The sequence below is a fragment of the Isosphaeraceae bacterium EP7 genome (genome assembly GCA_038400315.1).
Classification (GTDB): Bacteria; Planctomycetota; Planctomycetia; order Isosphaerales; family Isosphaeraceae; genus EP7.
In genome coordinates, this window is the sequence record CP151667.1 from 5073475 (window position 1) to 5131145 (window position 57671).

Annotated in this window: 48 protein-coding genes, 1 tRNA gene and 2 pseudogenes (2 of these 51 only partly in view); 26 read left to right on the forward strand and 25 right to left on the reverse strand. The window is 65.7% G+C overall.

The features are described 5' to 3' along the window. On the reverse strand, window positions 1–55 hold the 5' portion of the coding sequence (locus EP7_RS19685) for a serine/threonine protein kinase (protein WP_463523826.1). Its footprint begins 1439 nt before the window's first position; only the first 55 of its 1494 coding nucleotides appear in the window; the start codon lies at window positions 53–55; its stop codon lies beyond the left edge, outside the window. A 151-nt stretch (window positions 56–206) separates the two neighbouring features. Continuing rightward, on the reverse strand, window positions 207–1181 hold the full coding sequence (gene gluQRS / locus EP7_RS19690; protein ID WP_463523828.1) for a tRNA glutamyl-Q(34) synthetase GluQRS: 975 nt from the start codon (window positions 1179–1181) through the stop codon (window positions 207–209). A 200-nt stretch (window positions 1182–1381) separates the two neighbouring features. Between gluQRS and prfB the strand changes: the two genes are divergently transcribed. From prfB to trpD, 7 genes are all read left to right on the forward strand, one after another. Next, window positions 1382–2486, forward strand: a protein-coding gene (gene prfB, locus EP7_RS19695; protein ID WP_463523830.1) for a peptide chain release factor 2 whose coding sequence is annotated in 2 segments (ribosomal slippage) — window positions 1382–1450 and window positions 1452–2486 — 1104 coding nt in all. Because the reading frame shifts where the segments join, the coding sequence is not laid out codon by codon here. Between the two features lie 96 nt (window positions 2487–2582). After that, window positions 2583–3191, forward strand: a complete 609-nt coding sequence (locus EP7_RS19700; RefSeq protein ID WP_463523832.1) for a hypothetical protein — start codon at window positions 2583–2585, stop codon at window positions 3189–3191. 779 nt (window positions 3192–3970) lie between these two features. Next, a complete protein-coding gene (locus EP7_RS19705) occupies window positions 3971–4690 on the forward strand; it encodes a hypothetical protein (protein WP_463523834.1) in 720 nt (239 codons plus the stop codon). 33 nt (window positions 4691–4723) lie between these two features. Next, the gene (locus EP7_RS19710; protein ID WP_463523836.1) at window positions 4724–6277 is read left to right on the forward strand and encodes a tetratricopeptide repeat protein; all 1554 of its coding nucleotides are present in this window, start codon (window positions 4724–4726) and stop codon (window positions 6275–6277) included. A 545-nt stretch (window positions 6278–6822) separates the two neighbouring features. Then, entirely contained in the window at window positions 6823–7317 is a 495-nt protein-coding gene (locus tag EP7_RS19715; protein WP_463523838.1) for a TraR/DksA family transcriptional regulator, read from the forward strand. A gap of 292 nt (window positions 7318–7609) precedes the next feature. Beyond that, window positions 7610–8911, forward strand: coding sequence for a S1C family serine protease (locus EP7_RS19720; RefSeq protein WP_463523840.1), 1302 nt, complete (start codon window positions 7610–7612; stop codon window positions 8909–8911). Then, window positions 8908–9945, forward strand: a complete 1038-nt coding sequence (trpD, locus tag EP7_RS19725) for an anthranilate phosphoribosyltransferase (RefSeq protein WP_463523842.1) — start codon at window positions 8908–8910, stop codon at window positions 9943–9945. Before EP7_RS19720 ends, trpD begins: the two co-directional genes overlap by 4 nt. Here the strand turns inward: trpD and EP7_RS19730 are convergent. The 4 genes from EP7_RS19730 to EP7_RS19745 form a co-directional block, all read right to left on the reverse strand. After that, on the reverse strand, window positions 9926–10432 hold the full coding sequence (locus EP7_RS19730) for a GNAT family N-acetyltransferase (RefSeq protein WP_463523844.1): 507 nt from the start codon (window positions 10430–10432) through the stop codon (window positions 9926–9928). The genes trpD and EP7_RS19730 overlap by 20 nt on opposite strands. After that, complete coding sequence (locus tag EP7_RS19735; protein WP_463523846.1) at window positions 10429–11367, reverse strand: rhomboid family intramembrane serine protease; 939 nt, start codon at window positions 11365–11367, stop codon at window positions 10429–10431. Before EP7_RS19735 ends, EP7_RS19730 begins: the two co-directional genes overlap by 4 nt. Before the next feature lie 163 nt (window positions 11368–11530). Then, complete coding sequence (locus EP7_RS19740) at window positions 11531–11905, reverse strand: STAS domain-containing protein (RefSeq protein WP_463523848.1); 375 nt, start codon at window positions 11903–11905, stop codon at window positions 11531–11533. A 100-nt stretch (window positions 11906–12005) separates the two neighbouring features. Further along, window positions 12006–12233: a hypothetical protein gene (locus tag EP7_RS19745; protein WP_463523850.1), complete on the reverse strand. Its 228-nt coding sequence runs from the start codon at window positions 12231–12233 to the stop codon at window positions 12006–12008. 422 nt (window positions 12234–12655) lie between these two features. Here EP7_RS19745 and EP7_RS19750 point away from each other — a divergent pair, with 422 nt between their 5' ends. After that, window positions 12656–13567, forward strand: a complete 912-nt coding sequence (locus EP7_RS19750; protein ID WP_463523852.1) for a dihydrodipicolinate synthase family protein — start codon at window positions 12656–12658, stop codon at window positions 13565–13567. Between the two features lie 133 nt (window positions 13568–13700). Further along, window positions 13701–14597, forward strand: a complete 897-nt coding sequence (locus EP7_RS19755; RefSeq protein ID WP_463523854.1) for a hypothetical protein — start codon at window positions 13701–13703, stop codon at window positions 14595–14597. On the opposite strand, the gene EP7_RS19760 is transcribed toward EP7_RS19755, so the two are convergent. From EP7_RS19760 to EP7_RS19770, 3 genes are all read right to left on the reverse strand, one after another. Then, window positions 14556–14756, reverse strand: coding sequence for a DUF5989 family protein (locus EP7_RS19760; RefSeq protein ID WP_463523856.1), 201 nt, complete (start codon window positions 14754–14756; stop codon window positions 14556–14558). The genes EP7_RS19755 and EP7_RS19760 overlap by 42 nt on opposite strands. A gap of 30 nt (window positions 14757–14786) precedes the next feature. Beyond that, window positions 14787–15182, reverse strand: a complete 396-nt coding sequence (locus tag EP7_RS19765) for an SxtJ family membrane protein (RefSeq protein WP_463523858.1) — start codon at window positions 15180–15182, stop codon at window positions 14787–14789. 89 nt (window positions 15183–15271) lie between these two features. Continuing rightward, entirely contained in the window at window positions 15272–17131 is a 1860-nt protein-coding gene (locus EP7_RS19770) for a carbamoyltransferase family protein (protein WP_463523860.1), read from the reverse strand. A gap of 214 nt (window positions 17132–17345) precedes the next feature. Between EP7_RS19770 and EP7_RS19775 the strand changes: the two genes are divergently transcribed. Further along, window positions 17346–17879 carry a peroxiredoxin family protein gene (locus EP7_RS19775; RefSeq protein ID WP_463523862.1) on the forward strand — a complete coding sequence of 178 codons (534 nt, stop codon included), beginning with the start codon at window positions 17346–17348 and terminating at the stop codon, window positions 17877–17879. Between the two features lie 79 nt (window positions 17880–17958). Here EP7_RS19775 and EP7_RS19780 read toward each other — a convergent pair whose 3' ends face one another. Continuing rightward, entirely contained in the window at window positions 17959–18567 is a 609-nt protein-coding gene (locus EP7_RS19780; RefSeq protein ID WP_463523864.1) for a hypothetical protein, read from the reverse strand. A gap of 258 nt (window positions 18568–18825) precedes the next feature. Between EP7_RS19780 and upp the strand changes: the two genes are divergently transcribed. The 3 genes from upp to EP7_RS19795 are packed head-to-tail and all read left to right on the forward strand — an operon-like array spanning window position 18826 to window position 21648. Then, window positions 18826–19482 carry a uracil phosphoribosyltransferase gene (gene upp / locus EP7_RS19785; RefSeq protein ID WP_463523866.1) on the forward strand — a complete coding sequence of 219 codons (657 nt, stop codon included), beginning with the start codon at window positions 18826–18828 and terminating at the stop codon, window positions 19480–19482. Between the two features lie 15 nt (window positions 19483–19497). After that, the gene (locus EP7_RS19790) at window positions 19498–20799 is read left to right on the forward strand and encodes a thymidine phosphorylase (RefSeq protein WP_463523868.1); all 1302 of its coding nucleotides are present in this window, start codon (window positions 19498–19500) and stop codon (window positions 20797–20799) included. Window positions 20800–20817: 18 nt separating this feature from the next. Further along, window positions 20818–21648, forward strand: a complete 831-nt coding sequence (locus EP7_RS19795) for a purine-nucleoside phosphorylase (protein WP_463523870.1) — start codon at window positions 20818–20820, stop codon at window positions 21646–21648. Here the strand turns inward: EP7_RS19795 and EP7_RS19800 are convergent. The 5 genes from EP7_RS19800 to EP7_RS19820 form a co-directional block, all read right to left on the reverse strand. Continuing rightward, on the reverse strand, window positions 21645–23030 hold the full coding sequence (locus tag EP7_RS19800; RefSeq protein ID WP_463523872.1) for a (Fe-S)-binding protein: 1386 nt from the start codon (window positions 23028–23030) through the stop codon (window positions 21645–21647). The two genes, EP7_RS19795 and EP7_RS19800, sit on opposite strands and share 4 nt — an antisense overlap. A gap of 73 nt (window positions 23031–23103) precedes the next feature. Further along, a complete protein-coding gene (locus tag EP7_RS19805; RefSeq protein WP_463523874.1) occupies window positions 23104–24348 on the reverse strand; it encodes an FAD-binding oxidoreductase in 1245 nt (414 codons plus the stop codon). Next, entirely contained in the window at window positions 24345–25145 is an 801-nt protein-coding gene (locus EP7_RS19810) for a hypothetical protein (RefSeq protein WP_463523876.1), read from the reverse strand. Before EP7_RS19810 ends, EP7_RS19805 begins: the two co-directional genes overlap by 4 nt. 35 nt (window positions 25146–25180) lie before the next feature. Then, window positions 25181–26641, reverse strand: a complete 1461-nt coding sequence (locus tag EP7_RS19815; RefSeq protein WP_463523878.1) for an FAD-binding oxidoreductase — start codon at window positions 26639–26641, stop codon at window positions 25181–25183. A gap of 140 nt (window positions 26642–26781) precedes the next feature. Continuing rightward, complete coding sequence (locus tag EP7_RS19820) at window positions 26782–27378, reverse strand: LURP-one-related/scramblase family protein (protein WP_463523880.1); 597 nt, start codon at window positions 27376–27378, stop codon at window positions 26782–26784. 248 nt (window positions 27379–27626) lie between these two features. Here EP7_RS19820 and EP7_RS19825 point away from each other — a divergent pair, with 248 nt between their 5' ends. The 4 genes from EP7_RS19825 (at window position 27627) to EP7_RS19840 (ending at window position 30456) form a co-directional block, all read left to right on the forward strand. After that, window positions 27627–28088, forward strand: a complete 462-nt coding sequence (locus tag EP7_RS19825) for a RidA family protein (protein WP_463523882.1) — start codon at window positions 27627–27629, stop codon at window positions 28086–28088. Between the two features lie 60 nt (window positions 28089–28148). Then, the gene (locus EP7_RS19830; protein WP_463523884.1) at window positions 28149–28994 is read left to right on the forward strand and encodes an SDR family NAD(P)-dependent oxidoreductase; all 846 of its coding nucleotides are present in this window, start codon (window positions 28149–28151) and stop codon (window positions 28992–28994) included. Next, the gene (locus EP7_RS19835; RefSeq protein WP_463523886.1) at window positions 28987–29781 is read left to right on the forward strand and encodes a sugar isomerase domain-containing protein; all 795 of its coding nucleotides are present in this window, start codon (window positions 28987–28989) and stop codon (window positions 29779–29781) included. The genes EP7_RS19830 and EP7_RS19835 overlap by 8 nt, the downstream gene beginning before the upstream one ends. Before the next feature lie 285 nt (window positions 29782–30066). Continuing rightward, window positions 30067–30456 (forward strand): hypothetical protein, encoded by a 390-nt coding sequence (locus EP7_RS19840; RefSeq protein ID WP_463523888.1) that lies wholly within the window; start codon window positions 30067–30069, stop codon window positions 30454–30456. Window positions 30457–30541: 85 nt separating this feature from the next. On the opposite strand, the gene EP7_RS19845 is transcribed toward EP7_RS19840, so the two are convergent. Then, window positions 30542–31465, reverse strand: coding sequence for a glycosylase (locus EP7_RS19845; RefSeq protein WP_463523890.1), 924 nt, complete (start codon window positions 31463–31465; stop codon window positions 30542–30544). A gap of 50 nt (window positions 31466–31515) precedes the next feature. Further along, on the reverse strand, window positions 31516–32844 hold the full coding sequence (locus tag EP7_RS19850) for a family 1 glycosylhydrolase (RefSeq protein WP_463523892.1): 1329 nt from the start codon (window positions 32842–32844) through the stop codon (window positions 31516–31518). 149 nt (window positions 32845–32993) lie between these two features. Here EP7_RS19850 and EP7_RS19855 point away from each other — a divergent pair. From EP7_RS19855 to EP7_RS19870, 4 genes and pseudogenes are all read left to right on the forward strand, one after another. Beyond that, window positions 32994–33066: transfer RNA gene (locus tag EP7_RS19855), tRNA-Ala, on the forward strand. Between the two features lie 136 nt (window positions 33067–33202). After that, complete coding sequence (locus tag EP7_RS19860) at window positions 33203–33670, forward strand: c-type cytochrome (RefSeq protein ID WP_463523893.1); 468 nt, start codon at window positions 33203–33205, stop codon at window positions 33668–33670. Between the two features lie 69 nt (window positions 33671–33739). Beyond that, window positions 33740–34048, forward strand: a pseudogene (locus tag EP7_RS19865) (FKBP-type peptidyl-prolyl cis-trans isomerase); the annotation flags it as partial. Window positions 34049–34172: 124 nt separating this feature from the next. Continuing rightward, window positions 34173–37241 (forward strand): hypothetical protein, encoded by a 3069-nt coding sequence (locus EP7_RS19870; RefSeq protein WP_463523894.1) that lies wholly within the window; start codon window positions 34173–34175, stop codon window positions 37239–37241. 18 nt (window positions 37242–37259) lie between these two features. Here the strand turns inward: EP7_RS19870 and EP7_RS19875 are convergent, their stop codons facing one another. The 4 genes from EP7_RS19875 to EP7_RS19890 all read right to left on the reverse strand — a co-directional run bounded on the left by EP7_RS19875 (window position 37260) and on the right by EP7_RS19890 (window position 46239). Beyond that, window positions 37260–39623, reverse strand: coding sequence for a c-type cytochrome domain-containing protein (locus tag EP7_RS19875; RefSeq protein WP_463523895.1), 2364 nt, complete (start codon window positions 39621–39623; stop codon window positions 37260–37262). Window positions 39624–39731: 108 nt separating this feature from the next. Further along, window positions 39732–42152 (reverse strand): DUF1549 domain-containing protein, encoded by a 2421-nt coding sequence (locus EP7_RS19880; RefSeq protein WP_463523896.1) that lies wholly within the window; start codon window positions 42150–42152, stop codon window positions 39732–39734. A gap of 131 nt (window positions 42153–42283) precedes the next feature. After that, window positions 42284–44776, reverse strand: a complete 2493-nt coding sequence (locus EP7_RS19885) for a PPC domain-containing protein (protein ID WP_463523897.1) — start codon at window positions 44774–44776, stop codon at window positions 42284–42286. Window positions 44777–44931: 155 nt separating this feature from the next. After that, window positions 44932–46239, reverse strand: coding sequence for a DUF1501 domain-containing protein (locus EP7_RS19890; RefSeq protein ID WP_463523898.1), 1308 nt, complete (start codon window positions 46237–46239; stop codon window positions 44932–44934). Window positions 46240–46588: 349 nt separating this feature from the next. Here EP7_RS19890 and EP7_RS19895 point away from each other — a divergent pair, with 349 nt between their 5' ends. Further along, the gene (locus tag EP7_RS19895; RefSeq protein WP_463523899.1) at window positions 46589–47806 is read left to right on the forward strand and encodes a mannosyltransferase family protein; all 1218 of its coding nucleotides are present in this window, start codon (window positions 46589–46591) and stop codon (window positions 47804–47806) included. Between the two features lie 4 nt (window positions 47807–47810). Here the strand turns inward: EP7_RS19895 and EP7_RS19900 are convergent, their stop codons facing one another. Next, window positions 47811–49112, reverse strand: a complete 1302-nt coding sequence (locus EP7_RS19900) for a hypothetical protein (protein WP_463523900.1) — start codon at window positions 49110–49112, stop codon at window positions 47811–47813. Between the two features lie 191 nt (window positions 49113–49303). Here EP7_RS19900 and EP7_RS19905 point away from each other — a divergent pair. Continuing rightward, window positions 49304–49903 (forward strand): annotated as a pseudogene (locus tag EP7_RS19905) (ArnT family glycosyltransferase); the annotation flags it as partial. A 946-nt stretch (window positions 49904–50849) separates the two neighbouring features. On the opposite strand, the gene EP7_RS19910 reads toward EP7_RS19905, so the two are convergent. Then, entirely contained in the window at window positions 50850–52103 is a 1254-nt protein-coding gene (locus EP7_RS19910) for a glycosyltransferase family 4 protein (RefSeq protein WP_463523901.1), read from the reverse strand. Window positions 52104–52240: 137 nt separating this feature from the next. Here EP7_RS19910 and EP7_RS19915 point away from each other — a divergent pair, with 137 nt between their 5' ends. Both EP7_RS19915 and EP7_RS19920 read left to right on the forward strand, forming a co-directional pair. After that, window positions 52241–53602 carry a sensor histidine kinase gene (locus EP7_RS19915; RefSeq protein ID WP_463523902.1) on the forward strand — a complete coding sequence of 454 codons (1362 nt, stop codon included), beginning with the start codon at window positions 52241–52243 and terminating at the stop codon, window positions 53600–53602. Continuing rightward, window positions 53599–55020, forward strand: coding sequence for a sigma-54-dependent transcriptional regulator (locus EP7_RS19920; RefSeq protein ID WP_463523903.1), 1422 nt, complete (start codon window positions 53599–53601; stop codon window positions 55018–55020). Before EP7_RS19915 ends, EP7_RS19920 begins: the two co-directional genes overlap by 4 nt. Window positions 55021–55044: 24 nt before the next feature. Here EP7_RS19920 and EP7_RS19925 read toward each other — a convergent pair whose 3' ends face one another. Beyond that, the gene (locus EP7_RS19925) at window positions 55045–56112 is read right to left on the reverse strand and encodes a dienelactone hydrolase family protein (RefSeq protein WP_463523904.1); all 1068 of its coding nucleotides are present in this window, start codon (window positions 56110–56112) and stop codon (window positions 55045–55047) included. A gap of 4 nt (window positions 56113–56116) precedes the next feature. Further along, complete coding sequence (locus EP7_RS19930) at window positions 56117–57295, reverse strand: FIST signal transduction protein (RefSeq protein ID WP_463523905.1); 1179 nt, start codon at window positions 57293–57295, stop codon at window positions 56117–56119. A gap of 326 nt (window positions 57296–57621) precedes the next feature. Between EP7_RS19930 and EP7_RS19935 the strand changes: the two genes are divergently transcribed. Further along, window positions 57622–57671, forward strand: the 5' portion of a protein-coding gene (locus EP7_RS19935; RefSeq protein WP_463523906.1) for a hypothetical protein. Its footprint extends 1186 nt past the window's final position; only the first 50 of its 1236 coding nucleotides appear in the window; its start codon is at window positions 57622–57624; its stop codon lies off the right edge, out of view.

Here is a 57671-nt window from a genome sequence, read left to right on the forward strand (position 1 = left end):
ATGTCTCGATTTCCTTGAGGCAGCCAAGGCAAAGGCGATTCAGGGTAGGCATCATCTCGATCGCCTCGAAAACCATCCGGTGGGCTGCACGATCCCGGGTCGAAACTCGACGTGGAGAAATCTAGGTCACAATGTGTGCAATCGCGTGAGAAAACTCCCGGATGTCGATTTTTCTCTCAAGTTCCTGCGCGTCCCAGACGAAGAGTTCAGGCGAATTCGTCCTCGACCATCCAGGTTCGACCGAACAACGCGTCCAGCGGTGCATGACCGATCCAATCGATTGGTACCGAGGGAAAATCGCTGTCCGACCAACCGCAGGACCGGATCACACGGCCAACCAGCGATTCGGGCGAGACGCCGCGTTGCCGCAACGTGGTCAGCTTGATCGAGGCGTCCCGCTTGGCCAACCTTCGGCCATCCCTGCCGAACGTCAGTGGCACGTGGCCGAATCGGGGCAAGTCACGGCCGAGGGCGCGGTAGAGCAGAATCTGCCGGGGCGTGCTGGGCAGCAGATCGTCACCCCGGATGACCTGGTTGATCCTCATGGCGGCGTCGTCAACGACGACGGCCAGTTGATAGGAGATCAGGCCGTCGGACCTGCCCACGATGAAATCGCCCGAGGCCGTCGGGTTCATGGAAACCGGCCCGAGGATCGCGTCGTCCCAGACCACGGGCTCGTCGCTGACGCGGAACCGCCAGGCGTAAGGCTTGCCCCCGAGGGAGTCGGCCTCTTCGGCCGAACGCCCGGCGCAAGTGCCCGGATAAGGGGCCCCTTCCTCGCCGGGGTGCGGGGCCGAGGCGGCCCTGGCGATTTCCGCGCGGGTGCAGGTGCAGGGATAGACCAGCTCCAGACGCCTGAGATGTTCGATGGCCCCGCGATAGAGCGACTCGCGCGCCGACTGGAGGTAGGGGGCGTGCGGGCCGCCGACATCGGGGCCTTCGTTCCAGTGCAGTCCTAGCCAGCGGAGGTCTTCCAGGATTCCGGGGATGACGTCAGGTCGTACGCGAGTCCGGTCGAGGTCCTCGATCCGCAGCACAATCGTCCCGCCTGCCGAGCGTGCAGCCAGCCAGGCGACGAGGAACGTCCGGGCATGCCCGAGGTGCAGTCCGCCGGTCGGCGATGGCGCGAGCCGGCCGCGGATTCGGGCGGCGGCCGGGTCGAGATCGGGCTCGGTCGTCATCCGCGAGGTTCCGTACGATGCATCGAGGATCGCCGACATGAGCCGGTTCGTCTGGCCCGACGTCGGGCGACTGGGTTATGGTAGTGGGTCGAGCAATTCGCCAGTCTGACGCATCTCGCCCCCGGGGACGAGACAGTCACGGCCGGCCGATCGCGACGACTCTAGGGTTGACGTGCAGGCGCCGTTCGGAGTTCCCGTCGATGGATGCAGAATTGAAGCGGTCCGCGAAAAGTGTGATCGAGAAGATAGTCCATTTACGAGACTCTCTTTGACTTGGGCGACAAAACCTCCCATCGAAACGAGCTAGAAGCCCGCATGGGCGGGTCGGACTTCTGGAATGACCAGGACACGGCCAAGGAAGTGATCGCCGAGGTCAAGACGCTCAATGCGGTCTTGAAGCCGCTTGAAGCCCTCTCCAGGCAGGGTGACGATCTCGAGACCCTGATCGAGATGGGCGATGAGATCGACGACGACTCGTTCGACGAAGAAATCAAGGAGTCGATGGCTCGCGCCCTCGCCGACTTCGATTCGTTCGAGCTGCGGTCGATGCTCAACGGCCCGAACGACCACTGCGACGTCTTCCTCACCATCCATGCAGGCGCGGGCGGGACCGAGGCCTGCGACTGGGCCGAGATGATCTTGCGCATGTACCTGATGTGGGCCGAGTCGAAGAAATTCGCCACCCAGATCACTGACCGCGAAGATGGTGGCGCCGCCGGCATCCAGACGGCCACGGTGCACATCAAGGGCGACTACGCTTACGGCTATCTTAAAGGCGAGACCGGCGTCCACCGCCTCGTCAGGATCAGCCCGTACGATTCCGCTGGCCGACGTCAAACGTCGTTCGCCTCGGTGGACGTGCTCCCCGAGATCGACGACACGATCGACATCGTCCTGCGAGACGATGAGTTGAAACGCGACACGTTCCGGTCGGGCGGTCCAGGCGGGCAGCACCAGAACAAGACCGAGTCGGGGGTGCGCTACACCCATATGCCGACCGGGATTGCTGCCGAGAGCCGCAGCGAGCGTTCGCAGCACAAGAATGATGCCAATGCCCTGGCGATGCTCAAGGCCAAGCTCGTCCGCCGCGAGGAAGAGAAGCGCGAGGCCGACTTCGCCAGGAAGTATGACGAGAAGGGCGAGATCAGCTTCGGCAGCCAGATCCGCTCCTACGTCCTCCAGCCGTACCAGATCGTCAAGGACTTGCGGACCGATCACGAGGTCGGCAACCCCCGCTCAGTCCTCGACGGTGGCATCGACGGATTCATCGACGCCTATCTCCGGATGAAGCTCGCCAAGAGCTAATCCCCGAGCCTGGACGACGCGACGACCGGACCGTTCCGATCTCGGGCCGGTCGTCGCTCATTTTTCACCCATACTCTCCGCCAGGAATTCGACCGAATGTCCGACCTGTCCGTCCGGAGCACGTCCGAGGACGACTGCTGGACGATCGACGCCCATCCCCTGCGACTCGTGGTCAGGCTCGCGGGAGACCGCTGGATCCACGAACTCTCGGTTGCGACGCAGGTTGGCCTCGTCTGCTTCGCCCGATCGGTCGAGGGGAATGTCGACCGCGACTCGCCATCGAGGGTGGTGAGCCCCGCCTATCAGGAAGTCCAGGAACACCCGGGCGATTCGTTCGTCAGGCTCCTGCTCACGGGCCAGTCCACCCCGCATCACTTCTCGGCGGTCCTCACCGTGCAACGCAACGGCGGCGAGGTTCGGGCTGAATTCGACGTGGCCGACCGCTGCCGGGCCCAGGTCGAGGCGCTCGCCGCGACGTATCAACTGGACGCGGTCTCGAGCGACCTCGTCGCCGGCAGCCCCGATCGATTGATCTGGCAATGTCCCGACTGGGGCATCGGAACCCTGGAACTCGAGCCCTTGGAGGGTGCGACGACCTGCCTGGCCGAGACCGGACGCATCGGCTCGATCGCACAATGTCTTGCCCAGCTCAACCCGGCCGATTACACCCACAGGCTGCGCTATGCCTGGACCTGGAAATCCTGAGCTGCTGGCCCGACAGGCCGGAACATTCCTTCAATTTCGATCCCACCCGAGCGAACACACTGCTCGGGAATTCGCCGGGAGTTGACCCGCGGGCAGGGGCGGCCCATAATCCTCTCGGTCATTTGTCGTGGGCCGGCGACGTGGGGTGTGAGTGATTCGTTGCCTCCGCCAACGGAGAGGGAGCGGCCGTGGGATTGTTCGGTCGGACTCGAGCGATGCTCAAAGGGTGGGCGCCCGCGGCCGCGACCGAGTCGCAGTCGTATCTCGTCGCCTGCGCGCAAGGCCATCGCCTACGAGGAGATCGGGCCGAGGGATATCAGGCGATCCGCTGCCCCATCTGCGGCCTGGGGATCTTTGTCCTCCCTCGCAGTCCCCTGCCCCAGCCAATCCAGCCGGCAACCAAGGCGAATATTTCGGAGCCGCGACGCAGCGTCGCGAGTTGGGAGGTGGAGGGGCCTGTCCTCTCCGATCCACCCCTGGACGCGTACTCGGCTGGAAATCGTCCTGACTACGCCACGGATGCCGAGATCGAGTGGGAAGACGAGATCCCCGACCAGACCGGCCAGACCGTCGTTGAACCAGCTCCGTCCCTGGCTTCATCCATGGAGCCGGTCGCGCCTCAGCCCACGTCCTTCAAGACATCGGCTGTCAAGCCTGCCTCGACGGCGGACGCGTCTGGCCCGACTACTCCAAGGAGTAAGGTCGGGGCCAAGTCTGGTCGAGCACCGAAATCCCAAGCTCTCGTACCTCAGACATCGGTCAGGCCGACGATTCGCGTCGTGGTCCCCGAAACCTGGAGCGCATGGGCCGTCAGACGCCGGAATGTCCTCATCTTCGGGGGCGTCCTACTCATCGTCAGCGGGACGGTCGCCCTCCGACTCCGACGCCAGCATCTGGCCGAACTCCCGGGGATTGCCGAAATTGGCAGGATCGACGGATTGATTGCGCTCGACGCGGGCGAATTTGCCAAGGCAAAGCCGATCCTTCTCCGTGCCGCCCGCGCTGTGGACGAGATGGGTGGGGAATACGAGGGGGCCGAAGAGATCCGCCAGGGGGCCCGCGAGGCAGCTCTGTTCGCCGATCTCGTCCCTGAATCGCTGGAGACGATCCTCGACGAGGCGGGAAGCCGCGACAGCCAGGCCGATTGGCAGAAGCGATTCGAGACCCTCTACCGCGGACGCTCGATCATTCTCGATGCCCAAATCGCGGCCGTTCCGGCCGAAGGCTCGCCCAAGTCGGCCTATGATCTCGACTATCGGGTCTACTTCGGTCGGGGGCCCAAGCCGACGGGCCGAGGGCGCGTCGACCTGAGCGGATTCGAGCTTTTTGAGCTTTCGAAGCCCAAGCTCGGCGACCAGGTTCGCTTCGGCGCCAGGCTCAAGGCCATTACGTCCGACGAGTCGAGCGGCGACTGGGTCATCTCGCTCGAGCCCGAGAGCGGCGCTTTCATTACCCACGAGTCCGCTCTTACCTCGTTGGGTTGGCCCTCGGGCGAATGAACTCGTCCCGGAAACGACAGGGAGAGTTCCCTCATGCCCCATCGCCTTTCGACATACCTCCTGTTCGCCGTGATGATCATGGCAGGCCCGAAGCTCCCGGCGTACGGGCAGGCGGTCGAGGTTGACGCAGGTGAATTGACCAAGCGAGAGGACCTCGTCGGCAAGGAAGTGATCGTCGACGACCGTCTTGTCTACTTCCAGGAACACAAAGGGCGGGGTTACGACGAGATCACGCTGAAACGAACCCCGGCCCTGATTCGCCTTCCACGTAGGCTCAGGCCAGCCCAGCAGCCGAACGTAAAGACGATCAGGCTAAACGGCACGCTCGGCCACGAGGGAGGGCGATGGACGATCGATGTCCTTTCCTGGGAAGGTCTTCCGTCGGAGATCGAGCGCATCGACAAGGCCGTCGGTGCGCTCCCTCCCGGTGATTTCGAGGGGCGGGTACGCTGGGGCCAGTGGGCCGAGCGGCGTGGCCTGGCGTATCACGATGATGCCTTGGTTGGTCGCGGTCGGGAACTAGCCATCGAAGCGCTACGGATCGAGGCGGAACAGCCGGCCAGCGACAAGCCTGCGCGCTGGCTCGCGCTGGCCAGATCGGCTAAGGAACGCGGGATCGAGGAGCCTGAACCGTCTTCATTGGCACATCGGGCCTTTCGAGACCTGCTCGAGCGGGCGAAGTCGGCTGAGGCCGTCGCCCCCCTTCCCGACCGGATCGCCGAATTCTTGCCCTCATCAAGGGAACCTCGCCCCGACGCTCTGACCGCCTGGGACGCCCTCTATCGTCGAGACCCGGAGAAGGCCTACCGGTCGGCCTCTCTCGAGGCGAGAAGGTTGCTCGACCGTCGATTGATGGCGGACGCCTTGCAACGGGGCTTCGAACTCTCACTAAAGGAAAATCCTTCCGAGGGCCTGAAACTTGCCGACCGTGCCGACGAGAAGCTCCCCGATCGTCCGGATGTGGCTGCCGGTCTCAGGCTCAAGGGGATCGACTCGATCTCGAATGAACTTGGGACGCTGAGACAGGAAGAAGTTCAATCTCTGGCCAACCGGCTGCGGGTCGACTTGAAAGACCCCGATCGAGCACGCAAGCTGCTCAAAGATTGGCTCGACGAACGGCGCTCACACCGCCTTGGCTCCTCGGATTCAGAGGGAAGGACGCTCCTGGCCTCGCTCTATGAGTCGATGCTCGGAGATCGCAAGACCGCCTCCGACCTCCTCCACGAGGCCGCGAGCATCGACCCCGAGTCGAAGACAGTCGCCGATGCGTTTCGACGGCTGGGTTACCTGAAAGTCGACGGCCGCTGGACGACGACGCGAGGCGCCGATGGGCGTTCGGAGAAGCTTCCTTCGACGCCCGGCTCGCCGGCCGATGGTCCTGGCGACTTGATCGCTCGCGGGATGACCCGTTCACAGGTCATGACGAAGCTGGGAGGCAAGCCGGATCGCGTCGTGAGGAATGCAACTCAGGGACAGGTTCTGGAACAATGGATTTATCGGGGCGAACGCAGGTCCCAGATCGTGAATTTCGTCCAGCGGCCGGGAGTGCCTCAGCCGACGGTCCTGGAATATTATTCCGTCCCCTGAATCGACGTCCTCCCTGTGGCAGATGACCTCTTACACGTGCTGTCGCGATGCTGTCGCGGTTTTTTTGCATTCGCGAGTTTATTACCAGACCGCGATCACTTAACTCGTTGCGATCGAAACATCTCGAGAAACTAGGGCGATCTTTTCGTGGCTCACCATTTTTGCTGGGGAGTGAACTAAAGTAAAGAATTCGGAGTCTAAGGGTGGACGGAAATTGTGCGAGTTGATCCGGAAAGCCCGGGTCTGGAAATTCCGCGAAAAAGTGGATCCGTTCAAACCTTTATCGTCACAGTGCGTAGAACTCTCACGGAAGGTTCGGGTGTCTGACGTCCTCGCCGTTCGGCGCGTCGTATGCTAGTACGGTTCACTTCCTCGAACCGGGACCGGCTCGATGCCTTGAAGCATGAGTCGAACGGATCGTATTCGACGACGGCCGATCATCCGCCCAGCAGCTTGCACTGCCCATCCTCCGGCCGTTCGTTTTTCTCGGACCGACGCTTGATCAGGGTGTATTGGCGTCGTGCGTATACACCAGGAGGCTGTCAATGGCCCGCAAAGATGCTCTCCTCCGACTTCACGCGCGGCTGGTCACTCGCCGCGATGCCTTGCGTAAAGCCCTGAGCGGAGATGTCCAGGAATTTTACGACCTCGCCGCTTCCGACTTCGTCGGCGACCAGGTCGACGCGGCGGTCGATACCGCCAATGATGAAATCAGCACCCAGCTCGTTGAGATCGAGAGCCGGGAGCTTGGTCAGATCGAGCATGCCCTGGATCGGATTGTCAAGGGACTTTACGGTCGATGCGAGTTCTGCGGCGAGAAGATCGCCGAGGCGAGGTTGAACGCACTCCCTTACACCAACTCTTGCATCGATTGCCAGCGAGAGAATGAGCGGACCGGCGGCCGTTACGGGGCTTCAGCCTCGACGCCCGATTCGGGCCGTTGGGCGAGTGTCTTCGGCAAGTCGAGCGACGACTCCGACGGCGATTCGCCGGTGAACCTGAGCGACTTCGAGCTCGATCTGAGTGAGACCGGGCGTTGAGGTCTAGGATCGTCTCGCCGATGTACAACAGACGGGCCACCGGGATGATACCGGCGGCCCGTCGCCGTTTGCGGCCGACTTCGACCGACAACTTTTGACTCTCCCCCTTCAAGCGATGTATATTGACCAGGGCTTGCCTTACCGTGGGCCTCATGAGATGTCGCGAATGACAGTTTCGCTCGCTTGAAAGCCCGGCTCGAAACGTCTGGATCTGGGGATCATTCCCTGCCCGACCGAGCCGAGACCAGCCGTGGCGAGTGCCCCGAAGATCCTGGAACGGAGCCGGCCGCCCATGTCGCGACCTTCCGCTTGGTTAGGGGCGATCCTCGCCCTAGGCATCGGCCTCGGGCTTGGCCTCAGCATGGGACATGGTGGCCGCTCTCTGGTCGCCCAATCCGTCGGCGTTCCCGCGGCCAACACTGAAGCGGCAACCGTCGCGAACGCGGCCCAGGCCGCCGGCCGAACGGCCGATGACGTGGCCCTCTACGGGCAGCTCAGCAAACAATATGAGCAGTTCGCCTCGGTCAATCGGACGTTCGAGCTCGTCTCACGCGCCGTCTCGCCTTCGGTCGTGCACATCGTGGCCAAGAAGTCCCACAAACGCGACGACGCCCAGAAGCTCGCGTTCGAGGAGACCGGATCGGGCGTCCTTGTCCGGGACCCAACCCGTAACGGCAGTTACGTCCTGACGAATAACCACGTCGTGGAGGGGGCCGTCGCCAATGAGATCGACGTGTTCCTGCACGATGGCCGCTCGCTCAAGCCGACGCGAGTCTGGCTCGACGCCAAGGCGGATATTGGCGTGCTCCTGCTCCCAGATTCGAGCCTTCCAGCTGCCCGACTCGGCGATAGTGACGACGTCGCCGTCGGTTCCTGGGTCCTGGCGCTAGGAAGTCCATTCGGACTCACCCATTCGGTGACCCAGGGGATTATCAGCGCCCGGGGCAGGCACGAACAGGAATTGCAGGACGACGGCGTTGAGAATCAAGACTTCTTGCAGACAGACGCGGCCATCAATCCGGGCAACTCCGGCGGCCCGCTGGTCAACATGAAGGGCGAGGTGATCGGGATCAATACGGCCATCGCCTCCAACGGCGGCGGCAGCGAAGGGGTCGGCTTCAGCATCCCGATCAATCTCGCTCGCTGGATCATGGACCAGCTGATTGCGTCGGGCAAGGTGAGCCGAGGCCGGATTGGCGTCGTCCTGGATGACGTCCGTCCCGAACAGGCCCTCAAGTTGGGCCTTCCCAGGCCAAGGGGGGCTACCGTCCTTAACGTCCAGGCCGACTCGCCAGCTTCCAAGGCGGGAATGCACGATGGCGACGTGATCCTGCGATTTAATAGCGTCGAAGTGGTGGACCTCAACCATCTGATAAACCTGGTGTCGATGGCCCCGATTGGCCGGTCGGCTCACGTGATCCTCTGGCGTGAACGCCACGAGCTGGCCGTGCAGGTCACGATCGCATCGAAGGACCAGAGCATCGCGCTCGGCCCCGACGAAGTTCCCAAGCTCGGCCGTGATGGCTTCTTGCGACGCCCGAACCGTCCAGGGCAGCCCCAGGCCCCGAAAACCGAGGAATCGCAATACCCGTGACGGCCCCTCTGCGCGACTGCCTGGCGAGGCTTGGCGCCGGGCTGAATCTCTCGACCGAAGCCGTTCGAGATGCGGTCGATTCGATCATGGCAGGGGAGGATATCTCTCCCTCGCTCATCGCCGCGTTTCTCACCGGCCTCGCCGTCAAGGGAGAGACGGCCGACGAGTTACTCGGTGTTCTCAGCGCGGTCCGAGCCCGGATGGCTTCGCCGTTCAACCCGCTCCCGGGCGACGTCCCCATCCTGGATACGTGCGGCACTGGAGGCGACCTGACCCATACATTCAACATCTCGACGGCCTCGGCCATCGTGGTTGCTGCATGCGGGGTCCGGGTGGCCAAGCACGGGAACAGGGCGGCCTCGGGCAGCTCTGGCAGCTCGGATGTCCTGAGCTGCCTTGGCCTCAAGCTCGACCCTGGCCCCGAGATTCTTCGATGCTGCCTGGAAGAACTCGGGATCGCGTTCCTTTTCGCTCCCCGATTCCACCCGTCACTCGGCGCGGTCGCCCCGGTGCGCAGGCAACTGCCATTCCGGACAGTCTTCAATCTGATCGGCCCGCTGGCCAATCCTGCCTCGCCGACTCATCAGCTAATAGGCGTGTCCGCGGCCCGTCCTGCCGACCTGATGGCGGAAGCTCTCACCCGGCTGCCAATCCGTCGGTCTGCGGTTGTGACCGGCGCAAAGGGGCTCGACGAGGTCTCGCTCGACGGGCCGACGGTGGTCAGGCTTGTGGAGGGTGGAGAGGTTAGTTGCATGACCTGGCAGCCCGAGGATTTCGGATTGCCCAGGACGGGGACTGAAGGGGTCCGCGTCGGCGGCCCAGAGGAGAGCGCCGGTATCATTCGCTCGGTCCTGGAAGGGCACGACGGCCCCGCGCGCTGGCTGGTCCTGGCCAATGCGGCGGCCGCCCTCTGGGTTGTCGATCCCTCGGGAGGTCTGACAGCCGGCGTGAAGCGCGCTCAGGAGGCCCTCGATTCGGGCCGTGCCGCGCGTCTACTCTCCGACTGGACCGCTCTCAGTCAGCGAGCGTGTTAGCCGGGACGATCCAGAGATCTTCGAACACGTCGTACCCGGCCGGATTCAGCCCGAGGGCAAGATAAGTTGCCCTTGCCGGCCCATTCTGATGCTCGACATAGAGTCGGATTCCGATGACGTCGCTGGTGGATTTGGCCGCCTCATGGACCGACCGGTAGAGGGATCGGAAAACCCCGCGGCTCCTTCCTGGCTCGGCGACGTAGACGCTTTGAAGCCACCAGATCCAGCCGCAACGCCAGTCGCTCCACTCGCGGGTGACGGCGATCTGGCCGATCACCGCTCCCTCCTCTTCAGCAACCCAGTAGCGAAGGCGCTCGGGGTCTGCGAGTGCCGCGACGAGACCACGCCTGAGAACCTGAGCGTCGAGCTCCTTGGACTCGGTCTCGGAGGCGAGGGCCCGATTGAAGACGACGAGGACGTCTATGTCTTCGGGGCGTGCGTCGCGAATGGTCCAGCGGGCCGGGCCTCGATCGATGAATGGGCTCAACGCCGTTCACCCCTGCGGTTGCGAGCCCTTCGGCTGGCTTCCTGGAGGATCCGATGATCGTCCTCGGTCAACCCAGTACGGCCTTCCCGAGCGATCTTGGCGAGCACCTCGTCGAGCTTGGCTTCGAGTTGATCTTCGGTGGCCACCACCGTGGGAGCCGATCGGGTCGACTCGGCCACCTCGGGGGTCCAGGTCGGCCCTCCGGACGAGACTCGTGTGCTGGGCATTTCCATCGGCTCGGGACGAACGATCCGGAATTTTGGCCGCCGCCGCCTGCCCAGGTCCAACCTGGAGAATCGCAGGTCGCCAACCTTGTAAAGATAGCCGTAGAGAGCGCCTCCCAAGTGCGAGGCCACGGCAACCTGACCGGCGGTCCCCTGGAAGAGTTGGAGCGTCTGGAAGCTCAGATAGATGGTCAGGAGCAGCCAGATTTCGAGGGGAAGGACGAAGAAGAGCAAGACTTCGCGGCGCGGATAATACGTGGCATACAGGACGAACAGGGCCGTGGTGGCCCCTGATGCACCGATCATCGCATGCGTACGAATGTCTGCATGCGATCCGAAATAGTCCGCCAAGGCCCAGCAGAGCGTGGAGAAGACGGCTGCGCCCAGGTACATGATGGTGAAGTCGCGACTGCCGTAGATCGATTCCAGGTCGCGGCCGAACCACCAGAGGATGAGCATGTTGAACAGGATGTGAAGCGGGTCGCGGACGTTGTGCAGGAACGTGGCGGTCAGGAGCCGCCAGACCTGAAACTGCTCGAAGATCAAGGCACTCTGTGCATCGAACGCCTGCTGCAGCGTCGGTATCAGGACGCTGGCGACGTATGCGACCACATTGATCAAAATCAGGGCCTTGCACGCGGGGGCGACCCCGGAGAAGAGCCCGAAGCCTCGCGAGTCGTCGCGGTAATACTCGCGGTCGTAGATCCCCATGATCGCTCCGGCGACGGTCGGGCCCGGTCTCGCGTGCGAGGCGGCAGCATCACGTTTATCATCGGCGCCATCGCCGCTACTGTCAACGGGTGGAAAGGCCCGGCGTGACGACCGGCGTCGGGCCGGAAAAATCGCGAGGTGAGGCCTACGTCCCCCGCACGCCTCAATCCGACAGGAGGGCGTCGATCGCCTCGCGTTTGTTGGCGTAGATCGGCCAGACCATATCGAGCGAGGTGAGGTGGAGCAGCTCGCGTGCGTGCGGAGAAACCCCCGCCAACGCGACACTCCCCCCCTTGGCGGTGGCGGACTTCCAGCATCGGAGGAGGAAGCCGATGAAGACCGAGCCGAAGTAGTTGACCCCGCTGAGGTCGAAGATAATCTGCGGCTCGGCCTCGGCCAGGACCGGACCCATGACGAGTCGCGCGGCCTGACTCTGATTCTCGAAATCCATCGTCTCGAGCGAGGGAGAGGCCGTGACGATCGTCACGTCGCCTCGCCGCTCGATGGTGAACGCGTCGGTGAGCTGCGGTTCTGCCATGGCGAGAGGCCCGGTGAGGTCGCGATGTCCGACAGTCCATTTTGTTGGACTGGATCAGACTAAGGGCGACGGGGCCCGACTCACAAGGTCAAACCAACGCTCAGGCCGAAGGGCGACTTTCGGAGAAGGCGCGGACGACCTGGTAGAGATCGTTGCTGACGAGCAGCTGGTCGTCCTCGAAGTCGCGCAGCCAGACGTAATTGTCGCGATAGGCCTGGGCCAGCAGGGCGTAAAGCTCCGCGAGGCGGATGGGGACGACCGGTAGATGATCCTCGGCGTTTGAGTCTTCGTCGGGATGCGGGAAGACGCGGAGACGAGCTGTGGCCATCGTGATAACCCCTTCCATGAGGTCGTGCTTCGGCGTCCGGCTGCCGGACACCTCCACTTTGCCAGCCCGGACCACGCGACCCGCCTCGGGGAGCATCGCCGTCGTCCGACCACCTTCTGCCATTCCGTCGAGAACTTTTATCGGGCATGGCGGAGGCCGGGCATGAATTAAAGTGCGGAAAATCCGCGCGATCGTCGCAACCGACCCCCGATCGACTCTCTCCAACGGGGAGTTTGGGAATCGCGACTCGAGCGAACTCGCGAGAAGAGGCGGGTCGCAATTGGATTCCGGCGAAAAGACGGTCATACTGGCGGGTCCGTGAAGACGCTTTCCGCCCGCCGTCGCAAGAAGCGAGTCCTCTTAGAATTACTTCGCCGATGGTCATAACCCCATCACCACGTGACACCCGGAGCCTACTCCCGATGGATCTGCCCTTCCTGCACGGCATCGTGCCCCCGCTGGCGACCGCGTTCAACTTGGACGAGTCGATCGATGTCACCTCGTACGGGGCATTCATCGAGCACCAGATCAGGAGCGGGGTCCACGGCCTCTGGGTCCTTGGGACGACCGGTAGATTCGATCTGATCCCCGACGCCAACCAGCGGATCGTCGCCGAGACGGCCATCGAGACCGCCGCGGGACGACTGCCGATGGTCCTCAACGTGTCGGACATGGGGACCAAGCGGACCCTGCAGCGGGCCGAGATGTTCGACGACCTGGCCTACGACTATTATGCCGTTCTGGCACCCTGGTATCAGCCGATGACCCAGGCTGAAGTCGTCGACTATTACACCACGGTCGCCGATCGGCTCTCAAAGCCGCTCATCATCTACAACGCCCCGTGGGTGTCCAACATGTTGGACTTCAAGCACCTGCGGCTCCTGGCCGCCCATCCCAGGATTCACGGGTGCAAGGACGTTAGCCCCAGCCTGACCCGGACCCTGGCCTGGCCGGTGGCCGAGCGGCGGGCGATGAACTTCGCCTACCTGCACGCGAACGACTCGATGTCGCTGTCGACCGAGCTTGGTTCCGACGGGTTCGTCACGGCCATGATCAACGCCTTCCCCGAGCTCATCGTGGCTCTCTGGGACGCCGCGCGTGCCGACGATGCCGAGCGGGCCTCCAGGCTCCAGCAACAGCTCACCCGGCTCTCCCTGGCCCTCGAATTCGGGCCGATGCTGGCGTGCCTGGAGTCGATCTGCCGATACAGAGGCTTCTTCCAGAAGATGTTGCCCTCCCCACTCCGCTCGCTGGACGAGGAGGCAAACCGCCGCGTGATCGAGCTCATCGAGTCGGTCGGGGTATTGCCGGAACAGCTCGCGCCCGCGGCCTGATCGCGGGGCGAAACCGGGGGCGACACGGCCCCCGCGTTCTGCTAATGTCCGCCCCGATGGGTGGCCCGGAAGGATCCAGGTTCGCCCCGACGAGAACGCCGACGTTCAATCGTCCACGGAAGGACTCAAGGGCATGGATGCTCTCGGCCTAAGCATCGGTTCGGCCCGCCGCCTGTCGGTGCTGATCCTCACCCCCGTCTTCGTCGTGATGTCTGCCGGTGCCTCCGTCCGGACGGCGAATTTCGTCGTCCACGCCGAGACGGCCGAGGTCGCCCGCGAGGTCGCGAACCAGGCCGAAAAGGATCGGGCCAAGATCGCCAAGGAATGGCTCGGGCGCGAGCTGCCCAGGTGGCCCCAGCCCTGTCCGATCAAGGTGAAGCTGACCGCGGGCGAGGCCGGAGGCCTGACCTCGTTCGGCTTCGCCGGCGGAGGAGTCACCGACCAGTCAATGAGCGTCGAAGGTCGGCTCGACCGCATCCTCGCCTCGGCGATCCCTCACGAGGTGACGCACACCGTCTTCGCAGCCTACTTCGGCGCCCCGATGCCGCGCTGGGCCGACGAGGGGGCATCGCTCCTCAGCGAGGACGACCGCGAGAAGCATCGACACGACCAGATCGCCGTGAACTTGCTGGCGAGGCGCGGCGATTGGCCCCTGGTGAAGCTCTTCGTGTTCGAAGACTATCCCAGCGACCTGATGGGCTTTTACGGGCAGGGCTACTCGATCTCCCGATTCCTGGTCGAGATCGGCGGCCGTCCGAGGTTCCTCGGCTTTGTCCGCGAAGGGATGGAGTCCGGCTGGGACAAGGCGACGCTCAAGCATTATGGGCTCGCCGACGTCCGCGAGCTGGACCGGGCCTGGCGGGCCTGGCACACCGTCTCCAACGAATCGCAGCCCGGCACGCCCGGCAATGTCGAAGTGGTCCGAGCCCAGTCGGACGCGGTGAATGACGACCTCCACGTCAGCCGCCGGTTCGCCGCGTCCCGCCGCTCAGAAAAGCGTGTAGATGAACGGGGCAGCCGCCGTCGCTGACAGGGCGATCAGGGCGCCGAGTAGCAGCAAGGCGCCCAGGATCGGGATCATCCAGAGCTTCTTGTTTGCGGTGAGGAAGCTCCAGAGCTCGGCGAGCAGCGATGGCTCGGCATCCGAAGCCGCCCTCTCGAATTCGTTCCGCGACGGCTCGGTGCCCATCGTTGTCGCCCCGTTTCCCGGCTCGTACGTTTAATACTGGCGGAAGTAAGACGAGACATCACCCGGAATTGGCTTAGGCTCCCAGTAGGAGGTCGCTGAAGGATCGGGCCCAAGGCGCAGGGGGTCGTGGCCCATCAGCCGCAACATCAGGCCGATCGGCGTGACCAGCCCATAGAAGACCAGGCCAAGCAAGACCTTCGAGACCATCCAACGGATCGGCGAGACGGCGATCATCCAGCCTACGAAGATCGGCCGGGCGATCGAGGGCAAGGCCAGGCCTGTCAGGCCCAGGGCGACCCCCGCGCCAATCCAACCCAACGGCCAGTTGCGGGCCATGCCCAGGATCAGGATCAGGCCCGTCAGCATCACCGAAAACTGGCGGAGCTGTCGCGTCGGCGGGTTGCGTGAGACCTCGGGGAAGATCAAAGCGAAAGTTCCTCGACGGATCGGGCCATGAGTTATCCGCTCGCAACCCGGGTCATTTTACCACGGCCGCATGGGGCAGGCTCGCCGTCTCAGTCAGGGGCGAACCTGGAGAGGTGGCGTTCGCGCTCGACTTCCGTCATCGAGGCGACCGACTCGCCCTTCTCGACCACCAAATTTTCCAGGACGAGCAAGTCCATCCCTGTCGTCTGGAAGCAGAGATAGGCGTCCTCAGGGGTGTTAACGATCGGCTCGCCGCGCACATTGAAGCTGGTGTTCACCAGCACGGGGCACCCTGTCAGTCGTCCGAACTCGGCGAGTAAGCGGTGGAACCGCGGATTGCGTTCGGCGTCGACGGTCTGGACACGGGCGCTCTGGTCGACGTGCGTCACGGCCGGGATCGTCGACCGGGCCACCTGCACGCGTCGCCTCAGGTCGGGGTCGTCACGCATTAACTCCTCGTCCCCGGCCGAGATGGGAACGCGGCGAGACTCGCGGACATTGGCGACCAGGAGCATGTAAGGGCTATCCTGCCCCGGCTCCAGCTCAAACCAGTCATGGGCGCTCTCGGCCAGGACGGCCGGGGCGAACGGGCGAAAGCTCTCGCGGAACTTGATTTTCAGGTTCATGGTCGACTGCATGGCCGGCGAACGGGGGTCGCCCAGAATGCTCCGCGCCCCCAGAGACCTGGGGCCGAATTCCATCCGACCCTGGAACCAACCGACGACCTTCCCCTCGGCGAGCCTGCCCGCCACGAACGCGATCAGGACCGCCTCGTCCTCGAAGGTTTGAGCCACTCCTCCCAGGAGTTCCACCCGAGCGAGGCAGTCGGCCGTCGTATAACTCGGGCCTAGCAGGGAGCCTCGCATCGCGTCCCGCCCGTTCGGTACTCTCGGCCGGTCGAGGAGCTGATGCCAGGCGAACAGGGCCGCGCCCAGGGCCCCCCCGGCGTCGCCGGCCGCGGGCTGGATCCAGAGGTCGTCGAAGCCGGACTCGCGGAGGATCCGGCCGTTGGCCACGCAGTTCAGGGCGACCCCGCCGGCCAGCACGAGCGACCGCTCGCCGGTCTTCCGGCGTAGGTGGGCGGCGATACGCAAGACGACCTCCTCCAGGACGGCCTGGATGCTCGCCGCGAGGTTCATGTGCCGCTGGTCGAGGTCGGACTCGGGCGTGCGCGGTGGTCCACCGAAGAGGGTGTGGAACCGCCGGCCGGTCATGGTCAGCCCATGCGGATAGCGGAAATAGGCCATGTTCAGGCGGAAGCTGCCGTCGGGCTTCAGGTCGATCAGCTCGCGTAGGATCAGGTCGCGATAGACCGGCCTGCCATACGGGGCCAGGCCCATCAGCTTGTATTCGCCGCTGTTGACCTTGAACCCGCAATACGTCGTGAAGGCGGAATAGAGCAGGCCCAGCGAGTGCGGGAAGCGGATCTGGTCGCTGAGCGTGATCCTGTTGCCGGATCCGATCCCCATCGTCGTGGTCGCCCACTCGCCGACGCCGTCGAGGGTCAGGATCGCCGCCCGATCGAAGGGGGATGCGAAGAAGGCGCTCGCGGCGTGGCTCTCGTGGTGATCGTTGAAGAGGAGCCGCGCGCGAGTCTCGCCGCCGAGGCCGGCCCTGATGGCCCGACGCAGGAGTAGCTTCTCGCGAAGCCAGACGGTCATCGCCATCGAGAAGCTGCCTAGACCCTGTGGGGCATAGGCCGTGTAGGTCTCGATGAGGCGGTCGAGCTTCGCCAGCGGCTTCTCGTAATAGGCCACGTAGCTGAGGTCGGCCGGAGTAAGGCCCGCCTCGCCGAGGCAAAACTCGACGGCCTGGCGTGGGAACGCGGGGTCGTGCTTGACCCGGCTGAACCGCTCTTCCTGCGCGGCCGCGACGATCTTGCCGTCCACCACCAAGGCGGCCGCGCTGTCATGATAGAACGCCGACAGCCCGAGGATCGCGGTGGTCATCGGAGCGGGTTCGCCGGCGTGTGTTGGAAAGGACCTCATCCGTCCATCACGGTAAACCTAACCTGCGATCGGCTCAAGACACCGACGCAACTGCGTCCCCACCCCGCCCCGATTCAGGAGGTTTACATTGCGTTGGACTGGAACGGGTGGGAAGCTATTCGTGGTCAATTTCGATTTCGATGCGGGCTTCCCTCCCACTTTCGAGGAGTCGGATATGTCGCAGATTCGCGGAACCTTGCTCGGCCTGGTGGCCTTTGGGACAGTATTCATGAGTCAAGACGCCAATGCGGAGCTGAAGGTCGGGGACAAGGCCCCCGACTTCTCGTTGCAGGCCTCAGACGGCAAGACGTACACGCTCGAGCAGTTCAAGGGCAAGCAGCCGGTGGTGATCGCCTGGTTCCCCAAGGCCTTCACGGGCGGGTGCACCGCTGAGTGCAAGTCGCTGCGCGAGCACAGCGCGACCCTCAAGGAGCTGAAGGCCGCCTACTTCACGGCCAGCACCGACGAGGTCGCCAAGAACACCGAGTTCGCCAAGAGCCTCGACCTCGACTACCCGATCCTCAGCGATCCCGTGAAGGACGTCGCCAAGGCCTATGGCGTGGTGCACGAAGGGCGCGCCGTGGCCGAGCGTTGGACGTTCTACATCGACAAGAACGGCGTCATCAAGGCGATCGACAAGACGATCAAGACCGCCCAGGCCGGCCCGGATGTGGCCGCGAAGATCAAGGATCTGAAGCTGGCCGACTGACCGATCGGTTGAGAACGGGTCGCCGTCCGTCCCGCGCACCGATGCGAGGATGGGCGGCGACGCCACATGCGCGTACCGCTCATTCGGCGGGCTTGCCGGTGGTCTGAACCTCGACCCAGCGGGCCTTCAGATCACCAAGGATGATCCAGAAAAGATGACTGTGCATCCGGCCTGGGACCCGCCCGCATTCCGCGGCGTTGTAAGAGTCGGGCTCGCTGTATTCGAGGTGGTGGGCCACTTCGTGCAGGAACGTGTCGAAGAGTTCTTCCAGCGGTCGACGGCCCGCACCGGTCTCGTGGGTATAGACGCGAATCAGTCGCCGCGCGCGATAATAGCTCCCCAGCCGGTTGCGGGTCGGCCGGGTGTTCATGTCGACGTCAAACGTCTCCCGGCACGGATAGACTCGGCCGAGGCGGTGAAGGAAGAGTGCGGACAGGGCCCCGATCGGGGGCTCGAACCGGAACGGGGCCCGTTCCTTGGCCGGCTTCCTGACGACGACCTCCGACCGCTCGGCCTTCTCGACGACGAGATTGCCACCGAAGTTTGTCGCACGCCTGGCCAGGTCGACGAGGTCGAATCGCATCGGGTCGATCCATTGCTTGCCGCCGTTGGGATGCACCAGCCAATACCGATCGATCATCTGTGCCCGCAACGTTTTGAAGAACCTCTGGAAGCGACCCGCCGCCATCGGCCGCCGCTTCGCCCGGCATTTGATGGCCATCAAGCTTAGCATGGGGTTCCCCTGGCGACCAAACGACGAGCCGCCGGATTTGACCGCGAGGCCTCCAGGAATTCATCGGCGTTCGGTCGCGAGAGCATCGCCTTTCGTTGCGCCGGGCCCCGTCCAGTGACGAGGGGGCTTGTTTCGATCTCCTAAGTCTTGCGATCTCGTGACACGCCGGTGACGATGTCGTCTCAAGGCCGGCCTCACCTGCGAGGCCGGCCGATGCCGCTCGAACCGTCCGAGGCACAGGCCGTGGCACTCGTCTTCACCTCGTCGCACCCCCTGGTCAAATCGAAGCTGGCTCGGTTGAGGGCGACGTCGACCCAGGCGGCCGAGTTCCGAAGCCTCGTCCGGTCGCTGGCCACCCTGCTGGCGAGCGAAGCCACCGTCGATTTGCGAACCCGCGAGGTCGACGTGCAGACGCCGCTCGGCCGGGCGCATGGCCATGTGCTGGCCGACACCATCGGCATCGTGCCAATCCTTCGAGCGGGCCTGGGCATGGCCGACGGCGTGCTCGAACTGATTCCCGACGCCGAAGTCTGGCACCTCGGGCTGTACCGCGACGAGGCGACGTTGCAGCCGACCGAGTATTACAGCAAGCTCACCTCGGCGACCCGCATCTCGCTGGCGATCATCGTCGACCCGATGCTCGCCACGGGCGGATCCGCCGTGCGGGCATGCGAGGTCCTCCGAAACGCCGGCATCTCCAACATCAAGTACGTGTCGCTGATCGCCGCTCCCGAAGGAATAGCCCGCCTTTCCGCCGCGATGCCCGAAGTGCCAATCTATGTCGGCGTCATCGATTCCCATCTCAACGACGTCGGCTACATCCATCCGGGGCTGGGCGATGCGGGCGACCGTCAATTCGCGACCGATTGAGCCTGGAGCCGTCACATGCGGGCCGTCGACCTGATCCGGAAGAAACGCGACGGTGGGCGTCTGGAAGCCGATGAGATCGGCTGGCTGGTGAGTGGGATCGGCCGTGAGGTGCCCGACTACCAGTGGTCGGCCCTGATGATGGCCATCCTCTGGCGCGGGATGGATGCCGAGGAGACGGCTTCACTGACCGATGCGATGCTCCGGTCAGGTACGGTGGTTGACCTATCGGACATCCCCGGCCTGAAGGTGGACAAGCACAGTACCGGCGGCGTCGGCGACAAGACGTCTTTGATCCTGGCGCCGATTGCAGCGGCGGCGGGCGTGGTTGTTCCGATGGTCTCCGGCCGTGGTCTGGGTCATACCGGCGGGACGCTGGACAAATTGGAGTCGATCCCGGGCTTCTCGGTTCATGCCGACCTGCACCGATACAAGGCGATTCTTCGCGAATGCGGCCTGGTCATGATCGGCCAGACGGACGAGATCGCACCGGCGGACAGGACGCTTTACGCGCTTCGAGACGCCAGCGGCAGCGTCGAGTCGCTCCCCCTAATCGCCGCCTCGATCATGTCCAAGAAGCTGGCCGAAGGGATCGACGGGCTTGTCCTCGACGTCAAAACCGGCCACGGTGCCCTGCTGCCGCCACTCGACGAGGCTCGTACGCTGGCACGCACGATGGTCTCGATCGGCAGGCTACTCGGCAAGCGAATGAGGGCCATGATTACCCGGATGGACCAGCCCCTCGGCCTGGCCGTGGGCAATGCCGTCGAGGTGGCCGAGTGCCTGGCCTGCCTCCACGGCGATGGCCCTTTGGACCTGATGGACCTGTCGATCGAGCTTGCCGCCGAGATGATCCTGATGGGCGAGCGAGCCCCCACGCTCAATGAGGCCCGCACGCTCGCCCGACGGACCATCGCCGACGGTTCCGCGCTCGGGCGATTACGCAGCCTGATCACTGCCCAGGGGGGAGACCCATCGGTGGTAGACGACACGAACCGCCTGCCCCAGCCCGACCTCTCGATCGTTGTCCCGGCCCCGCGCGGAGGCTTCGTCCATGCCGTTGAGGCCAGGACCATCGGACACGCGGCGATGTCACTCGGGGCGGGGAGGTCCCGACTCGATTCGATCATCGACCCGGCCGTCGGCGTCCTGCTCGGCAAGAAGATCGGCGATCGTGTTGAGGTTGGCGAGACCCTATTTACAGTCCTAACCAGGCGGAATGCGCCGTCGACCGAGCCTGCTATCAATAAGATTCTCGGGGCCTATCGGATCGACGACGAGCCGATCAAGGCCGAGCAACTCATCGTCGAACGTCTTTGATGCCGAGAGGAGCCCGTCGTGGATGACGATCGCGTTGCAGCGGCAGAAGAAGCCGCCAGCTGGATTCGAGGCATTGTGCCCGAACCGCCGGTCATCGCGATCGTACTCGGGTCGGGCCTGGGCGAGCTAGCGGACCGTCTCAAGGATGCGGTTCCGATCGAATACCGTGAGATCCCGCGATTTCCCCGGACGACCGTCGAAGGGCATGCCGGGAGGCTCATCGCCGGGACGCTCTCCAATCGGCGAGTCTGGATTCTCCAGGGCCGTTTCCATCACTACGAAGGGCACGACCTCGACGCCGTGACCCTGCCCGTTCGCGTCTTGCAGCGTCTCGGCGTCCAAACCCTGGTCCTCACCGCGGCCACCGGGGGCATCCGCGTCGATTGGCGTCCTGGCCAGATTGTCTGCCTCTCCGATCACCTGAATCTGCTCGGGGTGAATCCGTTGCGAGGCCCGAATGACGACCGGGTGGGACCGCGCTTCCCGGACATGACCGAAGTCTACTCCCGTGCGCTGAGAAGTCTCGCGCGAGACGAATCCAATAGGTTGGGGATCCCACTCGAAGAAGGAGTTTACGCCTGCCTTCCGGGCCCGAGTTACGAGACTCCCGCCGAGATCAAGATGCTGCGGACGCTCGGAGCGGACGTCGTCGGGATGTCCACCGTTCCCGAGGCGATCGTGGCCAGGCATGGCGGGACGGACGTGCTCGCATTCGCCCTGGTGACCAACGCGGCGGCCGGAGTCTCGGGAGCGCCGATCACCCATCAAGAGGTGATCGAGGCCGGCCGAGACGCCGGGCCCAGGCTGGGGAATCTGATCGAGGCCATTGTCGGTCGGCTCCCGGCCTAGACGCCCCTGGCCCCAGCCCCGCCGTAGGCTCTGTCGAGGAGGTCGACCGGGTGGGCCACCTCAATCGGGCTACCTGATTCCTTCACCTTACGGGCGATCTGGAGGATGCATCCGACGTTGCCGGTGGCCACGCAATCGGCCCCCGTCGCCGCGATCCGGTCCATCTTCCGCCTACCCAGGCGTTCGGACATCTCGGGCTCGGTCAGGTTGTAGGTCCCGGCTGCGCCGCAGCAGAGTTCCGACTCTTCAAGCGGGACCAACTCGACACCGGGGATCATGCCCAGCAACTGCCGGGGCTGGCTCCGGATCTGCTGGCCGTGGCAAAGGTGGCAGGCGTCGTGATAGGTGACCTTCATGGGCACCGGGACCGTCGGAGCGATGGGTCCGAGTTTGACGAGGAACTCGGTGATGTCCATCACCTTGGCGACGAATGCCTTGGCCCGCTCGTGGTCCGGCCCGTGCAGCAGGTGGTCATAATCCTTGAGCATCGCGCCGCAGCCGGCGACGTTCACGACGATCGCGTCGTAGTCTTCCGGATTGAGCGCCTGGATGTTCTGGCGGGCGAATGCGAGCGCGGGTGCTTCCGAGCCCGAGTGGTAATGGATGGCGCCACAACAGGCCTGGGCGCGGGGGATGTGCACCTCGCAGCCGTTCTTCTGGAGCACCCGGGCCGTTGCGTGATTGGTCTCAGGGAACATGGCGTCGGAGACGCAGCCCAGGAACATCGCCACGGTCGCACGCTTCGGGCCGATCGCGGGCAGGACCTCAGGGAGCGGCTTGGGCCGGGCCTTCAGGTCCGGCAACATCGACTGCATGCGCTGGAGTGTCGTGGGCAGGAGCCTGGTCAACCCAGACTTCTCGGCGAGGTTCAGTAGGCCTGTCGCCTGCATCAAGCGGGCCGGTAGCAGGCTCAGCTTGACGCGCTTGGTGTAGGGGAAGAGGTGGTGCAAGATCAGACGCTGGAGCATGCTCGCCTTCTGAGCGGGCGATGCCGAGTGGTGAAGCGCGATCTTGAACGGCTCGATGAGCTTGGCGTATTGCACGCCGGAGGGGCATGCGCTCTCGCAGGCCCGGCAGTCGAGGCAGAGATCGAGGTGATGTCGGACCTCGGGGGTGACCGCAGTCCGGCCGTCGACGACCGCACGCATGAGATAGATGCGCCCACGCGGACCGTCATTCTCGTCGCCGGTCTCGACATACGTCGGGCAACTCGAGGTGCAGAGTCCGCAGTGAATGCAATCCTGGAACTGGCGATATTCGATCTTCTCGGCCAGCCAGTTCAGGTCGACGCCGGCCTGGGCGGCGGGGACCTGTCGACCGCCGGGATCGGCCAGAATTCCGTGAGGTCCGGTGACGACCGGCCCGATGGCGGCGCTCGACATGGGGTGGGCCCGTGCGGGTTCGAGGAGAGGAGGAGTCGGCTCGGCTCGCGGCGGCGGGATCGACCGGGCGTTCCTAAATTGTACCGAGGAATCGCCCGGGGTTCATGATCCCGGCGGGGTCGAGCGCCTTCTTGATTCGTTCGGTGAGGTGCCAGTCGGGCCTGGGATCGCCCCAGACCTTGAGGGCCTCCTTGCGGTCGGCCGGGCAGCGGGTCAGCACCACGCTCCCCTTCCCTCGTGCGGCCTCGGCCCTGAGGGCCGGGATTGCGGCGTCGGCACGCTCGATGTCGCCAAGGGCATGACCCCGGAGGATGCCCGAGCCCGCGTGGGCGCCTAGCTCCCAGGCTTCGGGGTCGAGCGAGCCTGCGAGTCCGGCGACTGCCGAAGGGACGACGTTGGCGAGGAACGAGAGCGGGCCCGGCTCGGCGGCCGGGAACTCGGCCAGCGCCGACCAGAGCGGCGCCGACTCCTGATCGCGGAGTACGGACAAGCACCCGTCCAGCTCCGACTGAAGCCGGTCGACCTGCCAGTCGACAGAAGCCTTGTTATCCTCGAAGCCCACGACGAGAACCCATGCCGCTTCCGGCAGCCCAACAGGTCCGCCAACCCGCCGGGCGGCCGCGCGATTGAGCAGCTCGAGCGCGACCGGTCGAGTGCCCGACATGTTCAAGGAGGCAAGCCGCCGCTCGATCTCCGCGGGATCGTCGATGGGCCGCCAGGCGAGGGCGCAGGCCTCGGGCTTGGGCCTCACCTTCAGAGTCAGCTGGCTGATGATGCCGAGCGTCCCCATCGAGCCCGTCAGGAGCTTGGGCAGATCATAACCGGCGACGTTCTTGACGACGCGCCCTCCACCCTTGACCGGCTCGCCCGCGGCGCTCACGTAGCTGATGCCGATGATCTGGTCTCGGGGCCGGCCCCAGCCCAGGCGTTTGGGCCCGGTGGCGTTGCAGGCGAAGATGCCGCCGATCGTCGCGCGGTCGCCTTGCGGCGCGTCGACGTTCAGCCGCTGGCCGTGCTCGTCGAGCACGCCGGCGATTGCGGAAAGGGTCAGGCCGGCCTCGACGGTGATCGTCATGTCGGCGTGGGGGTAGTCGATGACCCGGTTCAAGCCCGTCGTGTCGATGATCACGCCCGGGCGACTCGGGAGGCCGCCATAGTCGAGCGACGTGCGGCCCCCTTGCGGGTAGATGGCCGTTCCGTCGGCGGCGTGTCGTCCCACAAACTGGCTGAGGGCTTCGACGGACTCGGGGCGTTCGTGGGCGATGGCGAGGCGGCTATCGCCGAGAGGGCCGGCGGCCGGCGATTCGGGCCAGATCAAAGGAATCTCTCCGGGGGCGTGGTCGGGGAAGCCTCGCCGGGCAGGTCATGATGATCCACGCCTGAGAGGATGCGATCGGCCGCCTCCTGCACCGCGCGGATGGTGGCAAGGGTCCATTCATCGAAGACGCCCGGCCAGGCGTCGGTGTGCAGAATCTGGCTTTCAAAGGCGAGACGGTAAAGGGCGTGGGCCACGCGGCGGTCGATGGCGGGCGTGTCTCGAAGTTGCACCTCGACCTCGGCCAGGGCCGCTTCCAACTCGGTCACTGAGGTGAGCGGAACGGCCTCTCCCCGACGGAGCGACGGCAGGAACGCCATCGGGTCCTCGGCGTCGTCGAGGCCGGCGTGGCGGCGGAGGGCCTGGGCGGCGGGGCTGAGGACGAAGCTCATCGGTCGAACCTCGGCGGGGTTCGCGGGATCCTGGAGCAGGCGGATCGGCGAGAAGGCTTCGCCCACCGCCGCAGTTGGCTGCATCTCGGCGGACAGCTCGGCCAGGTATTCGGGATCCTCGGAGATTGCGGTGAGACCTTCCAGGGTCCCTCGCCTCGCCTCCGACTCCTCGACCATCTGCCGCTCCTGGGCGGCCTCGATCGCGCGCCGAAGCAGGCTCGTGCAGTAGTCCTGAACGGAACCGGCGCCGGCGCGTCTCGCCTGCTCCTGGGCCCAGTCGATGAGGGTCCCGGGCAGATAGAGTGTCAGGCGAAGGGGCTCGGCGTGCGGATCTGGCAGGTGCTCGTCGCCGGTCCGATACAGGCCCGGCAGGCGCTTCCAGCGGGAATACATCGGTCGCTTGGCCAACGGGGCGGCCTCCGTACGTCGTTCGGTCGCGTGGGTCAGGCCGAGGCTCGGTGGCCCGGATGGCTGCGCTCGATGCACCCGGCGCCCCCGGGAATGACCTTATCGGGGCTGCAACGCCCGTCGGGGTTGAACGCGTTGCGAATCTTGGTCATCACCTCGAGATCGATCGGCGTGAAGAGCTTGCTCATGAACGAGATCTTCTCGACCCCAATCCCATGCTCGCCCGTCACGCTGCCGCCGAGGTTGATGCACTCGTCGAGGATCTCGTGGCTCGCTTCGAGCGCCCGCCGGACCTGATCGGGGTCGCGATCGTCGAACATCAAGATCGGATGGATGTTGCCGTCGCCTGCATGAAAGACGTTGGCAATCCGGATGTCGTGGCGCCGGCTGACCTGGTTCATAAACTCCAGAATGTCGGGCAGCTTGGTCCGCGGGACGACCCCGTCCTGGGTGCAGAACGCGGGCGTAAGCCGGCCGATGGCGCCGAAGGCCGACTTGCGACTCTTCCAGATGGCGATGTATTCCGGCTCTTTGCGGGTGTACCAGGCGATCGACCGGCTGATCGACCCCTTGCCGCCGCTGACGATGGAGGAGATCGCCTGCGCCTCGCGGTCCATGCCGGCGTCGAGGCCGTCGACCTCGATGATCAAGACGGCGCCTGCCTCGGTCGGGAACCCGAAGTGAAACGCCTTCTCGACGGCTCCGATCATGAGCTGGTCGAGCATTTCCAGGGCCGCCGGCACGATGCCCGCCGCGACGATCTGGCTCACGGTCTCGGTGGCGTCGGCCACGCTGTCGAAGACGGCAAGCAAGGTCCGGCCTGCCTCGGGGTCGCGTACCAGGTTCACCGTGATCCTGGTGACGATCCCGAAGGTTCCCTCGCTGCCGACCACCAGGCCGATCAGGTCATACCCCGGGCTGTCTTCGGCCAGGCCGCCGATCTCGACAACCTCGCCGTCAGGCAAGACTAGTTCGACGGCCCGAATGTGATTGACCGTCACCCCATATTTCAGGGTGTGGGGCCCGCCGGAATTGGTCGCCACGTTGCCGCCGATGGTGCAGGCGCCCTGGCTCGAAGGGTCGGGGGCGAAGTGCAGGCCGGTGCCGGCCAGGGCGCGGGTCAGCCAGACGTTGACGACACCGGGTTCGACCACGGCATATCGGTCGCGGGCGTTGATCTCGAGGATCTTCTTCATCCGGGTCATGCAGATCATCACACCGCCGCCGATGGCAAGCGTGCCCCCCGCCAGGCTGGTGCCGGCGCCTCTGGGGACGAACGGGATGTTGTGGCGATTGCAGGCCTTGACGACCTCGACCACCTGCTGGGTCGTGGTCGGGAAGACGACGACGTCGGGGATGCTCTTCTCGATCACGTAGCCGTCGCACTCGTAGACGAGCAGCTCGCTCTCGTGACAGATCAAGCCGTCCTTGCCGACGGCGACGGTGAGCTCGTCGATGAGCGCTCTGGGGAGAGTCGGAGTCTCGGCGACGGCCATCGTGGGGCGACCCCTTCGGTCCCGCGTGAAGCCGCGGCCCGACGGGCCCGCGACGCGATCATTGATCCTAGATTAACATCCGCCCCGGCCCGCCGCCACGCCGGCATCGCCCCGAGAACCGAGCCCGGCCCGCAGGATCGTCAGGCCTGCTTTCCCTCGACCGCCAGGAGCAGGATGACCATGGCAATCGTCAAGGGACGCGGCATGATCGAGTCCGCGTCTTGGGAAAGCTCGACGTCGAAGGATTGCGTGAACCAGTTGAAACGCCCCGCGACGGTGGCCACGTTGCGGCCGTCGACCTCGATGTGGAAGGTCTGGGGCATGAGTAGCGCGAGCATCTCGTTGAACCGGCGGAAGAATGCCTTCCAGCCGCTGTCCTCGGTGACCCGGCCGCGGACGACCCCATCGGCATCGAGGATCTCCCACTTATCCCGGAACAAGGAACTCCAGCCTTTTCGCCTGAGCGACCCGAAGCACTCGTTGGTCTGGGCGTCGTAGACATGATAGCTGGCGCTGAAGTCGATGATGCGGTCGGACTTGATTCGCAGGAGCTCATGCGATTGGGCCTCGTCGGCGAAGACCCGAATATCTTCCTTCAGCCTGAATGCCTTCTGCCGCGAGTAGGCCAGGAGAGTGCCGTCGAAGGCCCTGAGATGGAACTGGGCCCCGAGCAAGGTGAAGATCTTCCGCCTCGCCTGGAACTGGTCGACCTGATAAAGCTCGGGCGTGGTCGTCATCGTCGGGGTCTTTCCTGCCGAAAAGGGGTCCGGGGCGCGGAGCCGGCATGCGGGCGACATGATATTCGTCGGAGCCGTCCGTGTCTCGCGGCCATCGCCCGAAATCGTTGGGAAAGATCGGGGAGGCGAGCCGACGGGGGGGCCTTTGGATTGTTGCGTTGAGGAGTCGAGCCGGTTAGCCTTGGCCGTTTGCCCGGAACCTCAGATTTCCGGCCCACCTGTTTTTCTCGGGGAGCGAGACGTCGACCATGGGTGCTGAAGCGCGTATCGCCGAGCTGAATCTGGAGCTTCCCCCCGCGCCCAAGCCGGTGGCGACGTATTTGCCCGCGGTGACGACCGGCAAGTTTGTCTACGTCTCCGGCCACGGCCCGCTGCGTCCCGACGGCTCGCTTCACCAGGGAAAGCTTGGCGACGACCTCGACGTCGCGGCCGGGCAGGCCGCCGCGCGGCAAACCGGCCTGGCGATCCTGGCCACGCTCCAGTCGCACCTCGGTTCGCTCGATAAGATCAAACGCCTCGTGAAGGTCCTGGGTATGGTCAACGCCCTGCCCGACTTCGCCGACCATCCTAAGGTGATCAACGGCTTCTCCGACCTCATGGTCGAGGTCTTTGGTGACGCCGGCAAGGGCGCCCGCAGCGCCGTGGGAATGGGCTCGCTGCCCGGTGGGATCGCCGTCGAGATCGAGGCGATCTTCGAACTGGCTGACTGATCGATCGGGGCGGCCTCGGACGATTCGGTGTGTCGCGGCTTGGACTCGGAGGACAAGGCATTGTCTCGGGCAGGACGCCTTCAGGGGCTCGGGTGCCTGGTGGTCGGTGGGACGAGCGGGATCGGCCTGGCCACGGCCCGGCGATTCGTCGAAGAAGGCGCACGCGTCGTCGTGGTCGGGCGCTCGCGCGCCTCGGCCGAGGCGGCCGCCGCCTGGCTTGTCGACGAGGGTAAGTCGAGCGGCCAAAGATGCGAGGTCTTTGGACTGGCCGCCGACGTCAACGACGAGCCACGGGTCGAGGCGATCTTCGGCGAGACGCTCGAACGCCTCTCCGGCCGCCTCGATGTCCTCTTCCATGTCGCCGGCGTCAGTGGCCGCCGGTTCGGCGACGGCCCGTTGCACGAGTGCTCGGCCGAAGGTTGGGACGTGGTGCTCGGGACTAACACCCGTGGGGTTTTCCTCACGAACCGGGCCGCCGTCAGGCAGATGAGCAAGCAGTCGATCGACGAGTCGGGCCTTCGCGGGACGATCCTGAATATGGGCTCGGTCCTCTCCTGGTCGCCATCGCCCGACCTCTTCAGCACCTACGCCTACGCCGCGAGCAAGGGGGCCATCCAGGCGATGACCATCTGCGCCGCGGCCAAATATGCGCCAGAGCGTATCCGATTCAATATGATCGCACCGGCATTGATCGACACTCCCATGGCCTCGAGAGCCATCAATGACCCGGTGATCCGCGACTATCTGCGGACCAAGCAGCCGATTGCCGATGGGCCGGGTACCGTGGACGACTGCGCCGAGGCGGCTCTCTATCTCTGCGAGCCCGCCTCGCGGTTCGTCACCGGCACAATCTTGCCGGTCGACGGCGGTTGGTGCATCTCGGAAGGCAGGCGGGCGAATGGCTGAGCCGGAGAGGCGTGGCGAAGATGTCCTGACCCAGTACCTCCAAGAGGTCCGGGCGATCCTCGACGCCATCGAGGCCACACAGCTCGACCCCATTCGCCTCGCTTCGGAACGCTTCGCCCGGACGATCGCCGGGGGCCGTCTGGTTCACCTCTTCGGCACGGGCCACTCGCGGATGGCCGTCGAGGAAATGTTCCCCCGCTACGGCTCTTTCCCGGGTTTCCACCCAATCGTCGAGCTGTCGATGACCTTCCACAATCAGGTCGTCGGGGCCAACGGCCAGCGTCAGGCGATGTTCCTGGAGAACGTCCAGGGCTTCGGTCCCGTTCTCTGGCGCAACTTCATCACCAGCCCCGACGACTGCCTCCTCGCCATCTCGACCAGCGGCTGCAACGCCGTCACAATCGACGTCGCCCTGGAAGCGAAGCGACTGGGGATGTTCGTCGTCGCCCTGACCTCGCTCGCCCATGCCGGGGTGTCGACTTCGCGGCACGAATCCGGCTGCAAGCTCCATGAAGTCGCCGACCTGGTCCTCGACCAGAAGGCCCCGCCCGGCGATGCCGTCGTCTGGATCGACGGGCTCGCCTCGCCCGTTGCCCCCGTCTCGAGTATCTCAGGCTGCGCGATCATCAACCTTCTCAAGGCCGATGTTGCCCGCCGACTCGTCGACCTGGGCGCCCCGCCTCACGTCCTGACGGCCTCCTGCCACGTCGGCCCGACGCAGGCCGCCGCCATTTTCGAAGCCACATACGACGACTATCGGCGAAGGGTTGGCGTCCTCTCCAGGTGAGGAGAGAGATCCCACCGAGCCAGCCTTCTCACGGCCAGGCCAGGATTCTGGCCCGTGACGGACCTGGCCATCTCTAGACAATTGCAATTCGATTCAGGTTCGCAAGTCGTTGATTGGCAACACTTTGAAGTAAATATCTTTGAATAAACAATTGCAATTTTCAGCGATGGCATCAGCCCTGCTTTAGTTCCTCACGGGTCGAACGGAGACGAGAGTCGGAACGCTCGGCAAGGCGACGATGATCGGCGACTTTCGATGCGGGTCAAGGATCCCAGGGAGCAAACGATGAAGACTAGCATCAAGACAATCGCGTTGGGAACCCTTCTGGCCCTCGGCGGCATGGTGGCGATGGGCGGGGCCGAGGCCAAGGCTGATGGCGGTCGTGGCCAGGGCAACGGACACGGACACCACGGCGGCGGCTACAACGGCGGTCATCACCAGCATCACTCCCGCTGCGGCTGCCCGGGCTACGGCGGCGGATATCGAGGTGGCTACGGCGGCGGTTATCGCCCCGGTTACGGCGGCGGCTATGGGCCCGGCTATCCGGTCTATCGCCCCTACGTCCCGACCGGTTACGGCTACCCGGTTCCGTATCGGCCCTACGGCTACCCCGTCTATCAGCAGCCCGGCTTCTCCTTCGGCCTGAGCATCGGCCAGCCGGGCTATGGTTGGTAACGCGTCAGGATGGAATGCCCCACATGACCCCGGGAGCCGGATCGCCGGCCCCGGGGTTTCTCGCTTCGAAGGCGACCGAGGAAAGTCATTTCGAGGCGGCCGGCTCATAGGCCCGGATCTCGGGATGCATCGTGTAGAGCCTCGATTTCCCGCCCGATTCGACCAGGATCGGGCTCGACGAGTTGTTCGCCGCGATCGGATTGCCGGCGTATTTCTCCCAGTGAATCAGGTCCCTCGAGCGGGCGACATTCGAGGTCCAATCTCGCCAGGGCAAGGTCGCGTTGGCGTGATAGAACGTGTAATAGAAGCCGTCTCGCTTGATGATCTGGTTCATGGCAACGGCATGCAGGTCATAGGCCTCGGGGCCCATCGCCAGCACCGGCTCGTCCTGGACGTTGACCCAGGTCTTGCGGTCCTTCGACGTTGCCAGCCAGACGCCGCGGTCGCCTCGCTCGTAAAAAAGATACCAGACGCCCCCCTCGACCCAGATCGTCGGCGTTCCGTAAGGGCCGGCCGTGATGGGCGTCCCATCCTTGCGCAGGACCTTAAGCGGCCCTTGCTCGGTCCAGTGGATACGATCGGTGGAGGTGAGGAGATGGGCGATGTCCCCCTTCCCCTCGGCAAACATGTAATAAGTCCCGTCCTGCTTGACGACGCAGACGTCCTCGACCCAGAGGGACGTGAGCAGCGGATTAGCCGGGTCGCGGGTCCAGGTCAGCCCGTCCGGCGAGGTCGCGTGGCCGAGCATGCGGGTGGGGGAAAGCGAGTCGTTGTAGCCCGTATACCAGAGGTGATAGGTCCCATCCTCGACCAGGATGAATCCGCGTTCCCGGATCTTGTTGTCCCAGGTCGAGGCGCCCGTCCCTTTGAAGACAGCCCCCTGCGTTCGAGGGGTCCAGGAGACGAAGTCTCTAGGAAATGGGATGACCTGGGCGATCGCAGCCTGGCCGATCGAGCCGACGAGAAGGAATGCGGCCAGGGTCCGGGCGAGGGGTCGGGATCGGATCATCGGCGAGTCTCGTGGGTTCTGGGTCCGGTTGATGCGGCCGTTCGTTCATTCTAACGCCCCGCCAGTGCCCGCCCATCCTCCCTGTCCAGCTCGTCGATACGATCCAGCCAGGCGAGGGCCGAGTCGAACGCCACGATGTGGCCGAAATCGCGGACCAGCTCGCGGAAGGCCTGGCAGGCGGGCCGCTCGCGGCGGTCGAGGTCGAAAAGGCCGACCGGGTTAACAGTGCCCCGTACCTCGCGCAGGGCCACGTCCCAGTCCACCATGTCGACGAGCCCATACCAGGTGAAGCCGACGATGGGGATTTGATCTTCGCGCAATCGCCTGACGTTGGCCGCCTGCTTCCAGAGCCATTCGCTGGCCCCGTCTGGGTGGGGAAAGTTCGTCTCGGTGTGCATTACGGGAAGGTGATATCGCCGCTCGTAATCGGTCATCACCACGTAATAGCCATACACCTCGCCGCCGACGGGCGCCGTGTGGCCGTCGGCGTGGACAAACTGCTCGTTGGTCGAGTAATAATCGGTCCCCAGGATGCATCGGCCGCGGAGCGCAGGGCCCCGCCGCATGAACTCGTCGTATTCGCCCCGACTCATTCCATTGTCGTTCAGATATTGATAGATGGGCGCCTCGACGTGGCGGCCGTACGTCAGGTCGAGGGGAAGGAATCGCCTCTCATTGAGAAATGAGGCGCGGGCTTCGACGTTCGGCGAAATCGAGTGGTAATACTCGGTGCTCTCGCTCTGGATGAAGATGGCGCGGTAGTTCACCGAGAGGATCGCCTCCATGGACAGGATGCTCGCCATGCAGAGGTGTTTAACCGCCGTGACGAACGGAATCTCGGCCCCCGGCCCGGCCTCCCAGATGCCTCCCAGAGGCCGATCCTCGGAGTCTTTGCTCTCCACGCCTCGGCTGACCATCCGCTCATTCCACCATCCCAGCTCGGCGCTGAAGCGAGCGGCGATGTAGATCTCATTCACCGGAGTGTACATGCGAACCCTGCGGTAGCGGAACGCGAAATCCTTGGCATACTCGGCGAAGTAGCGGGGGAATTCGGAATTCTGGAAGCTATTCCCCAGCCAATCAGGCATGCCGAAATGGCAGAGATCGAGGATCGGCTCGAGCCCGATCTCGTGCATCCTGGCGAGGACCTCGTCGGTGAACGACCAGTCGTAATGCCCCGGCCCCAGCCATGTCCGATGAATGGGCGGGCCCCAACGGACATGGGTCAGGCCCAGGCCCCGCGCCAGGTCCAGGTCTTCCCGCCAGCGTTGGTAGTGCCCGGTCGACTCGAATAAGTCGCGACGGATTGTCCCGCCATGGCCATCGCTGATGACGGGGTAGCTCCCCTCAATTCCTACGGCGAACATGAAGCGTGCCACGGAGTCGCCTCGGGTAGACGGAGAGTCATTCGATCGTCAGGAGCCCTGAGACCCGCACATCTGACCTCGCCGGGTCACTCTAGGCTGGAACGCTTTGCCTGTGACCTTGCATCGGCAAGCCGGGGTGGCTAAGATTTCTCGAAGTCGATGGGGCGGTAGCTCAATTGGGAGAGCGTCGCGTTCGCAATGCGAAGGTTGAGGGTTCGATCCCCTTCCGCTCCACTTCCGGCCGGCTGCATTTTCGGCCCGTCCCTGGTCCTCGCCTTGATTGGATCGGGCAAAACCGACTCGGGCCTTCCGAAACGAACCGCCGATTGACGAAGGTCACGGCCAGGCGGTCCTGAGCGAGCTTTAGCGAGTGACGGACGAAGGCACAGTCACGAAGTCGGATGGTTCCTCGAAGGCCGTCGGCTTCGCCATGATCGGCCTCGTCGCGATCGCCGCGACGGTGTTCCTCACCATGCGGCCGGCCGCGACTCCGCCGCCGGCGGCCCTTGCTTCCGACCCCTTGCTCTTGCAAGGGCGTGAAGTGTTCCTTGATCGTTGCGTGAGCTGCCACGGCGCCGAAGGCCGGGGTGATGGGCCGCTCGCTAAAACCTTGACCGGTCCGCCGGTCGGCAACCTGGCGTCGGGGCGCTGGAAGCACGGCGATCGTCCCGAGGACGTCTCCGGCGTGATCGCCAAGGGAACGCCCAACACGATGATGCCGGCCTGGCTGAGCACGATTGGCTCCGAACGTGTCGGCGCTGTCACTGCATACGTTTACCATCTCGCAGGGCGTCCCATCCCCGTGTCGCTGCGAGAACGCGGCGTCCGCAAGCCCTGAAATGGCCTTAGATCACCCGGATTACCCCAAACGGAGCCAACATCGATGGCGACCTTCAAGACGCAGATCCTCGATTTGAAAGCGGGCACCGGAGCCGAGGCCAAGCCCGGCGACAACGTCACGGTGCATTACACCGGCGTGCTCGAGAACGGTACCAAGTTCGACAGTTCGCGTGACCGCGGCCAGCCCTTCTCGTTCCCGCTCGGCCAGGGACGGGTCATCCAGGGCTGGGACCACGGCGTCGCAGGCATGAAGGTCGGCGGCCAGCGCAAGCTGACGATCCCCGCCGAGGAAGGTTACGGCTCACGCGGAGCCGGTGCGGCCATCCCCCCCGGCGCCACCTTGATCTTTGACGTCGAGCTGCTCAAGGTCAACTGAGCCTGGTCGGTCGCGACTTCACCCCGCGGTTCGTCGCGTCCGGTCCCTTCGACTGGACGCACGGCCCGGGGTGGCGGACAATGGCAAGGCGGGTGAGCGGCCCGTGTAACGCCAGGCGGCCCCGGTGGCAGACATGGTCCCCGACTACTATGCGATGCTGGGCGTCGCCCCGAATGCCGACCGCTCGGAGATCGAGGCAGCCCTCTCTCGCCAGCAGCCCCTCTGGTCCTCGGGCACCCGCAACCCCAAGACCAAGCACGCCTTCCAGTCGTACCTCGACCAGATCCCCGCAATCCGCCACGCCCTGCTCGGCGATCCGTCGAACCGCGCCTCCTACGACCTCCAGATCGCGGCCGTCCGCCAGGCCGAACGCACTCGCAAACTCGACGTTCTCCAGAAGCTCGTGGTGGTCAGGGCCGCGAAGGGAGGCTTGACGGTCTCCGATCGAGCCTTGCTGCGGGACCGGGCGGCCTCGCTCGGCCTGAACGCCGAAGACCTCGACAAGCTCGCCGAGCCCTTTCCCCTCAAAGCCGAGCCACCGCCGGAGATCGACACGCCCGAGGCCCCCGTCGACGCCCTCGACCCGGCAACTCGCCGGCAGATCCGCGTCGGCCTGACCCATCTCGGGCTGCGTCATCTTTATGACGCCCTGGGCGTCCCCCGCGATGCGGCCGGCGACGCGATCGTCGCTCGTGCCGAGGAAGAACGCGGGCGCTGGATGCGGAAGTCGCAGGTAACCGCCGAGAAGACCGCCTGGCTGGAAGTGATCTCCTATGCCCAGTCCCACCTCGGGTCTCCGGCCGCAAGGTCGCGCTATGACCGCACGCTCGCCGTTGAGGCCGAGGAGGAGCTGTCGGAGTTAATCGCATTCGCCCTGGAAGGCAACGAACGGCTCGATCCCGGGACGCGGCAGATCCTGGTCGACGAAGCCTCGGCACGCGGTATCGCGCCCGTGCGTGCCGATCGCCTGATCCTGCGGGTCTGCAAGACACTCGGAGTCGCCCGCGATGCTCCGTCGCTCCTCCTTGAACCGCCAACCGCGACACGCTGGCTTCGCTGCCGTTCCTGTGGCGGCCTGAACGACCATACCCTGTTCATCCGCAGGCCCGATCAGCAGGCCCCATGCCGCCACTGCGCCATCGAACTCCGCTGGAGCTGCCCGGTCTGCCAGCGTTCGCGCTGGCCAGACGAGCCCCGTTGCTCATGCGGTTTTCCCCTGGAGCGTCGAGAAATCCTGGTCCAGACCTTCGAAGCGGCTCAGCAGGCGTTCAAGGTGCGCGACGATGACTCCGCGCTCGAATCCCTGCGCCGGGTGCAGGAGTTGGCCCCCGGTCATGTCGGGGCACGCAAGGGGATCGAGAAGATCAAGCATCGCCGGGCCGACCTGGCCAAGGTGGCCCTCGCCTGGAAGACGACCCGCGCGGCTCGTCAGTTTGTGGCTGCCCGCGAGGTGGTCTCGCAATGGGCCAAGCTGGTCGACCCTGAGACCGCCGAGTTGCAAGCGGCCTGGGCCGAACTGACCAAGGCCCTCCACGAGGCAGGCACCCTGACGGCGCGGGCAAGGCGCCTCGAATCGTCCGAACCGAACGCCGCGCGGGCCCTCTACCGCCAGGCCCTGACGCTCGTCTCGGATCTGGCCGAGGCCCGCGACGGTCTGCTCCGCAGCCCGCCCGACCCACCGACCGGTTTGACGATCGAGTCCGACGGCGACCTACTCCGGCTCCGCTGGAAACCACCCGCAGACGATGGCCTGGGCCCGCCGCGGTTCCGGGTCATGCGGATGCGCGCAGGCTCGACGAATTTTTCGGCCCCGGCCGAACTGGTTGCCGAGACCGACGCGACCTTCTGCGACGACCCGGGCGCGACGCCCGGAGATTCGGTCGCCTACTCGGTGCACAGTGTGCGCGACGGCGTCCGGTCGTTGACCTCGGCTCAGACCGGTCCGTTGCTCGTGCTGGGTGAACCTGGAAATTTCATCAGCGAAGGTCGCGACGGGGAAATCGTCCTGACCTGGTCCCTTCCGGCGAAAGCCCTGGGTGCCAGGCTGATCCGCAAGACCGGTGCGGCGCCAAACGGGCCAGAGGACGGGTTGGTCGTGGACTCCCTGCGTGAGTCCGCCCGCGACGCCGGACTATCCAACGATCAGGTCTATCATTACGCCGTGTTCGCCGAGTATCGCGGGCAGGCAGGAGCTGTGGTCCTGTCTCGCGCAACTTCGCTGGCGGCGAGCCCGCACCCGCCGATTGGTGGGCTCGATGCGCCGAAGCTGGCCCGCGAGCCCGATGGCCGGGTCCGCATCGACTGGCACCAGCCGGAGCGAGGGTCGGTGCGGATCGTCAGGTCAGAAAAGCCCCTGAATTTCGAGGCGGGCGAGCGCCTCGTCCCGGAACAGCTGAAGACGCTTTCCGCGGACTGGCTCGAAGACAGGGGGGGAAATGCGACGTTCGATTCGAGCCCTCCGGCCGCGGGCGTCTGCTATTACACGCCATTGACCTCATGGGCCGGCACCTGGACCGTTGGCGCGTCGGCCCCTTATTCATGCGTGCCGGACCCGACCGACTTGCGTGCCGTACGAGTCGGAGGCGCTGGCCGGGTTCATCTCCGCTGGCGCTGGAGCCCGCGGGTATCGCAATGCCTGGTCGTCAGCAAGCCGGGCTCGGCACCGGACGGGCCGGACGACCGGGAGGCGACGGTGCTCCAGGTTTCCGAGGGTGAGTATAGCCGGCAGGGCTACCAGACCCTGACATTGCCGACGGCGATCGCGGGCCCCTGGCACCTTGCGGTCTTCAGCCTGATGTCGTCGGACGGCGAGCGGCTCGTTTCGCCGGGATTGGAGCCGACTGCACGGACGATCGTCCCCGGTCCAAACCCCGAGGTGACCGTCTCGTATACCCTGCGCAAAGGAGGCTTTCCCGGCCGCCCCTGGTCGCTCCTGTTCCGCACCGATCCGGCCGGCTCAACGATCCCGCCGACGGCGATCGTTGCCCATCCCAGGACGATCCCGCTGTCCGTGGATGACGGCGAGATCGTGGCCCGTCTGCCGGCAACCAGGGACGGGGCGAGCTTCCCCATCCCGACGACGATCGACCTGGCCCGTCACCTGGCCCGCGTCTTCCCCGATCCGGCGGCCGACCCCGAGAGTCAGGCCCCGATCCGGCTGCGTCATCCCGACGCTGGCCAGACCCGGGCCTGATGGATCAAGGCCCGTCAATTACTCGGCCTTTGCCGCCGACGCGGTCGCCCCCTTAGCCGCTTCGGAACGTAGGATCTCGGCGGTCAGGGCTTCGACTTCCTCATTGACGAGTGCGACGCGGGCGATGGCCTGATCGAGGGCAGGTTTGCGGTCGGCGAGCGCCTTATCGGCGGCAGCCTTCGCGGCCACGACGGGGTCAAGCTCAGCCTTGCGGGCTGCCAACGCCGCTTCGAGCGGGGCGGTTGCAGCCTTGAGATCGGCGACGAGCTTCTGCTGCACGGCCTTCGCGGCGGTCGCCTGATCGACGACCGCCTTGGCATCGGCCGTCGCCTTGGCGGCGAGGCCGGCCTTCTCGGTCGCCGCGGCGAGTGCGGCGGGGGCCGCATCGCGGGCGGCGATGGCGGTTTCCAGGGCGGTCTGGGAGGCAATCTGGACCTCGCCCGCGGACGAGATCGCGGCGATCAGACCGACGGCCTGGCCCGTCTTCTTGGACAGCTCGGCGAGTGCGGCAACAGCTGCGGCTTTGGACTTCGAGTCGTTCATTGCGGCAACGGCCTCGACGAGTCCCGCGTCGGCGGCAGTCTTGTCCGCCAGGGCCTTGGTCAAGGCTACCTTGGTGGCGGCTAGTCCCTCGGCGGCGGCTTTCTCCGAGGCGATGGTCGCAGTGACGGCAGCCTCCGCAGCGGTTTTGGCGGCCACGACGGTCGCCTCACCGGCCTGGGCCGCGGTGAGCGCCGTGGTCGCGGCGGTCTCGGCGGCCGTCTGATCGACGACGGCTTTCTCGGCCGCGGCAAGCTCCGCCTTCTTGGCCGCGACGGCCTGGGCCGCGGCATCGTGAGCCTGCTGAAGAGGCGCGGTCGCGGCCTGCTTGTCGACGGCCGCTTGGGTGAGTGCCGCTAGCTCTTTTGCGGCGGCATCGGCGGCGGCCGTGGCCGTCGGGATGGACGTGCGTGCCAGATCGAGACGAACCGCGACGGGGGCCGGATTGGCGACGAGGTTCGCCAGGCGGCGGCCGTCGGCGGCGGCCCAGACGCGGACCTCGCCCGACCAGTCGCCGGCGATGATCTTGGTGTCGTCGTGGTTAAAGACGGCCTTCAGGCCGAGATCATTCTGGGCCTCGAAGTCGCGCAGCTTCCCGCCGTTCTGGTCCCAGAGGTGGGCGATCCGATCGCGGCCCGAGGTGACGAGCCGGCCGTCCTTGGCGAACCGGACCGAAGCGACCCCGCCACCGTTCGCGGCCCACGACTTGATCGCGGTGCCGTTGTCCATCTCCCAGAGCTTGACCGTGCCGTCCTCGCTGGACGAAGCGACGACATTGGAATCGAGCCGCCAGGAGACCTCGGTGATGGCCGTCGCATGGCCACGCAGATCGTAGAACTCGCGGCCGGTCTGGCTTTCCCAGACGACGAGGCCATTGCTTCGGTCTCCACTGGCGAGCAGCACACCGTCGGGGCTGAACTCAATGGCCGTGAGCCAGTCGGTGTGCTTCTTCATCTCGAACTGGAGCGAGTTGTCTGCCGTTGAATAGACGCGAAGCACCTTGCCGGGGCCGCCGAGGGCGACCTGGCCGTGGTCGGCGCTGATGTCGGCGGCCAGGACGACGTCGTATTCCTTGTCCTTGCCGATCTCGAAGACGCGTTTGCCCGTCTTCACGTCCCAGGCGACGGCAATGCCCGACTGGCCGCCTCGGCCTCCGCCGGCGAGGAGCAGTGCCCCATTCCGGCTGAACTTGAGGACGTTGACGGTCCCCTCGGGGAACGGCAGCGTGGCCAGGAGCCTGGAGGTGTCGGCCTGGTAGAGCAGGACTTGCTTGTGGCCGGAGACCGCAACCAATGGAGCCCAGGGGCTGCCGGCGAGGGCGAGGATCGCATTCGCACGGGCGCTGACGACCACCGGCTCGGTCGAGAGGTTCTCGGGCATGGCCGGCGGGCCGACCGGCTTGCCGAGGGCCGAGGGGTCGAGCTTGAACTCGAACTTGGGCTTGGCCTTCATCGCGACGACCGCGCCGGCTGTTTCGGGGGCGCCTGCCTCGATCCAGGCCTTGATGACGTCGATCTCGGCGTCGGGGATCTTGGGCGCATTGGGAGGCATGAACGGCTCTTCGGCGTGGGTGATGACGCTGAAGAGTGTGCTCGCGGCGAAGTCGCCCGGCTCGACGACCTTGCCCGAGCCGCCTCCCTGCATGGTCCCGCCGAAATTCTCCAGGTTCAGGCCGCCCTTCTGCTTGTCTGCGTTGTGGCAGGTGTTGCAGCGCTGGCGGAAGATCTGGGCCACGTCCTCAAAGCCCAGCTTCTTCTTGGCGTCCGCTGCGTTGGCCCGGACGGACAGGCAGGCCAGGGCCGCGAGGGCCACGATCCCGGTGCGAAGCGGTCTGGCAAACATGGGGCGATCTGCCTTTCGGGTCCGGTCAACGCGGGCGGGGCGGCCTGCGAGACGATGCATCTATAGGTGAAACCCGGCGCCAAGATGCGGCGCCGGGCAGGCTTTCGATCAGTGGTTGAACAGGAACTCGCGGCTGTTGAGCAGGGCCCAGAAGACGTCTTCCAGGGCCTGCGTCTGGTTAGAACCCTCGCCGAAGGAGGGCATCAGCTTGTCGATCTCGGCGCGGGTCGGCTTGCGAGCCAGGCACCGCTCATAGAGGTCGCTGATCCGTTCCTCGGGCAGCTTGCGGGTCTTCACCAGCCGCTCGACGACCCCGCCGGCCTTGATCTTGGCGTTGACGGTGTCGCCGTTGAGCAGGTGAAGGGCCTGCGAAAGCGTGGGCTCCATCTTCACCTCGCACGAGCAGACCGTCTCGCGGGTGGCCCGGCCGAAGGTGGTCAGGAAGTAGGTGGAACTACCGCCGTCGGCGAGCTGCACAGCGCGGGCACCAAGTGGGAGGCCCTGGAACTTATCCTTCGTCTCGGTCACGCCGCTGATCGTGTCGAGCAGGTTCTCGGCCTTGATGCGCCTGAGATTGGCGTGAGCGAAGTTGCGCTCGTCCAGCTCGTTGGTCGCGTTGCGGGCGGTCGAGCGTTGATACGTCCGGGAGTTGCAGATCTCGCGGACCATCGACTTGAGGTTGTATTTGGAGTCGGTGAACCGCTTGCCCAGCTCCTCGAGCAGCTCGGGGTTGGACGCGGGGTTGGAGACGCGGAAATCGTCGATCGGCTCGACGATGCCGACGCCGAAGAAGTGGGCCCAGACCCGGTTGGCGAACGAGGTGGCGAACCAGGGGTTCTTGGACGAGGCAACCCATTCGGCGAGCAGAATCCGGCGATCCTTGCCGGCGGTGTCGGGGGCCTCGGCGCCGAGGAACTTGGGCGGCATCACGCGGCCGCCGACGGGATGGTTCATCTCGCCGCCGCCGGAGTTGAAGACGATCGTCTCGCGGTAGTCCTCGCCGGTCTTGCGGCCGATCTGCGAGAAGAAGGCGGCGAATCCGTAGTAGTCGTCCTGGGTCCAGCGGTCGAACGGGTGGTTGTGGCACTGGGCGCACTGGATGCGCATGCCCATGAAGACCTGGGCCACGTTCTCGGTGAGCAGCAGGGTGTCGTTGGTCGCCTGGAAGAAGTTGGTGGCCGGGTTCTTGAAGGTGCCGCCACTGGCCCCCAGGAGCTCGCGGACCATCTGGTCCATCGGCATATCCTTGGAGACCTTCTCGACCAGCCAGTTGTAGTACAGGAACATGGCCTTGTAGCTGATCGTGATCGTGCTGCGGACCTGCAGGGCCTCGGCCCACTTGTTGACCCAGATCTCCGAGAACTCCTTGCGGCCGAGCAGCTCGTCGACCAGCTTGGATCGCTTCTCCGGGTCGGTCGAGGCGACGAACGACTCGAACTCTTCAACCGTCGGGGTCAGGCCGACGACGTCGAGGTAGACCCTGCGCACGAACGTCTGGTCGTCGCAGAGGCCCGACGGGGTGATCCTCAGTTTCTTGAGCTTGGCCGCGACAAGGCTATCAACGAAGTTGGCCTCGGGCTCTTCGGGATACTTGAAGTCGAGCCCCTTGGGCAGGACGACGAACTGAGAGCCGACGGTGAAGGTCTCATAGCGGGCCATGACGAAGGCTTCGCCGCGCTGGCCGGCGGTGACGAGCCCGTCGGGGGTGACGGCGGCGGAGGTCTCGTTGTTGGTCAGGAAGACCGCGAGCTTGGTCACGTCGCGGTCGGTGCCGTCGGAGTATTTGGCCCGGACGGTCATCTGCTGGGTGGCCCCCTGGCCGTCGAGCACCCCGCCTCGCGGGTAGAGCTCCAGGCCGATGGGCTTGGCCACTTTGGTCACGTCGTCGTTGGCGGAACCCGCGGTGATCCAGTTGAGGAGCGTGGCGTTCAGCTCACTGTCCGGCTCAAACCGCTTGCCGCCGGTGTGCGGCACGGCGCCGACGGACTTCTCGACGACCGTGCTGTCGGCGGGGACGGCCATGTTGATCCGCCGGCCGGGCATCTCGCGGGTCAGGCGGAAGTGGTCGCCGTCGGGATCGAAGCCGAAGAGGGAGAGGCGGAAGCCGTCCTTGCCGCGGGCGGCGCCGTGGCAGCTGCCGGTGTTGCAACCGGACCGCATGAAGATGGGCATGACGTCGAGCCGGAACGAGAGCGGCGGGGTGGCCGTGGCCTCGACGACCTTGACCGGCACCTTGACCTCGTGCCCGCCGTAGACCACGGCCAGCGAGGTCTCGCCGTCGGCAGCCGGGTGGAAGGTCGAACCGTCGCGGCGGAGGAGCGCCGGGTTGGCCGGGGTGATGACGGCCTCGGCGGTGATGTCGCGGGTGAGTCCGTCGGGATAGGTGGCCTGGACGACCATCGACTGGCGGTCTCGGGCGGTGCTCAGGTGGATCTCGGCCGGGTAGACCTCGATCCGGGCCGGAGCCGGGGCCGCGGGATCGGCCCAGGCCATCGCGGCAAGCGTCAAGGTGAAGGCGGCGAAAGGCATGGGCTTGAGCCTCGGGGGCCGATGCGCCCGGGGGGGCGCCGCTCGGGTTCGTTTCGTGACGGCGGGTTCGTTTCGTCACGCCGCGATGGGTTCGTTTCGCGCGGCGTGGTGGGTTTGTTCGGCGTACTGGCTTACTGGGCGGCCGAAGCGGTGGCGGGGGCCGGTGCCGGAGCAGGGCCCGGCTCGGCGGCGGCGGCCTTGGCTCGCTCGGCGTGCTCCTTGCGGAGCTTCTCCAGGCGAGTCAGTGGCTTGGGGGGGGCCGCCGCCGGTGCTGGGGCCGGTGTGGCCGCCGCGGCAACAGGGGCGGGGGCGTTGGGCTTGGCGGGAAGCGGGGCGTCGACCCGGAGGGTTCCGGTGCCGATGTTGTGGACGATCGGCTCGCCGGCCTGGGTGATGACGACCTGGCAGAAGAGGTTGGCGTGGTTGCCTGCCGGGGTCGCCGCGTCGGTCTTGATCTTGAAGATCAGGTCGGTCGAGTCCTTGGTGATCGACTTCACCTCGGTGACCGCCTTGTTGGGCAGGCCGATGAGCGTGATCTGCGCGGGGCCGTCCCAGTCGGCGGCCTTGGCCACCTTGACGAGCATGTCAACTTCCTTGCCCTGCTCCACGCTGGCCGACTGATACGTCAGGGCGACGTACGGGGCGGCGACCGAGAGCTTGGCAAGCTGCGACGAGACGTAGATGGGGCCGGTGGCGATGCCCGAGTAGCCGTTGACGACGATCTTCCAGGTCGTCAGCGGCGAGCCGCCGTCGGCATTGATCGGGATCAGGGCCTCGGTCCCCTTCTCGGGGATAACGATGCCGCCGGACGAGCTGACGCCCGGGGGGTTCCAGGGCAGGCTCACCGCGATCGGGGCGGTGAAGCCCTCTTTCCGCTTGGCGATCACCTTCAGGTTCATCGAACCGCCGCGAACCAGGGGGACCTTCGGCTCGACGATCTCGATCGAGTAGGGGCACTCGTCGGTGACGGCCACGGCCATGTTGTCCACCGTGCGTGTCCAGACCGGGATCTGGTTCTGCCCGAGGACCATGTCAACCGTGTGGGTGAACTCGTCGGGGACGATGACCTTGGGATCGACCGGCTTGCCTCGGATCGCGGCGAGCGACCCGGCGGGGGCGGCATCGGCCGTCGCGGTGAACAAGACCGGCATGGTGGCGATGGCCGCGTTCATCGCGTCGGCCTCGAAGGTGACGCCCGGGGGAAGGTTGAGGGCCTCGAACTTCAGGTCGCCCCCGAAGTCATTGCGGGCCGCGTTAAGCAGGATCGCGTAGCGGTTGCCACGCGGGACGACGGCGGCGATGTGGCCCGCGCCGCGCTGGAGCGACTCGACGGCCGGGCTGATGACCAGCTTCGCCTCGACGGGGGCGATCTCGATCCGATAGAACGAGTCGGGCGACCCTTTCTTCAGGTGATCGACGACCCAGATGACGTACTCGCCATCGTCGGGGGCGGTGAACCGGATGTAGCTGTCCGGCCCGGGGTTGTCGTCGTTGCCGACCAGCGCCCCCTGCCCTTTCTTGCCGATGAAGAGCACGGGATCGAGGGGAGAGCGGAGCGTCCTGGCGAACACGCGGACGTCGAAGACCTGCCCCTTCTTGGCGTCGAAGACGAAATGGTCTTCATCGCCGGGCTTCTCGATGACCCCATTCAGGGCGCCCGGCGCGGTGAATTTCGTCGCGATCCCGTGATTGTCGTTGGGCTCGACTTCCAGGACGTTCGTCAGCGCCGAGAGCCTGAACATATTCGGGTAGGGCGAGACCCCTTTGTCATCCTGGGCCAGCAGGCCGAAGTTGCGGTCGGCGGTCGCGGGCATGGTGACTTCGGTCGTCTTCTCGCCGAGGACGTCGCCGATCCACTTCACCGCCAGCTTCTCGCCGGGCTTGCCGCCCGCGGGGATGGTCGCGGTGAAGCGCGGGAAGTCGCCGATGTGAACGCGATAGAGGCAGGCGGCATTGCCGGCGTAGGCACTCTCGCGCACCTGGATCAGGTAGGTGCCGTCTTCGGGGGCGGTGATCGAGGCGAAGCCGTCCTGCCAGATGAGGGCCAGGTCGTCGCTGGTGGAGAGCTCGAACCGCTTGGCGTTGATGATGCCGACGTAGGGGTCGAAGGCCGAGATCCCGCCGCGGTTCCCCTCGACCTCCGCGCTGATGCGCTGGCCCTTCTTAGCCTCGACGGCGAAGTAATCGACGTCCTCGGTCTCGGCCACTCCGTTGACGCAGGTGCCCAGGGCGATGACCTGCGGCTTGGCGAAGTCGTTGTTGGGCTCGACCTCGGCGACGTCCTTATAGGGTCCGACGCTGAACGTGCGCAGCTCGCTGACTCCCGTGGCACTCCGGACCCGTAGGTCGTATAGGCCGAGGCGGGCGTCTGGGCTGATCTTGAACATCGCCTTGACGTGGCCGTCGTTAACCACCGTCAGCTTGGTGACGGAGATTCCGGGCTCGTGGAAGACAACTTCCTTGGCGTCGATCAGGCGGGCGCCCGTCAGGTTGACCTCGATCTCAACGCCGCGCTGGGCCCCGACCGGTCGGATGGCGGAGAAGCCGGGGGAGGCGGCCTGCGCGTGGGTCGCGGCGAGCAAGATGAGGGACACGCCGGAGAGGAGGGCCAGCCGATGTCGCATGGAAGTCTCTCGGGTGGGTGACGCCCCTGCGGTCGAGCGTCAATGGGGGAAGGGCCCGCTCAAGCGGGCATCGAGCGGTTGGATTCGGAACGACCGACGAGGGACGGCCCGGCAACGGCGGCGGCCGGCCCGACCCTCGCCAATCATTGGCCGGTTCAGGCCAGGAGTTCGGTGCGAACCTTGCCGCCGTCGACGATCTCGATCGGCCGGCCGCCGGGAGCCATCAATTCCTTGTCGGCGACGATCCCGAGCTGGTGGTAGACCGTCGTCGCCAGGTCTTCGGGGCCGATCGGGTCTCGTTCGGGCTCGGTCGCGGTGGCATTGGAGGCGCCATGGATATAGCCCTGCTTGAACCCACCACCGGCCATGACGACCGAGAAGACCTTGGGCCAGTGGTCGCGGCCGGCGTCTTTATTGATCTTGGGGGTACGGCCGAACTCGCTGGAGACCATGACGACCGTGCGCTCGAGCAGGCCACGACGCGAGAGGTCGTTGATCAAGGCGGCGTAGGCCTGGTCGAAGGCGGGCATCGAGCCTCGCATCCCGGCGGCGATCCCGGTGTGCATGTCCCAGCCGCCGTATTGCAGGACGACGAAGCGGGCCCCTGCCTCAACAAGCCGGCGAGCCATCAGCATCCGCTGGCCAGCCTGGTTACGGCCGTACTCGTCGCGGAGCGGTGCGGGCTCGGCGTTGATGTCGAACGCCTGCCGGGCCTTCTCCGAGCTGAGCAGGCTGTAGGCCCGGTCGTAGAAGCTGTCCATGGCGGCCAGGCCGTCGCCCTTTTCCTTCTCGGCGAAGTGGGCGTTGACCGCCTCGAGCACGTTGCGCCTGGTGGAGAACCGCGAGGTGTCGATGCCCGCGGGGAGGTCGAGGTCCTGCACCCGGAAGCCGCCGTCGGCCGGGTCGGCCCCCAGGCTGAACGGGCTGAACGAGGAGCTGAGGTAGCCGGTTCCGGCGTAGACGTTGGGGATGCTGGGGACGCAGACGTAGGGCGGCAGGTTGTTGCGCGGGCCGAACTCGTGCGATACGACGCTGCCCATGCTCGGGAATTGCAGCGCCGGGCTAGGCCTGTACCCGGTGAACATGTTGTGCGTGCCGCGCTCGTGGGCGGCTTCGCCGTGGGTCATCGACCGGATGACGGTGAGCTTGTCTGCGACCTGGGCCGTCTTGACCAGGGTCTCGGAGAAGACCTCGCCGTCGATCTTCGTCGGCACGGTCCCCAACTCGCCTCGGTATTCAACCGGCGCGAACGGCTTGGGATCGAACGTCTCCTGGTGGGCGATGCCGCCGGGCAGGAAGATGTGGATGACCGAGTCGGCCTTGGCCTTGATCGGCTCGTATTTCTTCAGGTCCGCGTGGGCCTGGTGCCGAAAGAGATCGGCGAGGGTGAGCCCCATGCCGAAGGTGCCGACGCTCAGGAAGCCGCGCCGGCCGAATGCTCGACGTGAGATACCTTCAAACATCGACTGGGTCTCCTCCGGGGTCATCCCGAAGCCCGTTGCTGACCCGGCCGGAGCGGTCGTGAGACGAGCGGCCGGTTAGGGCGAGAGCGGGATCTCGCCGGTTAGAGTCAGCGCGGGGCGAAGTCTGGGGTCGTCCGGGTGGGCTAGGGGGGCGGGCTTGGCTTGCTGGCGATCCAGGGCCGTTGTTCAACCTTTGCTTGCGGTGGCTTGCCCCTAATACGCGATGAGTGCAAGCGACGTTGGCGCCAATTCTCTGCGGATGGAAAATCAATCTTCCGGGTCGCCATACTCGTGCCGTAAATGGATGTCCGTCGCATTGTTGGGCGTCAATCGCGGAGGAGGCGATTCGATGATTGAAGGCGACTCAGGTCGAACACCGGGGTATGACCGCGACCAGGGCGCATTCGACGCCCCTGAAGTCGGTTTCTGGTCTCAGCTTGCGGCCGACGTGGGGACCGCGACGCTGGCGTTCGTCTGCTGGCGCGGGGTGCTCTTCCTGTTCCAGATGCTGGGCGTCTCGATGACCCAGCTTAATCCGGTCGCCCAGATGGACCCCGCCTACGCCTGGAAAGCCTTCCCCAATCATGAGGCGCTCGATAGCTGGGTGCGCTGGGATGCCGGCTGGTACCAGTTGATCGTCACCAAGGGCTATGCGGCGAAGGCGGGGCAGAGTTCCGTCGCCTTCTTCCCCGGGTTCCCGCTCGTGACCTCGGCCTTGACGAAGGTCATCGGCAACCACTGGGCGGCCGGCCTGATCGTGTCGAACGTTTCGCTGCTGGCGGCGCTCGTCTACATGCTGCGCATCGCTCGGCCAATGCTGGGCGACGACGGCTCGAGGCGGATGATGGCCTACATGCTGGCCTTCCCGACCTCGTTCTTCCTCTCGGCCTATTACTCCGAGGGCCTCTTCCTGCTGACGACGCTGGCCTCGTTCCACCACTACCTGTCGGGGCGTTACGCGAGGTCGGCCATCTGGGGCGCGCTCGCCACCCTGACGAGGCCCACGGGCATGGCCCTGCTGATGGCCTACGGCCTGGGGACGATCTGGAACCTGGCGCGAGGGCAGGTCAAGTTCACGCCCAGGATGCTCTGGCTGTCGTTCATCCCGGCGGGCCTGCTGACGTTCATGGCGATGCTCTATGTGAAGGTCGGCGATCCCTTGGCGTTCATTCATGCCCACGGGGCCTGGGGTCGCAGCTCGTCGCTGCCGTTCGTCCCCTTGATCCGCGCCTTGCTGGACGGAGACTGGACCTTCCCGCGCAACCTGGTCAACACGATCACGTTGATGGAGGCCATCACCGGGGTCATCTTCCTGATCCTCCCCTTCTTCCTGCTGGGGAAGGCCGACATCAGCCTGCCAATTTACTCGTGGCTCCTGATTCTGATCCCGCTGGCCACGGCCAACGTGAAGTCGCTGATGCGGCTCGAATGCGTCGCCTTCCCCGCGTTTCTGGTGCTGGCCCGGTGGGGAGAGAGTCGACGAGTCGATCGCCTGATCATCTTCGCCTCGGCCCTGTTCCTCGGGTTCTTCACGATGCAGTTCGCCAACTGGTACTGGGTCGGCTAGGCCGCTATCGGGCGTAGGTCGACCACGGGTAGGCCACGAACTTCTGGAGAAACCGGATCGATGGGTCGTTGCGGCTCTCTACCCGACTCCAGGGGTCCGTCCGCCCGCTCCAGGAATAGATCCCGCTGATGACCAGCAGCACCAGGAATAGCGCCGACACGACGGGGTTTCTCCAGCGGTCGAGTGCCGATGCCGCGAATAGCCAGACGGGTCCGACCATCGGCAGCAGGTGGCGGACCCCGAACGACTGGCCGGCGAAGTCGGTGCGGCGGACTCCCCAGACATAATAGAGGATGAGGATGACAAGGCAGGCGGTGGTCAGCCGGGCGATCGGCTGCAAAGGCTCGTCGCGCGGAGATTGGAGGAGACGGGCCATCGCGGCCAGTCCCAGCACAAGGACCGGCGTGACGGTCAACCAGCCTTGCGGTCCGATCAAAAGTTCCAGGGCGAACCGCCAGCGTGGGCCGTGCTCGACCCAGCGTCCTTCGGGGGTGGTCCAATAGGAGCCTGGATATTCCAGGGCTTGCGGATACATCTCCACCGGCAGCGGAGAGCCTGTCACCATCGACTGCAACCCGATGTGCACCAGCAGCGGGGGCAGGCAGCCGAGAAGAAAGGCAACCGGCACGTTGCGGCGACCGATGGCGAGCATCGCCAGAATTCCGGCGCAGACCAGGCCGCCGGCCGGCAGGTCGATCGTCGCGGCCAGGGACGCCAGGAACCCGGCGAGGAACGGGCGGAATTTGCGAACCGCGTCGGTTGGGATCACCAGTGCGATCGCCGCCATGATCAGGCCGGCGGCGACGCTGTGGTTGTTGAACGTGCCGGCATAGGTCCAGAGCGGCGACGCGAACCCCATCGAGAGCGCGAGAAGGTCCGAAACCCTACGCGAGAGTCGGGTCCACTGGAGCGCCAGCCGGAGCGAGACGACGGCCAGGGTCGACCCGAGGCCGACGAGCACGATGACCAGGATGCGGTCGACGCGGCTGAAATCGCGGGGCGAGCTCATGAAGCGGATGCCGGAGCGGGCCAGCGGTGCGTAAACCAGGGCCCCGATCGCGGGGAGGACCGGCGGCTTGTCGGAGTAAGTCCGGCCGCCGAAGCGGGCCAGGTCGGGCGTACCGCTCATGGCGAGCATCGGCGAATCGCCGATCGAGAGCGTGCCGCGCTCAACGATCGACTCGACGGTCATGTACCGCGAGAACACGTTTCCGCTGAGCCTGGGCTGGGTGGCGAAGGCGGCGAGAGCCAGCCAGTAGACGAGTCCGAGCCCCAGGGCGCGGTAGGCGGAGATGGGCGTGGGCATCGGTGGTTGGTCGCGCTCGGGACAGGTTTGGCCGTGCGTCCGCGGGCTCGCTGCGCCGGCCGCTGGCAGTATAATCCAGGCGGCCGGCGCGCGGCGAGTCGGGGATGGGTTCGTCGAAGAGGGTGTCGGCCATGGATCGTTCGAGAACAGCGGGTGACGGTCCGCCTACCTCCCCGGGAAGTGGCCGGAGGATGCCGGCCTGGGCTTTGGTCGGGCTGGTCGCAATCCTGGGCTTCGCGCTCTGGTGGAGGGGCCACACCTTTAGCCCAGCCTTACGCGACCGTTACGGCTTGGACGTCTGGCCCATCCACGCGGTCGCGTCGGAGCCGATTGATTGCGACGAAGCGGTTTACGTTTACGCGGGGCGTAAATTCCTGCGCGGCGACGCGATTTACCGCGACCTGACCGAGCCCAAGCCCCCCGCCGGCTACTGGCTGTTCACGCTCGCGGCCTTGCCCGGCGTGGACCCAGAATTCGTCGTCCGCCTAATCCCGATCCCCTTCGTTCTGGCCACCGTTGCCATGGTCTGGTGGCTGGGTCTGCGGCTGAGTGGCCCGGTCGCGGCATGCCTGGCGGGACTCTGCTTCGTGCTGATGAGCACCGACCCATTCCTGTTCGGCAATGGGTCGAACCTGGAACATGAGGTGAGCGCATTCTCGGTGGCGGCTCTGTCGGCCATGGTCTTCGCCTGGGGCAGGCCGGGACGGGGATCGCTCATCCTTTCTGGGGCCTGCCTGGGGCTGGCCTGCCTGTTCAAGCAGGTCGCCGTCGCCGAGTTCCCGCTGCTAATCGCGGGTGCCTGGCTCCGGCCGGTCACGAGCGGGCGGGCCGCTCGCGGGCGAATTGGCGATGTCGCTGCGGTGTTGCTCGGAGTGAGCATCCCGGTCTTGCTGGCCGCGGGGTGGCTCGCCGGGCAGGGTGCTCTCGGTGCGGCGTATGAGGAGGTCGTGCGTTATGGGCTCACGATGGCGAAGGAGACCCCGCCAGAGGCCAATGCACCGCCATTTCTGATGCGGCTCCTGACCGGCAACGCCGATCCGCAAGGGGTGCTCCCCCCGCCCTTCGGCCGGACGAATTACCTGGTCTGGTGGGGTCGTGGATGCTGGCCAGCCTGGCTGGCGTCATTGCCCGCCCTGTTCTGGCTGTCGACGGTGCGTTCGACCGGGCCACGCAGGTTGGTCGTTGCCTGGACGATTCTTGCCTGGGTGCAGGTGGCCATGCCGGGCCTGTTCTGGCAGCACTATTACTTGCTGCCAGTGCCCGGTGTGTCGGTTGCCCTGGCCCTCTGGTCGTCCGATCTGGGACACATTGCAGCGAGAGGAATCCGGCCATACCGACGTCTGGCCGCAGCCTTTCTTGCGCTCGTGCCGGCGGCGGTGCTCCTGACAACCGGCTGGATTCAAGTCCGGGAATATCTGCTTAAAGACCCCGTCAAGCTGACGATCGACGACAAAGGGGGGGGACAGTGGGTGATGCTGCGGGAGATGGGCCGCGAGATCGCCCGGCGGACGATTGGCTGGGATGATCCGAAACTCTTCCTCTGGGGCTGGCAGAGCCCGATCTTCATCTACGGAGACCTCGACGGAGTTTCGCGGCATTTTTTCGCCGACCCCTTGATGAAGGCGTTCGCCTTGAAGGGGCACCCGCTAATCGGGCCGAGGCTGGAGCGGATCATGGACGACCTGCGGAGCCGACCACCTGAGTTCGTGCTGGCCGGCGATCCCCCGTTCCCGGCGCTCAGGGCCTATCTCGAGGCGGGCTATCTGCGATCGCCGATGTTCCCACAGGCGCCGGACGGCCGTGGCTTCTGGGTGGCTCAGGGTCGATATGCGGAATTCGAACGGGCAAAGCGCCCGACGATTGCCCCTGCCCCGCGATGACCCGGAGATACGACGACCGAAGGTCGCCCATGATGGCGTGCCAGCTCTGGCTCAGGGCGTATTGCCGCGCAGCATCGGCCATTCTTCGTCGTTCGACGGCGTCATCCAGCAGTTCAGTCAGGCGATCGGCCAGCGCAGACGGAGGGGCGGCGGGCGGGATGAGCAGGCCAGTCCGGCCCTCCTTGATGGTTTCGCCCACGCCACCGGCCGCGATGCCAACGACGGGGAGGCCGCAGGACATGGCTTCTAGGACAACGTTGCCGAAGGTCTCGGTCTTGCTGGTCATGGCGAACAGGTCGCCCGACGCGAAGTGATCGGCCAGGTCGTCGCCGGTCCGGTAGCCGACAAACCGGGCTCGATCGGCGAGCGTGGCCTCCAGCGCGGGGCGGCTCGGGCCGTCGCCGACGATCAGGATTCGAGCGAGCGGCATGGCCCGCGCGACGAGGTCGAGGGCCTGGCCCAGGAATTCGACGTTCTTCTCCGGGGCGAGCCGGCCGACGTGGACGATGACGGGGGCGTCTGGGGCGAAACCCAGGGCCCGGCGAATCTCGTCTCGTTCCGGTCGATCGGGGCGGAAAAGTTGCGCGTCGACGCCACGGGGCCAGAGCACCAGGCGGCGGAATCCGCGGGCTTCGAGGTCGGCGATGGTCGAACGGGACGGGACGTAGGTCTCCGAGGTCCGATTATGGAACCACCGGAGATAGCGCCAGATCAGGCCGCCAATCCATCCGACTCGATAATGCGCCCCATATTGGTCGAAATTGGTGTGGAAGCTGGAGACGACAGGCAGCCGGCGGCGTGTGGCATGGCGAAGGACGCTCAGGCCCAGGGTGGCCTCGGTGGCGATGTGAATGAGGTCTGGCCCGAAGGCGTCGATGGCACGATGGACGGCACCGAAGGGGGGGAGGGCCAGCGAGACTTCTCGGTAGAATGGCAAGGGCCGGGTCGCGACGAGTTGATCGTGGGGAGATTCGGGGGGTCGGCCATAGTCGGGATGGATGAGCTGGACCACGTCGCCGGCGGCGCGCAGGCAGCGGACGAGCTCGCCCAGGGTGCGCGAGACGCCGTTGACTTGCGGGGCGTAGGTTTCTGAGACGAGGGTCAGCCGCATCGTCTGGGTCCGTTCTCGGCTCGGCGGTGGAAACCCGTGCGGTTCGATCGATTCGTGACCGGACGGGGCGCCGGCATCTTAGAATAGCGTGGGCCGGTGTTCCGGCCGCGAAGGTTCGGTGAGAGCTTGGAGGATGGATGCCGCATGTGCCGAGCGAGCGACTCGCGTGGGAGCTGGCCACCGAGTCGATCGTGGTCAAGATCCGCTGGTTCGGGATCGTGATGGGATACGTTCTGGTGCAGACGCGGACCGGGTTATATGACCCGAGCGCCGTGAGGGCGTTCCTCGCGCTCGGGGCCGGGTATGCGGCGCTCGACACGGTGTTCTACCGGCTAGGCGAGGTCTTCCTCAAGCGCGCTCCGCTGTTCGTTTCGCTGATGGAGTCGCTCTTCATCATGCTGCTCTGCTACCACGATACAGGGCTCGACAGCCCCTTCCGCTGGTATTATCTGCTCTCCTTGATTTGCTGTGCCATCCGCTACTCGCCCTCGATGGCCTGGCTGACACTGGGGTGCCACACCCTGAGCATCCTGGCGCTTTATTTCTCATTGAGCCCGGACCGAGGGGCGCTGGTCTCGAGCCTTCCGCAGACGCTGGCGATCCTGGCCTGGGTGACCTGGGCGAGCGCCTCGCTTGCGGGCGTCTTGCGAGACACCGGGACTCGGCTGGCGCAGACGAATCAGGCCCTGGAGGTTACCCGGGATGAGCTTGAGCGTCGGGTCCTGGAGCGATCCGAGGCGCTCAGGGCGTCCCAGGCGAGGATGATCCAGCACGAGAAGATGGCCGCCTTCGGGCTCCTCTCCGCGGGCATCGCGCACGAGGTGGGTAATCCGCTGGCTGCACTCAGCTCCCTGGTCCAGATGCTCAGGCGGCACCAACCCGATGCCTATGCAGCGGAGAAGCTCGACCTGGCCGGCAGACAGCTCGACCGGATCCAGCGCACCATCCGCGAGCTGATCACCTTCGCACGGCCCGCCTCCACGGTCGTCGCCCGGTTCGCCCTGGCCGACGCGGTGGACGATGCACTGGGGATCGCAAAGTATTACCACAGGACCAAGCAGCCGACGATCGTCAACGACCTGAGTCGCGACATCCCCCTGCTTCGGGGGGTACGCGATCACGTCACCCAGGTGATCTTGAATCTGGTCATCAACTCGATCGACGCGACGGCGAGCAAGGGTGGGACGATCCAGCTGACCGAACGAGTAGGAGACGGCTGGATCGAGCTCAGTGTCGCCGACGACGGCCAGGGGATCGCCCCTGCGGACCAGATCCGCCTGTTCCAGGCCTATTTCACCACTAAGCCGCGAGGGACGGGCCTGGGCCTGTTCGTCTGCCGTCAGATTGTCAGCGAGATGGGCGGGACGCTCGTCTTCAGAAGCGTTCAGGGAGAGGGATCGTGCTTCGTCTTGAGACTACCGACCGAGATCGCCCCGGCGCCGCATCCTCAGAGCCTGACGCCCGCGGGCATCGCGACGGGCGGAGGGGCCGACGAATGAGCCGCACAAATCCGCGAGAGTCCGGCCCGGAGCAGGGTCCGGGGCAATCGTTGAAGGGACGTATCCTCGTCATCGACGACGAGGAGGTGCTGGCGGCGATGCTCCTGGAATTCCTCCAGGGCGAGGGATTCGAGGTCTGCGCAGCGGGCGATGGCCGGACCGCCCTGGTCCTGGCCGAGTCCTTCGAGCCCGACATCGTCCTGTGCGACGTGCAACTCCCAGGGATCGACGGCCTGACCCTGCTCGACCGGATGCTTGCCATCCGGCCCGACACGCTCGTGCTGATGATCACCGCCTATGCCACCGTCGAGAACGCCGTGGCCGCGTTCCACCGCGGGGCACAAGATTACCTGATGAAGCCAGTGATCTTCGAAGAATTGCTGGCGAAGGTCGACCGCCTGATGGACCTGCGTCTCTTGATGCGTGAGAACCAGGCGCTCAGGCGCCAGCTCAACGCCCCCTACCGGGACGAGACGCTCATCGGCGACAGCCCCCCCATGAAGGCGGTCAAGAACCTGATCGCCAAGATCGGGCCGACGCGGAGCAACGTCCTCATCACGGGCGAGAGCGGGACCGGCAAGGAGCTGGTCGCCCATGCCCTGCACGCGCAGGGGGCCGACCCCGATAGCCCGTTCCTGGCCATTAACTGCGCCGCGATCCCGCATGATTTGCTGGAAAACCAGCTCTTCGGCCACGTCCGTGGCGCTTTCACCGGCGCCGACCGCGATCAGGCGGGGCTGTTCGCCGCGGCCGGCCGGGGGACCGTGTTCCTCGATGAGATCGGCGAATTGCCGCTGCTGACTCAGGCCAAGCTGCTGCGGGCGATCGAGAACAAGGAGGTGCTCCCCGTCGGGGCGATCCGGGCCCAGTCGATCGCCGCCCGGATCGTGGCCGCGACCAACAAGGACCTGGATGCCGAGGTGGCCGCCGGTCAGTTTCGCGCCGATCTGTACTATCGCCTCAACGTGGTCTCGATCGCCCTGCCCCCCCTTCGCGACCGCCGCGAAGACATCCCCGCGCTGGTCGCAGCCCTCCTCTCCAAACATTCGATCCGACTTGGTCGGCGGGCCAATGGGGTGGACAACGCGGCGATGAGGTGCCTGATGGCCGCCCCCTGGAAGGGGAATGTGCGCGAGCTGGACAACGTCCTCGAACGCGCCGTGATCCTGGGCGACGGCCCCGTGTTGGGGACCGAGGACTTGCCGCCCGGGCTCGGCGACGACGGATCGAGGGGCGGCGATTCGGACCCTCTCGACAGCGAAGACCTCCGCGCCTCGATGCGGGCGTATGAACGCGAGCACATCCGCAGGGTCCTGGGCAGGCACCCGGATGACAAGCGTGAGGCCGCGCGGCGGCTGGGCCTCGGCCTCTCGTCGCTTTACCGGAAGCTGGAAGAGCTTGGCCTTCGCGAGACCTGACGATCAACGTCCGAACGGCGATCCTCAGTGAGCCAGCCACCAATCCAGCCATTGATACGAGCGAGACTGTGCAAGTGACGGGAAGGCGTGCCCCATCCGGTGGTTGACCAGGCCGACCGCAGTCGGGGCCCCTTCCAACGCCCAGACTGGCTTGGTGGTCTCGACGTAAGGCCAACAGGCATCGCCGTCGGCCGAGTCGCCCCCAACGATGAGGAAGGAGCGGGGCGCCACAAGTGCCATCACCTGTGCGTGGTCGAGCGAAAACCCGGGGCGACGGATCGCCTCACCCAGATACCAGGGGGCTTCCCAGTTCGAATACGAGAGGCCGATTCCCCCCTCGCTGAAGACGGCCGCACGCACCCGCTCGTCGAACGCGGCGAGATACAACGCCTCCTTCGCTCCCAGCGAGTGGCCGATCGCGCCCATTTTCGAAGGGTCGACCCCGGGCCAGGCCGCCAGCACGTCCAGGGCCCTTCCCGCGTCGAAGAGCATCTTGGCCATGCCGGTGACGCCGGGGTGCCGGCGATTGAGCCAATCGACCGCCGTGCGCAGATCCTTGCGATCGCCGTACTCCCAGAGGAAACATCGGGGGCAGATGGCGACATAGCCGCGCCTCGCCAGGTGGAGGCCGATGTGCTTCTCGGCCTCGCCGGCGAGCCCCGCAGGCTGGCGGATTGTTTCGGGAGTCGTCGAGTGCAGCACCACGACTCCCGGTCGTTTCCGGGTCGCTTCGCTCGCCGGCTCGAGGATATACGCCTCCACCGGGAATCCCGGCTCGGCTTCGTAGACGACCCTCTGACGGATGACGCCGCCGTCCAACTCCTCTCGCTGGAGTACGCGCGGCCTGGGAGGGGCTTGGGGCCTGGGGATCTCTCCCAGGAATTCGAGCCAGCGGCCACGCAGGGCGGATCGGTGACGCCGCCAGTCGGCACTCGTGCCGATCGGCTTGTGCTCCTGGTCGAAGAGGAGCGGAGCAGGCCTGTCGGCGGACGCGGGCAATCGCGCCGGTTTCCGCTGAGCCTCGACGAACCAGGAGGGTTCCAGGCCTTCGTCCGGCTCGTCACGCCCTGGCATGTCGATGGCGGGTCTCAACGGATCAGACTCCCGGACGCTGTCCGAAAAGGGCCAGGCTCGCGGTGAATCCGTGGAGAAAATTCTTGCCGCCTATGGGGCCGATCTCCCCCATGGCGAAGAAGCCGGCCACGGGAATCGGTCCGTGAAGGTTCTGGACGGCCGAAATGTCGTGATTCTCGATATTGAACAAACGAGATCCGCGGCCATTGCAGCTGAACAGGAGGGCACCGGCAGGCCGCTCCGAGGGGTGGTCCAGCGCGTCACTTTCCAGCAGGTCGCGCAGATCCTCGTCAGCCGCGTCGCCGTCTCGCACGTGGAACTGGACGGTCTGACCGACCTTCACGTGATCCCCGAGCGCTAAGGCCCCCGTTTTGTCGGCCCCCATGACGTTGCGGATCAGGAAGTCGCCGCGCCCGAAGGTGTCGCGATATTCGTCGACGGCCCGGCCGACGTGAAGTCCTTCGCGGATGAGTTCCTGGTCCACGGAGTCGAGCTCCTCGAAGACCTCCTTGAGTCGTTCGAGCGCGGGGAGACCGCCTAGCTCGCGCAGCAGATTTCCTTCCACCTTGGTGACCACGAACGGCTCGCCGATCGGCCGGCACCCCTGGCTGACGACAGGTCGGACCCAGGCATTCCCGCCGATCCTGACGCCGACGGCGCCATCGAGATAGCTCTCGCGGTCGAGAATGAAGCGGTTCACGCCTGGCGCACGCCCGGCGCTGGCCATCCCGCCGAAGACGGGCAGGTGCGGCTGCCTGGTCCTGACCGCTTCGAGCCATTCCTCGGTCGGGAAGGTGAACGGGTCGCCCAGCATGATGAGCGCCTGGCCCGCGGTGTCCGCATTCGTTGCCAGCGAATCGGGCCAGCCGTCGAAGCCGCCGGCCCGATGCTCGAACCGCAGCGGTTCAAGCTCGGCACATGGGCTCTGCATGATCCAGAGGCTCAGGGCCGTCGCCCCCTCGATTTCCTGGCCCTCGCCGATGATCGATTCACTCGTGCAGCCGATGACGACCCGAGCCAGGCCATGCGCCCGGATCGCCTCGCCGATGGCCGCGAACGAGTCGGCGTGATGGGCCGAGGAGAAGACGACGGCCAGGTCGCCCGTCGCCGGCTTGCCGAGTTGGGAGGCCGCGCGCTCGAGCACCTCGGCGAGCGCCTCATCGGAATTCCTGGCGGTCGAAAGGGCCGATGCGCACTTCATCTCGGTCGGACCTCGTCGGGGGCGGGCGGTCGTGCCATCTGAAGATCAGTTTATCGACCGGCCGGCCGTCTCGGGAGTCAGGAGCGCCCCAGACCGCGCGGCCCGTCGTCTTAGGCGTGAACGCGCCTGAGATTTTGCTTGCGTCGAGCGATGTGCGCCTTTAGAACGGTTCTCCCCGGCGCGGACCGGTCGTGGCCGTGGTCCCCCCTGGGCCACGGCGGGAGTCCGCAACGCAATAGCACTGGGCCGCCCGCAGACGCCGCGCGGCGACGTGCTTCCTCGCGGCCGGGTCGAGATGACCTCGGGTGTGCCGGAAAGGGCGACGGATGAGCGATCAGAACGTGGCCGCGCAAGCTCGCGCGGCGCTGGAAGCGGG

Coding starts and splice junctions, on each gene's coding strand:
- EP7_RS19930 (WP_463523905.1), bottom strand. CDS start 57,295: ATGAAGTGCGCATCGGCCCTTTCGACCGCCAGGAATTCCGATGAGGCG.
- EP7_RS19900 (WP_463523900.1), bottom strand. CDS start 49,112: ATGCCCACGCCCATCTCCGCCTACCGCGCCCTGGGGCTCGGACTCGTC.
- EP7_RS19755 (WP_463523854.1), top strand. CDS start 13,701: ATGGATGCTCTCGGCCTAAGCATCGGTTCGGCCCGCCGCCTGTCGGTG.
- upp (WP_463523866.1), top strand. CDS start 18,826: ATGCCGCTCGAACCGTCCGAGGCACAGGCCGTGGCACTCGTCTTCACC.
- EP7_RS19715 (WP_463523838.1), top strand. CDS start 6,823: ATGGCCCGCAAAGATGCTCTCCTCCGACTTCACGCGCGGCTGGTCACT.
- EP7_RS19790 (WP_463523868.1), top strand. CDS start 19,498: ATGCGGGCCGTCGACCTGATCCGGAAGAAACGCGACGGTGGGCGTCTG.
- EP7_RS19875 (WP_463523895.1), bottom strand. CDS start 39,623: ATGTTTGCCAGACCGCTTCGCACCGGGATCGTGGCCCTCGCGGCCCTG.
- EP7_RS19815 (WP_463523878.1), bottom strand. CDS start 26,641: ATGGCCGTCGCCGAGACTCCGACTCTCCCCAGAGCGCTCATCGACGAG.
- EP7_RS19745 (WP_463523850.1), bottom strand. CDS start 12,233: ATGGCCACAGCTCGTCTCCGCGTCTTCCCGCATCCCGACGAAGACTCA.
- EP7_RS19710 (WP_463523836.1), top strand. CDS start 4,724: ATGCCCCATCGCCTTTCGACATACCTCCTGTTCGCCGTGATGATCATG.
- EP7_RS19915 (WP_463523902.1), top strand. CDS start 52,241: ATGCCGCATGTGCCGAGCGAGCGACTCGCGTGGGAGCTGGCCACCGAG.
- EP7_RS19885 (WP_463523897.1), bottom strand. CDS start 44,776: ATGCGACATCGGCTGGCCCTCCTCTCCGGCGTGTCCCTCATCTTGCTC.
- EP7_RS19740 (WP_463523848.1), bottom strand. CDS start 11,905: ATGGCAGAACCGCAGCTCACCGACGCGTTCACCATCGAGCGGCGAGGC.
- EP7_RS19735 (WP_463523846.1), bottom strand. CDS start 11,367: ATGGGGATCTACGACCGCGAGTATTACCGCGACGACTCGCGAGGCTTC.
- EP7_RS19820 (WP_463523880.1), bottom strand. CDS start 27,378: ATGACGACCACGCCCGAGCTTTATCAGGTCGACCAGTTCCAGGCGAGG.
- EP7_RS19910 (WP_463523901.1), bottom strand. CDS start 52,103: ATGCGGCTGACCCTCGTCTCAGAAACCTACGCCCCGCAAGTCAACGGC.
- EP7_RS19895 (WP_463523899.1), top strand. CDS start 46,589: ATGATTGAAGGCGACTCAGGTCGAACACCGGGGTATGACCGCGACCAG.
- EP7_RS19760 (WP_463523856.1), bottom strand. CDS start 14,756: ATGGGCACCGAGCCGTCGCGGAACGAATTCGAGAGGGCGGCTTCGGAT.
- EP7_RS19750 (WP_463523852.1), top strand. CDS start 12,656: ATGGATCTGCCCTTCCTGCACGGCATCGTGCCCCCGCTGGCGACCGCG.
- EP7_RS19720 (WP_463523840.1), top strand. CDS start 7,610: ATGTCGCGACCTTCCGCTTGGTTAGGGGCGATCCTCGCCCTAGGCATC.
- EP7_RS19775 (WP_463523862.1), top strand. CDS start 17,346: ATGTCGCAGATTCGCGGAACCTTGCTCGGCCTGGTGGCCTTTGGGACA.
- EP7_RS19770 (WP_463523860.1), bottom strand. CDS start 17,131: ATGACCACCGCGATCCTCGGGCTGTCGGCGTTCTATCATGACAGCGCG.
- EP7_RS19700 (WP_463523832.1), top strand. CDS start 2,583: ATGTCCGACCTGTCCGTCCGGAGCACGTCCGAGGACGACTGCTGGACG.
- EP7_RS19835 (WP_463523886.1), top strand. CDS start 28,987: ATGGCTGAGCCGGAGAGGCGTGGCGAAGATGTCCTGACCCAGTACCTC.
- EP7_RS19800 (WP_463523872.1), bottom strand. CDS start 23,030: ATGTCGAGCGCCGCCATCGGGCCGGTCGTCACCGGACCTCACGGAATT.
- EP7_RS19890 (WP_463523898.1), bottom strand. CDS start 46,239: ATGTTTGAAGGTATCTCACGTCGAGCATTCGGCCGGCGCGGCTTCCTG.
- EP7_RS19780 (WP_463523864.1), bottom strand. CDS start 18,567: ATGGCGGCGGGTCGCTTCCAGAGGTTCTTCAAAACGTTGCGGGCACAG.
- EP7_RS19920 (WP_463523903.1), top strand. CDS start 53,599: ATGAGCCGCACAAATCCGCGAGAGTCCGGCCCGGAGCAGGGTCCGGGG.
- EP7_RS19840 (WP_463523888.1), top strand. CDS start 30,067: ATGAAGACTAGCATCAAGACAATCGCGTTGGGAACCCTTCTGGCCCTC.
- EP7_RS19845 (WP_463523890.1), bottom strand. CDS start 31,465: ATGATCCGATCCCGACCCCTCGCCCGGACCCTGGCCGCATTCCTTCTC.
- EP7_RS19880 (WP_463523896.1), bottom strand. CDS start 42,152: ATGCCTTTCGCCGCCTTCACCTTGACGCTTGCCGCGATGGCCTGGGCC.
- EP7_RS19825 (WP_463523882.1), top strand. CDS start 27,627: ATGGGTGCTGAAGCGCGTATCGCCGAGCTGAATCTGGAGCTTCCCCCC.
- gluQRS (WP_463523828.1), bottom strand. CDS start 1,181: ATGACGACCGAGCCCGATCTCGACCCGGCCGCCGCCCGAATCCGCGGC.